At 62.8% G+C, this 52,297-nt stretch carries 40 protein-coding genes and 3 tRNA genes (1 of these 43 cut by a window edge); 30 read left to right on the top strand and 13 right to left on the bottom strand.

Annotated elements, in window-relative coordinates; genetic code table 11:
* Together orn and HMPREF9153_RS01145 are read right to left on the bottom strand one after the other, a co-directional pair.
* On the bottom strand, positions 1-287 hold a 287-nt coding region (gene orn, locus HMPREF9153_RS01150), incomplete at its 3' end, for an oligoribonuclease (protein WP_004808803.1).
* Positions 288-360: 73 nt separating this feature from the next.
* Entirely contained in the window at positions 361-1,533 is a 1,173-nt protein-coding gene (locus tag HMPREF9153_RS01145; protein WP_080564846.1) for an MFS transporter, read from the bottom strand.
* A 141-nt stretch (positions 1,534-1,674) separates the two neighbouring features.
* On the opposite strand from HMPREF9153_RS01145, the gene HMPREF9153_RS01140 reads away from it, so the two are divergent.
* From HMPREF9153_RS01140 to HMPREF9153_RS01095, 10 genes are all read left to right on the top strand, one after another.
* Positions 1,675-1,750, top strand: a tRNA-Arg gene (locus HMPREF9153_RS01140).
* A gap of 75 nt (positions 1,751-1,825) precedes the next feature.
* A complete protein-coding gene (locus HMPREF9153_RS01135; protein ID WP_004808801.1) occupies positions 1,826-3,136 on the top strand; it encodes a PrsW family intramembrane metalloprotease in 1,311 nt (436 codons plus the stop codon).
* Between the two features lie 22 nt (positions 3,137-3,158).
* The gene (locus HMPREF9153_RS01130) at positions 3,159-5,024 is read left to right on the top strand and encodes a GTPase family protein (RefSeq protein WP_004808800.1); all 1,866 of its coding nucleotides are present in this window, start codon (positions 3,159-3,161) and stop codon (positions 5,022-5,024) included.
* A complete protein-coding gene (locus tag HMPREF9153_RS01125; protein ID WP_004808799.1) occupies positions 5,021-6,631 on the top strand; it encodes a YfjP family GTPase in 1,611 nt (536 codons plus the stop codon). The genes HMPREF9153_RS01130 and HMPREF9153_RS01125 overlap by 4 nt, the downstream gene beginning before the upstream one ends.
* A gap of 144 nt (positions 6,632-6,775) precedes the next feature.
* Entirely contained in the window at positions 6,776-7,243 is a 468-nt protein-coding gene (locus HMPREF9153_RS01120; protein ID WP_004808798.1) for a single-stranded DNA-binding protein, read from the top strand.
* A 120-nt stretch (positions 7,244-7,363) separates the two neighbouring features.
* Positions 7,364-9,049 carry an energy-dependent translational throttle protein EttA gene (gene ettA / locus HMPREF9153_RS01115; protein ID WP_004808797.1) on the top strand — a complete coding sequence of 562 codons (1,686 nt, stop codon included), beginning with the start codon at positions 7,364-7,366 and terminating at the stop codon, positions 9,047-9,049.
* An 81-nt stretch (positions 9,050-9,130) separates the two neighbouring features.
* The gene (locus HMPREF9153_RS01110; RefSeq protein WP_004808796.1) at positions 9,131-10,786 is read left to right on the top strand and encodes a vWA domain-containing protein; all 1,656 of its coding nucleotides are present in this window, start codon (positions 9,131-9,133) and stop codon (positions 10,784-10,786) included.
* Positions 10,783-11,418 (top strand): hypothetical protein, encoded by a 636-nt coding sequence (locus HMPREF9153_RS01105; protein WP_036979520.1) that lies wholly within the window; start codon positions 10,783-10,785, stop codon positions 11,416-11,418. The genes HMPREF9153_RS01110 and HMPREF9153_RS01105 overlap by 4 nt, the downstream gene beginning before the upstream one ends.
* Positions 11,418-12,575 carry a hypothetical protein gene (locus HMPREF9153_RS01100; protein WP_138237553.1) on the top strand — a complete coding sequence of 386 codons (1,158 nt, stop codon included), beginning with the start codon at positions 11,418-11,420 and terminating at the stop codon, positions 12,573-12,575. Before HMPREF9153_RS01105 ends, HMPREF9153_RS01100 begins: the two co-directional genes overlap by 1 nt.
* Positions 12,576-12,621: 46 nt before the next feature.
* Positions 12,622-13,947 carry a toxic anion resistance protein gene (locus tag HMPREF9153_RS01095; RefSeq protein WP_237726200.1) on the top strand — a complete coding sequence of 442 codons (1,326 nt, stop codon included), beginning with the start codon at positions 12,622-12,624 and terminating at the stop codon, positions 13,945-13,947.
* A 96-nt stretch (positions 13,948-14,043) separates the two neighbouring features.
* On the opposite strand, the gene HMPREF9153_RS01090 is transcribed toward HMPREF9153_RS01095, so the two are convergent.
* Both HMPREF9153_RS01090 and HMPREF9153_RS01085 read right to left on the bottom strand, forming a co-directional pair.
* Positions 14,044-16,947 (bottom strand): FAD-binding and (Fe-S)-binding domain-containing protein, encoded by a 2,904-nt coding sequence (locus HMPREF9153_RS01090; RefSeq protein ID WP_004808792.1) that lies wholly within the window; start codon positions 16,945-16,947, stop codon positions 14,044-14,046.
* 4 nt (positions 16,948-16,951) lie between these two features.
* On the bottom strand, positions 16,952-17,509 hold the full coding sequence (locus tag HMPREF9153_RS01085; protein ID WP_036901373.1) for a MarR family winged helix-turn-helix transcriptional regulator: 558 nt from the start codon (positions 17,507-17,509) through the stop codon (positions 16,952-16,954).
* Positions 17,510-17,651: 142 nt separating this feature from the next.
* On the opposite strand from HMPREF9153_RS01085, the gene HMPREF9153_RS01080 reads away from it, so the two are divergent.
* Together HMPREF9153_RS01080 and HMPREF9153_RS01075 are read left to right on the top strand one after the other, a co-directional pair.
* On the top strand, positions 17,652-19,559 hold the full coding sequence (locus HMPREF9153_RS01080) for an AMP-dependent synthetase/ligase (RefSeq protein ID WP_004808789.1): 1,908 nt from the start codon (positions 17,652-17,654) through the stop codon (positions 19,557-19,559).
* Complete coding sequence (locus HMPREF9153_RS01075) at positions 19,556-20,401, top strand: acyl-CoA thioesterase (RefSeq protein WP_004808788.1); 846 nt, start codon at positions 19,556-19,558, stop codon at positions 20,399-20,401. The genes HMPREF9153_RS01080 and HMPREF9153_RS01075 overlap by 4 nt, the downstream gene beginning before the upstream one ends.
* A 7-nt stretch (positions 20,402-20,408) precedes the next feature.
* Here HMPREF9153_RS01075 and HMPREF9153_RS01070 read toward each other — a convergent pair whose 3' ends face one another.
* The 3 genes from HMPREF9153_RS01070 to HMPREF9153_RS01060 form a co-directional block, all read right to left on the bottom strand.
* Complete coding sequence (locus tag HMPREF9153_RS01070) at positions 20,409-22,082, bottom strand: glycoside hydrolase family 13 protein (protein WP_004808787.1); 1,674 nt, start codon at positions 22,080-22,082, stop codon at positions 20,409-20,411.
* A gap of 92 nt (positions 22,083-22,174) precedes the next feature.
* Positions 22,175-23,623, bottom strand: a complete 1,449-nt coding sequence (gnd, locus tag HMPREF9153_RS01065) for an NADP-dependent phosphogluconate dehydrogenase (RefSeq protein WP_004808786.1) — start codon at positions 23,621-23,623, stop codon at positions 22,175-22,177.
* A gap of 269 nt (positions 23,624-23,892) precedes the next feature.
* Positions 23,893-24,672, bottom strand: coding sequence for an endonuclease domain-containing protein (locus HMPREF9153_RS01060; RefSeq protein ID WP_237726272.1), 780 nt, complete (start codon positions 24,670-24,672; stop codon positions 23,893-23,895).
* Between HMPREF9153_RS01060 and HMPREF9153_RS12525 the strand changes: the two genes are divergently transcribed.
* Both HMPREF9153_RS12525 and HMPREF9153_RS01055 read left to right on the top strand, forming a co-directional pair.
* Positions 24,559-24,933, top strand: a complete 375-nt coding sequence (locus HMPREF9153_RS12525; protein ID WP_231097184.1) for a hypothetical protein — start codon at positions 24,559-24,561, stop codon at positions 24,931-24,933. The two genes, HMPREF9153_RS01060 and HMPREF9153_RS12525, sit on opposite strands and share 114 nt — an antisense overlap.
* A gap of 265 nt (positions 24,934-25,198) precedes the next feature.
* Positions 25,199-25,381 (top strand): hypothetical protein, encoded by a 183-nt coding sequence (locus HMPREF9153_RS01055; protein ID WP_004808784.1) that lies wholly within the window; start codon positions 25,199-25,201, stop codon positions 25,379-25,381.
* Between the two features lie 86 nt (positions 25,382-25,467).
* Here HMPREF9153_RS01055 and pepN read toward each other — a convergent pair whose 3' ends face one another.
* On the bottom strand, positions 25,468-28,080 hold the full coding sequence (gene pepN / locus HMPREF9153_RS01050) for an aminopeptidase N (protein ID WP_004808783.1): 2,613 nt from the start codon (positions 28,078-28,080) through the stop codon (positions 25,468-25,470).
* A gap of 172 nt (positions 28,081-28,252) precedes the next feature.
* Here pepN and HMPREF9153_RS01045 point away from each other — a divergent pair, with 172 nt between their 5' ends.
* From HMPREF9153_RS01045 to ligA, 3 genes are all read left to right on the top strand, one after another.
* Positions 28,253-28,855 (top strand): mycothiol-dependent nitroreductase Rv2466c family protein, encoded by a 603-nt coding sequence (locus HMPREF9153_RS01045; protein ID WP_171023480.1) that lies wholly within the window; start codon positions 28,253-28,255, stop codon positions 28,853-28,855.
* A gap of 126 nt (positions 28,856-28,981) precedes the next feature.
* Entirely contained in the window at positions 28,982-30,556 is a 1,575-nt protein-coding gene (locus tag HMPREF9153_RS01040) for a histidine-type phosphatase (RefSeq protein WP_004808781.1), read from the top strand.
* Between the two features lie 117 nt (positions 30,557-30,673).
* Positions 30,674-32,896 (top strand): NAD-dependent DNA ligase LigA, encoded by a 2,223-nt coding sequence (ligA, locus tag HMPREF9153_RS01035; RefSeq protein WP_004808780.1) that lies wholly within the window; start codon positions 30,674-30,676, stop codon positions 32,894-32,896.
* 100 nt (positions 32,897-32,996) lie between these two features.
* On the opposite strand, the gene HMPREF9153_RS01030 is transcribed toward ligA, so the two are convergent.
* Positions 32,997-34,286 carry a GNAT family N-acetyltransferase gene (locus tag HMPREF9153_RS01030; RefSeq protein WP_036979517.1) on the bottom strand — a complete coding sequence of 430 codons (1,290 nt, stop codon included), beginning with the start codon at positions 34,284-34,286 and terminating at the stop codon, positions 32,997-32,999.
* Between the two features lie 71 nt (positions 34,287-34,357).
* Here HMPREF9153_RS01030 and HMPREF9153_RS01025 point away from each other — a divergent pair, with 71 nt between their 5' ends.
* A complete protein-coding gene (locus HMPREF9153_RS01025; RefSeq protein ID WP_004808777.1) occupies positions 34,358-34,831 on the top strand; it encodes a ribose-5-phosphate isomerase in 474 nt (157 codons plus the stop codon).
* On the opposite strand, the gene HMPREF9153_RS01020 is transcribed toward HMPREF9153_RS01025, so the two are convergent.
* Entirely contained in the window at positions 34,820-35,059 is a 240-nt protein-coding gene (locus HMPREF9153_RS01020; protein WP_004808776.1) for a hypothetical protein, read from the bottom strand. The genes HMPREF9153_RS01025 and HMPREF9153_RS01020 overlap by 12 nt on opposite strands.
* A 97-nt stretch (positions 35,060-35,156) precedes the next feature.
* Here HMPREF9153_RS01020 and HMPREF9153_RS01015 point away from each other — a divergent pair, with 97 nt between their 5' ends.
* From HMPREF9153_RS01015 to HMPREF9153_RS00995, 5 genes are all read left to right on the top strand, one after another.
* Positions 35,157-35,975: an Fpg/Nei family DNA glycosylase gene (locus HMPREF9153_RS01015; protein ID WP_004808775.1), complete on the top strand. Its 819-nt coding sequence runs from the start codon at positions 35,157-35,159 to the stop codon at positions 35,973-35,975.
* A gap of 98 nt (positions 35,976-36,073) precedes the next feature.
* Positions 36,074-37,351 (top strand): hypothetical protein, encoded by a 1,278-nt coding sequence (locus tag HMPREF9153_RS01010; RefSeq protein ID WP_036979905.1) that lies wholly within the window; start codon positions 36,074-36,076, stop codon positions 37,349-37,351.
* Positions 37,352-37,612: 261 nt separating this feature from the next.
* Complete coding sequence (gene lysX, locus HMPREF9153_RS01005) at positions 37,613-40,858, top strand: bifunctional lysylphosphatidylglycerol synthetase/lysine--tRNA ligase LysX (RefSeq protein WP_036979514.1); 3,246 nt, start codon at positions 37,613-37,615, stop codon at positions 40,856-40,858.
* 37 nt (positions 40,859-40,895) lie between these two features.
* Positions 40,896-41,837, top strand: coding sequence for an alpha/beta fold hydrolase (locus HMPREF9153_RS01000; protein WP_004808772.1), 942 nt, complete (start codon positions 40,896-40,898; stop codon positions 41,835-41,837).
* Positions 41,838-41,928: 91 nt separating this feature from the next.
* A tRNA-Pro gene (locus HMPREF9153_RS00995) sits at positions 41,929-42,001 on the top strand.
* 269 nt (positions 42,002-42,270) lie between these two features.
* Here HMPREF9153_RS00995 and HMPREF9153_RS00990 read toward each other — a convergent pair.
* Positions 42,271-42,714, bottom strand: coding sequence for a DUF2871 domain-containing protein (locus HMPREF9153_RS00990; protein WP_004808771.1), 444 nt, complete (start codon positions 42,712-42,714; stop codon positions 42,271-42,273).
* Positions 42,715-42,873: 159 nt separating this feature from the next.
* Here HMPREF9153_RS00990 and HMPREF9153_RS00985 point away from each other — a divergent pair.
* Positions 42,874-42,944, top strand: a tRNA-Gly gene (locus HMPREF9153_RS00985).
* A gap of 44 nt (positions 42,945-42,988) precedes the next feature.
* On the opposite strand, the gene HMPREF9153_RS00980 is transcribed toward HMPREF9153_RS00985, so the two are convergent.
* Positions 42,989-44,236, bottom strand: coding sequence for a peptidase T (locus tag HMPREF9153_RS00980; protein WP_004808770.1), 1,248 nt, complete (start codon positions 44,234-44,236; stop codon positions 42,989-42,991).
* Between the two features lie 243 nt (positions 44,237-44,479).
* Here HMPREF9153_RS00980 and tig point away from each other — a divergent pair, with 243 nt between their 5' ends.
* From tig to clpX, 5 genes are all read left to right on the top strand, one after another.
* The gene (tig, locus tag HMPREF9153_RS00975) at positions 44,480-46,093 is read left to right on the top strand and encodes a trigger factor (RefSeq protein WP_004808768.1); all 1,614 of its coding nucleotides are present in this window, start codon (positions 44,480-44,482) and stop codon (positions 46,091-46,093) included.
* Between the two features lie 191 nt (positions 46,094-46,284).
* Positions 46,285-47,541 (top strand): AI-2E family transporter, encoded by a 1,257-nt coding sequence (locus HMPREF9153_RS00970; protein ID WP_036979901.1) that lies wholly within the window; start codon positions 46,285-46,287, stop codon positions 47,539-47,541.
* Positions 47,542-47,622: 81 nt separating this feature from the next.
* A complete protein-coding gene (locus tag HMPREF9153_RS00965; RefSeq protein WP_002516946.1) occupies positions 47,623-48,228 on the top strand; it encodes a ClpP family protease in 606 nt (201 codons plus the stop codon).
* 7 nt (positions 48,229-48,235) lie between these two features.
* Positions 48,236-48,925 carry an ATP-dependent Clp protease proteolytic subunit gene (locus tag HMPREF9153_RS00960; RefSeq protein WP_004808765.1) on the top strand — a complete coding sequence of 230 codons (690 nt, stop codon included), beginning with the start codon at positions 48,236-48,238 and terminating at the stop codon, positions 48,923-48,925.
* A gap of 204 nt (positions 48,926-49,129) precedes the next feature.
* Entirely contained in the window at positions 49,130-50,422 is a 1,293-nt protein-coding gene (gene clpX / locus HMPREF9153_RS00955) for an ATP-dependent Clp protease ATP-binding subunit ClpX (RefSeq protein WP_004808764.1), read from the top strand.
* 2 nt (positions 50,423-50,424) lie between these two features.
* On the opposite strand, the gene HMPREF9153_RS00950 is transcribed toward clpX, so the two are convergent.
* Positions 50,425-50,808: a hypothetical protein gene (locus tag HMPREF9153_RS00950; protein ID WP_004808763.1), complete on the bottom strand. Its 384-nt coding sequence runs from the start codon at positions 50,806-50,808 to the stop codon at positions 50,425-50,427.
* 50 nt (positions 50,809-50,858) lie between these two features.
* Between HMPREF9153_RS00950 and HMPREF9153_RS00945 the strand changes: the two genes are divergently transcribed.
* Positions 50,859-52,297, top strand: partial view of a S41 family peptidase gene (locus HMPREF9153_RS00945; RefSeq protein ID WP_004808762.1) — the 5' end (the start) only. Its footprint extends 1,822 nt past the window's final position; 1,439 of the gene's 3,261 nt are visible here — the first part of the coding sequence; it begins with the start codon at positions 50,859-50,861; its stop codon lies off the right edge, out of view.

Below are 52,297 nucleotides of genomic sequence, written 5' to 3'. Positions count from 1 at the left end.
GCTTTTCCTGCCTGCGGGACGTAGGTGCGGATGTAATCGAGCACCTGTTCCTGGGCCTCGGACATCGTCAGTCCCTTGTCGAGCTCCTCGAGGAGTCCAGATTTGGTGTGCATGTCGCGCACGAAGTCGTTCATGTGCGCGAGCCACTCGGGCTCGGGCTTGATGATGACGTCCACTCCTTCGCCCTGAACATTGAGCTGCCCATCGGTGACCAAGGCGGCCACCTCGATGAGTCCGTCGTGGGCCAGGTCGAGCCCGGTCATCTCGCAATCGATCCACACCAACATGTCTTTCACGTCATAACAGACTAGTTGGTGGTGACGACATGCCACTTTTGAGCGGTTGACGCGGAAGGGGCCCTTACCGTTTACCGCGCGGCACCCAGCGGCCCATCCAGTAGCTGCCGACCAGACCGATGATCGCCATCACGATGCTGGCTGCCGACAGTGGCCAGACCAGGGTGACGAGGGTGACGACGATCGGTCCCATCGCCGAGCCGGTGTCCGAGAGCAGTCGCCATGCGGCCAGGAACTGAGGTCGTCCGATGGCGGGGGACGCGTCGGACCCCAGAGTCATGACGATGCCCGAGCTGGCTCCGTTTCCGATGCCGATGACGAGGGCGACGATGCCGATGGTTGTCGCGGTGTGAGCCAGCGGCAGGGTCAGTAGGGCGACGGCCTGGATGAGGATCGACGGAACTGCCACCCACCAGCGCCCGAACTTGTCCATGAGGGCCCCGCCGGGCAGGAACAGCAGGACGTCGGCGGCCATCGACCAGGCGTAGATGAGATCCGTGGTGGCCGGGGTGAGTCCGCTCGCATGACACCACAGCGGCAGCAGAGAGCGGCGGGCCGACCGAACGAGCATGAGGGCCGTCACTCCCAGACCAGTCGTCCAGAGGACTCTCGCGTTCTGTTTGGCGATGGTCCAGGTGGAGATCTTGGCGGGAGTCCTTTCCTCGGCGAGTTCCGGGGTGTCGACCGGTGGCAGGTCGGGCATGACGGTGGTCACGGCGGCTGCGAGCACACTTGCGACGGATGCAAATCCATATGCCCATGCCATGGAGGATTCCCGGAGGATCCATGACCCCGCCATGGGGCCGACGAACCAACCCACCCGGAATACCCCTCCCAGGGTGGACAGGGCGCGCGCCCGGTATCGGTAAGGGATGGCGACCGTCAGGTAATTCTGTCGAGCGATGCCGTAAACGGCGCCGGCCATGCCATTGACGAGCACCGCGATGGCGAGCAGTCCAAGGTGATGGGCCAGCCCCATGGACCCCAGGGCCATCGCGTCGATGAGCATGGCGATGACCAAGGACCACTTCTCGCCGATCTTCGTGACCAGCCACCCTGCAGGGACGTCACCGATGATCTGGCCGATACCGACGAGAGCGGCGATCGCGGCAGCGAGGGCAGCGGATGCACCGTTGTGGACCGCGGTGAGCGGAATGAGCGGGATCACCGCACCGTATCCCAGGGACGACATCAATGTCGGCAGGTAGGCGGAGACGATGATTGACGACCACTTCACCGGTGGGGCCGGGGACTCGGTGCGCGTCGAATCAATCACGGAGAAAGGTTAGGACGGCGAACAAATGGGTGCAGTCTTGCTCGCCACCTGATTGGGGCGGGCTGGGTGCTGGTGGCCGGATCCCGTTAGGATGTCAACCATGGCCCGGTAGCTCAGCGGATAGAGCAGCAGCCTTCTAATCTGTCGCGCGTGGGTTCGATTCCCACCCGGGCCGCCATCATCCTTCCGCATTCCGCGGGACGAGGAATTGGCACAGCGGAAAATGTCCCAGGTGCCCGGTAGTCTTTCAACCATGTCCTACGTTGCCCCCGCGCCCGTTGTGCGCCGTCCCTGGTGGCAACGTCTGTTGCGTAATCCGTGGTTCTGGGTGCTGCTCGTCCTGGTGCTGGTGTCAGCTGCTTGTGTGGTTCACACCTACGTGAACATGCATGCGGACACCGAGGTGGAGCGCGACGGCCAGAAGGGCGTCGTTCCCGGCATCACCAATCAGTCGTTCAAGCTTGCCTTCCACTACGCATGGCCGACGGCAGCGGTCTGGTCGGCGATCTTCATCCTCATCGACCGTTTCAGGACCCGGCATCTTCACGTGTGGTTCCTCTGCTTCTGCTGGGGAGCGTGCATAGCGACCTGGATCAGCCTGCACGTCAATACCTGGATGGCGGGGATGCTCTCGGTGACAGGCGGGGTCGATCCGGCTTCGGGTGCAGGTCCTGCGGTGTATTCGGCTCCCTTCGTCGAGGAGTCTTGTAAAGCCATGGTGCTTTTCGGACTGGCCGTGGTCATGGGGAGACGCATGACCTCCGTGGTCCAGACGGTGAGCATGGCCGGACTCTCGGCGATCGGTTTCGCCTTCGTCGAGAACATCATGTATTACGCCCGAGCTGACAATTACGCCCGCGTGACTGCCGCTGCTGGCGACCCGAAAAAGGCTGTCATGGAGATGGTCAGGCTGCGAGGCGTCTACACATCGTTCGGGCATCCCCTGTTCACCAGCATGACGGGTATCGGCCTGGCTCTGGGACTGCGATCACGCAGCAGGCTTGTGAGGATCTTGGCTCCGACGACCGGTTTCGTCATGGCTGTGACTGGTCACATGCTGTTCAACGGATTCTCCTCGGTGTTGCCGATGGCCGCCTTGAAGAACCTTTGGTACGTGGCCCTTGCGATCGTCGCCTCCGTCGTGATCTTCGTGGCCATTCGCATGATGCGTGAAGGCAAGATGGTCCGCAATCGTCTTGAGGACTATGTCAAGGCCGGGTGGTTGCCGGAATCCGACGCCGACACCCTCTCGGCGCTGCGGCGTCGTCAGTGGGCGGGTTTGGTGGCCCTCAGCCATGGCCCGCGTCGCTGGTGGCACACACTGGAGTTCCTGCGCACTGGCACGGATCTGGCTTATCTGCGTGACGCGGTCGTGCGTGGACTGGAGGACGATCCGGGTACGCGTCAGATTCAACTCATCGATCGTCTGAACTCGTTGCGTCCGATGGCTGTCACTGTGGCCCGAGGTGCCAAACTGGCCAAACCCAGGCTGCCCGCATTCCTCAGGCGACGTCGGAGCCAGCAGGTCAACAATGAGTTGCAGTGGGCACCGCCACAGGCCTGACGAGTGACCAGGAAGGACCACCATGAACACTGAGCAGATGTTGCTGTCGCTGACTGATCTGCGGCATGACCTGCGTCAGGCCGATTTTCCCCTTGACCTGCCCGAGGCCATCACCCAGGCCGGTCTGGCCCGTCGAATCGCCAGCCAGCTCAACGATTACGTCCTACCTCGGTTGGAGACCATTGACGCCCCGCTCCTCGCTGTGGTCGGTGGGTCGACAGGCGCCGGAAAATCCACCCTGGTCAATTCTCTGGTCGGACGAGTGGTGACCCGGCCCGGCGTCATTCGTCCCACCACGACCTCTCCAGTTCTCGTCCACCACCCTGACGATGCAGTGTGGTTCGACGGTGACCGGGTGCTGCCTACGTTGGTGCGTTCCCGAGTTGCCAGCAATGACGCCTCGAGCCTCCAGCTGGTCGCAGAGCCTGGGATCCCGAAGGGTTTGGCCATTTTGGATGCCCCCGACATCGATTCCGTGGTGGCGCGGAATCGCGACTTGGCTGCCCAGCTGTTGCAGGCTGCGGATCTGTGGGTCTTCGTCACGTCAGCCGCCCGCTACGCCGACGCCGTGCCCTGGGATTTCCTCAACGAGGCTCAGGAGCGACATGCCTCGGTTGCGGTGGTGTGTGACCGCGTCCCGCCGGAGGCCATGAGGGAGGTTCCCCCGGACCTTGGCCGGCTCATGACAGAGCGTGGCCTGGCGGATTCCCCTCTCTTCGCTGTGCCGGAGACCAGGACCAATGCCGATGGCATGCTTCCGGATCAGGCCGTTGCGCCGTTGCGTTTTTTCCTGTCGAGTCTGGCTCAGGACCAGCAGAAGCGACGTGAGGTCATCGCGTCCACCCTGTCCGGCGCCATCGGCTCGGTCTGCGAAAGGTCCTCCTACGTTGCCGCTGGTCTGGAGGCCCAAGCAGTTGCCACATCCAGGCTGGCTGCGGATGCTCAGTCGATCATGGCCGAGGCCTCGCAGTCGATCGCCGCGCAATCTGCCGACGGCACCCTGCTGCGTGGCGAGGTGCTGGCCCGGTGGCACGAATTCGTGGGAACTGGCGAATTCATGCGGGCCATGGAGGCGAAGGTGTCGTGGTTCCGAGACCGCGTCGTCCAGACCTTCAAGGGAGCGCCTCCGGAAGTCGAGAAGGTCAGCGTCGCGGTGGAGTCTGGCCTGGAAAACCTCATCATCGCTGAAACGCAGGCTGGGTGTGAGCGGATTGAGGCCGTCTGGCAGGCCGACCCAGCCGGTCGCAGTGTCCTGGAACGTTCGGACGAGGATCTGGCTCGTCCGTCACGAGGTTTTGAGGAGTCCGTCTCTCGCATGGTGAGGGGCTGGCAGGGCGACGTCATGGAGTTGGTTGCCGGGGAAGGCATGGACAAGCGGTCGAAGGCCCGATTCATGGCTTTCGGAGTCAACGGGGTTTCCGTCGCTCTCATGCTCGTCGTCTTCGCTCACACCGGCGGATTGTCGGGCGCGGAAGCCGGGATAGCCGGTGGCTCGGCCATCGTCGCGCAGCGGCTTCTTGAGGCCCTCTTTGGCGACGACGCGGTGCGACGTCTGGCGAAGGTTGCGAAGGAACAGCTCGACGCCAGGGTCGAGGGGCTGCTCGCCACTGAGGTGGCGCGCTACCAGAACGTGCTCGGAGCGCTGGGAGTCGATGAAGAGTTGCCAGCTCGGATCCGCACCTCGATCGAGCAGGTGCGGCAGGCTCAGGAAGCGGCGGAGCCCCGCGATGGCCGGGTGACGATCCGAACCCGTCCGCAGACGCGGGAAGCGGAGGCGTCCGGAACACCCGAGCTCGGGCAGATGAGGGCCGACATGCCCGTCCTCGACGCCGAGATCGTCGAACCATCGGTGGTTTTGGAGCCTGAGCCTCGTCAGGAGGAACGATGAGGAGACGACGCGTCGACCTTGCCGAACGCATTGAGATGCTGAGCAAGGCAGTGGATCTGTCGGCGGGGCGTATCCCCGATGAAGTGGTCGACCGTGCGCGCGCAGTGCTGGATCGTGCTGACCAACGGTGCCAAATCGGTGGGGATCACACCGTCATTGCCCTTGCTGGCGCCACCGGTTCGGGAAAGTCATCGACCTTCAACGCACTCGCAGGTGCGGACCTCGCGGATCCGGGCGTGCGTCGTCCGACGACCTCGAAAGCCACGGCAGCGGTGTGGGGGAGCGAGTCAGCCGAGTCCTTGCTGGACTGGCTCGACGTTCCTCGTCGTCACCACATGGGCGGAGACGGGGCTCTCGACGGCTTGGTGCTGCTCGACCTGCCCGACCACGACTCGGTGCGCATCGAGCATCGGCTGGAGGTGGATCGACTCGTCGAGATGGTCGACATGATCGTGTGGGTCGTCGATCCACAGAAATATGCCGACGCTGCTCTCCACACTCGTTATCTGGTGCCACTGGCGACTCATTCCGAGGTCATGACGGTCGTTCTCAACCAGATTGATCGTCTCGACAAGGAGCAGCGTAAGAACTGTTTGCGCGATCTGCGTCGTCTCCTGGACTCAGAGGGCCTGGACAAGGCCAAGATCATGGCAATCTCGGCGACCACCGGTGAAGGCGTGGAAGACATGCGCGTCGCATTGGCTCGTGCCGTGCGCGCCAAGAAGGCGCAGGCAGCCCGTCTCCATGCTGACCTCGACAGCGTTTCTCAGCAATTGTTGGAGGCGACTGGTGCCGAGGCAGGTCAGGTGAGTCAGGACTCCGTCGACCGATTGATCGAGGCGTTGTGCACTGCTGGTGGCGTCGATCCAGTTGTCGAGGCGACCCGGGAGGCTTACCGCAAGAGAGGCCACTACGCCACAGGTTGGCCGGTGACGTCGTGGTTGTCGAAACTTCGGCAGGATCCGTTGCACCGGTTGCACTTGGACCTGGGCTCGAGGCGCAAGAAGGAGTTGTCGCGCGGGACAGAACCCACCGATGTGCAGCGAAGCGCGATGACGGCACGCGTCGGTGTCGCAGGAGCCAAGGTGGACACGGCAGTGCGCTCTCTGGCGTCGGAGGCCTCCGAGGGGCTGCCCCGGCCGTGGGCCGACTCGGTGCGGGCAGCATCACTGTCGAATCGCAAGGTTCTACCCGACGATATCGATCGGGCTGTCGCCTCCACGGATTTGGGAGTGCATCGGGGTACCGGCTGGTGGAAGGTGGTGACGGTGGTGCAGTGGATTCTCATTGTCATCGTCCTGGCCGGGGCGGCGTGGTGGTTGGCGGATGGCTTGACGGCCTATTTCCAGTTCCGAGTTTCACCGGTGAGATGGCACGACTTCCCGGTGCCGCCCCTCATCGTGGCGGGGGGAGCCGTCGTGGGCATCGTGGTTTCTCTGCTGTGCCAGATCGGTGTGCAAGCAGGGGCTCGGGCTGCTGCGCGTCATGCCAGGTCTGAATTGCGGTCCAACCTGACCGAGGTGGCATGGCAATCTGTCGTTGATCCGGTCAATGTCGAGCTCGATCACCACGACGAGGTCGTCAAGATCCTGGCGAAGGCGTCCTGACGTGGGTAAATGGCTTTGCCACAGGTGCAGGGTTGTCCACAGGGTCGTCGGCGCTGAATTTGGAGTTGTCCACAGATCTGAAATTGCCTGACGGATTTTCCGGGGCTCGACGATAACTGTCTGTGAGTGGAAAGGAGCTCACAGATGGACGCAAACGTGTCATTTACCGGAAACCTCGGGACTGATGTCGAGATGAAGATTGGTGAGGGTTGGCGTGGAGCCCGGTTCCGGGTTGCTCACACCCCTCGCGCGATGAGGCAGGGGGAGTGGGTCGACGGGACGACGACATGGCTGTCGGTGCACGTCTACGGGCGCCTCGCGGACAACTGCGCCGCATCCTTGCATAAGGGAGACCCGGTCATGGTTACCGGTCGGCTGCGTACCCGGAATTGGATTGACGACGAGGGCTCCCACGAGCAACTCATCATCGTCGCAAGCAATGTCGGACCGGATCTGTCCCGCGTGTCCGCCGTGTGCCGTCGCCCCGAAAAGCGGGTCGAGGCGCCGCTGGGAGACGATCACGTGCTGCGATACCAGGAACCGCACGATGCGATTGGCGACGACGGGGACGCCGAGATGGTTGATGACGACGTCGAATTGGTCGGTTCCTGAAGTCCGAGGTCATCCATCGGGAATGACTTTGTGACGGGAACGGTTATGCCAACTGGCATACTGTGCAACGGTCGGTGAAGTGCCGGCCGCCCCGTTCCCGCAGATTCTGGAGGAGTGCCGATGGCCGAGTTCATCTACACCATGCACAACGTCCGAAAGGCGGTGGGTGACAAGGTCATTCTCGACAATGTCACGCTGTCGTTCTTCCCGGGCGCCAAGATTGGTGTTGTCGGACCGAACGGCGCTGGTAAGTCGACGATGCTCAAGCTGATGGCTGGGCTCGACAAGCCGAACAACGGTGACGCCAACCTCGCCAAGGGAGCCACGGTCGGAATCCTGCTCCAGGAGCCCCCGCTCACCGAGGATAAGACGGTTCGCGAGAACGTCGAGGAGGCCGTCGGCGACATCAAGGCGAAGCTCGCACGGTTCGAGGAGGTTTCGGCCGAGATGGCCAACCCGGACGCCGACTTCGACGCCCTCATGGCCGAGATGGGCGAGCTGCAGACCGAGCTCGACAACGCCAACGCCTGGGACATCGACACCCGCCTCGAGCAGGCGATGGACGCCTTGCAGTGCCCTCCCGGCGACACCCCGGTCGACGTGCTCTCCGGTGGTGAACGTCGTCGCGTCGCCCTGTGCAAGCTCCTCATCGAGCAGCCTGACCTGCTGCTCCTCGACGAGCCCACCAACCACCTGGACGCCGAGTCCGTCAACTGGCTGGAGGGCCACCTCAAGTCCTACCCAGGCGCTGTCCTGGCCGTCACCCACGACCGCTACTTCCTTGACCACGTGGCCGAGTGGATCTGTGAGGTCGACCGCGGTCAGCTGCACCCCTACGAGGGGAACTACTCGACCTACCTGGACACCAAGCGCAAGCGTCTCCAGATCGAGGGCAAGAAGGACGCCAAGCGCGCCAAGATCCTCGAGAAGGAGCTGGACTGGGTGCGCTCCTCGCCGAAGGCTCGGCAGGCCAAGAACAAGGCCCGTCTGGCCCGTTACGAGGAGCTGGCTGCCGAGGCCGAGCGCAACCGCAAGATCGACACCGCCGAGATCAACATCCCGCCGGGCCCGCGCCTTGGCAACGTCGTGCTGGAGGCAAACCACCTCACCAAGGGGTTCGGCGACCGTGTCCTCATCAAGGACCTGTCCTTCACGCTGCCGCGAGCCGGCATCGTCGGCGTCATCGGCCCGAACGGTGTCGGCAAGACGACCCTGTTCAAGACCATCGTCGGATTGGAGAAGGCCGATTCCGGCGACCTCAAGGTCGGCGAGACGGTCAACTTCTCCTACGTCGACCAGAACCGTACTGGCATCGACCCGGAGAAGAACGTCTGGGAGGTCGTCTCCGACGGACTGGACTACATCAAGGTCGCCAACTTCGAGGAACCCTCGCGGGCTTATGTGGCGAGCTTCGGCTTCAAGGGACCGGACCAGCAGAAGAAGTCCGGTGTGCTCTCCGGCGGTGAGCGCAACCGCCTGAACCTGGCCCTGACACTCAAGCAGGGCGGCAACGTCCTCCTGCTCGACGAGCCGACCAACGACCTGGACGTCGAGACCCTGTCGAGTCTTGAGGACGCCCTCCTGGAGTTCCCGGGATGTGCCGTGGTCGTCTCCCACGATCGCTGGTTCCTCGACCGCATCGCCACCCACATCCTGGCCTGGGAGGGCGAGGACGAGGACGGTGTGCCGCGCTGGTTCTGGTTCGAGGGCAACTTCGCCGACTACGAGGTCAACAAGATCGAGCGTCTCGGGCCGGAGGCGGCTCGTCCGCATGCCTCGAAGCATCGTCGACTCACTCGTGACTGAGCGGTGACGCACTGGTGAAGAATCAATGAACTCTTCCTGTTGACACCGTTCACGGCGCCGGCTCATTGCTATAACGCTGTTATGGGTCGGCGTCGTTATGTTCCCACCGTCGTCATCGCTTTTGTCTCCGCGGTGTGTCTGGCCGTCACAGGATGCTCAACGGGCTCCTTGACGTCCCGTGACCCGAGTACGCCTGAGGCCGCAGAGGCAACGGGCCCGGCGGTTCTTCGTATCGTCGCTGGGTCCGAGCAGAAGACGGTGCTCGAAACCATCGTCGGTCCGTGGTGCAAGGACAAGGGGTACACCTGTACGTGGAAGCTCAAGGGATCAGTTGATCAGGCCCGTGACCTCCAGGCCGGGCAGGTCGAGGCCGATGCCTACTGGTTCGCATCCTCGGTGTTTTCCCAGCTCGCCAACACCAAGCACGTCCTCAGCGACGTCAAACCGATGTTCCTCACACCGGTCGTCTACGCCGGGTACAAGCCGGTGATGGACAGGCTTGGCCTCGTCGGGAAGGACGTCACAGCAGTCCAGATCATCGACAGCCTCGAATCCGGCAAGACCAAGGTGTGGGCAACCAACCCGACCCAGTCGAATTCCGGTGACACGGTCCTGTTCAGCTTCCTCAACCACTTCGCAGGCAACCCACCTGGTCAGGCCCTGACGGCGACTCAGCTCAAGGACCCCAAGGTGGTCGACGGCATGAAGAAGTTCTTCAATGCCATGGATCGCACCCCTCCCTCCACCGGCACCATGACCAGTCAGTGCGTCAAGGAGCCCAACCTCTGCCAGACGATGTTCACCTATGAGGACCTCGTCATTGAGGAGAACCAGAAGTTGGTCAGGGAGGGGAAGGACCCTCTCTACGTCGCCTATCCACGCGGTGCGATGGCGATCTCGGATGCTCCACTCGGTTTCGTGGACCACGGTCAGGCCAATGCCGAGGAACATCACAAGATCTTCACCGAGCTGCAGAACTACCTACTCGAGGACGATGCCGCACTGAAGAAGTTGGCCGCCATCGGACGGCGTCCGGGCAATGGGGTCGGCCTGTCCATGAGCAACGCCGACACCAAGGTCTTCAATCCTGACTGGGGTATCAAGACCACCCTCAAGGAGCAGGGAGTCACCTTCCCCAGTTCCGAGGTGATCGACCAAGCTCTGGACAATTACCACTCCCTGTACCGCAAGCCGGTGAACACCTACTACTGCCTCGACGGGTCCGGGTCGATGGACAGCAACGGTGGCTGGGACGGCGTCAAGGATGCGGCGAGGGCATTGTTCGATCCCGCCGAGGCCAAGCGCAACAGACTGCAAACAGCGGAGAAGGACGTCACTACGGTTGCGATCTTCAACAGGAACCTTGCCGCAGGACCATGGACGGTCACCGGCAACGACCCCAGCAAGCTCACCGATCTGCGCGAGGAGATTGACGGTTACGACCCTCAAGGCGGAACGAACATGTACAGCTGCCTCGACCGGGCAGTTCAGCAACTGTCGACGTCTTCAGTGAGCAAGAAGCTGATCGTCGTCATGTCCGATGGGCAGTCCGAGGACGATTCGCGAGACCCGTCCATCGATGCGCTCAGGAAGGCCCACATCCCCGTCGTGACGATCGCCTTTGGAAAGAGTGCTTCGCCCGGGCAGCTTCAGGAGGTCGCGAAGGCCAGTGGTGGTAGCTATGTGAGCAACGAGAACATGGTGTCGGCGTTGCGGGAAGCTGCGGGATACAAGTGAGTCGACGACGTGCCCGTACTGTCGCCTCTGTGTCCTCCCTGGCCGCGATCGCCGTGGTCTTCATCGTCATGATGATCCTTCTTGACGGAGTCGCGGCGGTCCCTCGCCTGGCCATCTCGACCGGCTTGGCCATCGCCACCGCAGTTGGTGTCAGCCTGGTCATGTGGCGTTCCCCGGCCCAAATTAGCGACGACTCCTACAACGACGATGCCGAGGACAAGGTGAGGTCATGTCGTCGGATTGTCGACGAGATCAGCAGTCAGGGTCACTCCTTGCACTCGGCGTCCATGAAGTCACTGGTCCAGCAGATCCCCAAGGTTGTCCCGGATCTGTTGGATCGGGTGAAGCGGGCGTCGCCGTCATCCCTGTACTCCTCGGCCAGCCAGCTGGAAGGACACCTGCGCTCACTGTCGGGGGTGGTGAGCACCTATTGCGACGTCGAGGAGCATCCGTCCTACTACAAGCAGCCTGACGAGGTGTTGCTGGAAGGGGAGCAGGCGACGCGGCGATTCCTTGACTTCGCCGTCGATTCGATCCGACTCATCAACCAGGGTGATCTGGCGGAATACCGCGCCAACCTTGCGACCGTCGCCCCGCCTGAAATGCCCGTTCTCGCCATCGAGGAGAAATGATGTCCAAACCACGTTTCATCATCGGGGTCGTCATCCTGCTCCTCGTGTGCGTCGTCGGGGGAGCGTCGTACCTATACCTGCGACCGGACTCATCCTCGTCTGCCGGTGGTGGCAAGGCGACGTCGTCGTCCGAGATCACCGAGATCAAGTGTGCCGGTGGTTCGGAGAAGACCGAACTCATGGCCGACCCCGAAGTCACCAAGGTGCTCGCCGACAAGTACCACCTCAAGCTCGAGTTCGTGCCGATGGGCTCCTACTCCCAGGTCCAGATGCCGACCGATGACATCAAGAAGGGCGGATACAACTGTCTATGGCCCTCCAGCGCTTCGGCACAGCGGATCTTCGAGGCCGACCATCTCGGCCAGTTCTCCGGATACCGTGCCCAGACGGTCCTGCAATCCCCTGAGGTGGTGTACTCCGGTCCGGAGGCAACAGCCGCGTTGCAGCGCGCCAAGGTCGTCACCAAGGTCGACAATCATTACGAGTTCGACATCAAGACCTTCCTGCTTGACCACGCTACGAAGAGCACCACGTGGCAGAAGCTCAAGGCCGGGAATCTGGCCGGTCCGGTGCGAATCCGTAGCACCGATGCTCGAAGCTCCAACTCCGGATTCACCATGATGCAGCTCGAACTGACGATCCTGGCCACCAAGGACAGCACCTCGTCGCCGACCCTGGCCCAGGCCAAGGCGGTGTTGCCGCAGATGAGGCAGCTGTACGCGACCTCGGGTCTGCAGGCAGCCAGTTCCGAGAATGGCTTCAGCCAGTGGCTCACCCAGGGCGGTGAGTACGCGGCCCCGCTGTTCGCCGGGTACGAGAACCAGATCATCCAGCTGGCGGCCACCAATTCGAACTCGAAGGAGATCCTCAAGGACGTCACGGTGCTGTACCCCAGCCCGACGATCTACTCGGATCACCCGATCCTGGCATTGGACACGGACGGCCGGAGGCTCATCAGCGCCATGCGTGACGATGAGATTCAGAAGATCGCGTGGAAGAAATACGGTTTCCGATCCACGACGAATGCTGGGATAAACACCACGTCAACTTTCAAGGACTTGCCTCTCGCGTCACGGGTGCGGACCATTCCAGCCACCAACGCGGACGTAACTCAGGCCCTGATGGCCTGCCTCACTGACGCCAAGAAGTGTTCCTGAGCACATCCACGAGAACAGCACCACCGAAAGGTTGATCATGTCCGAGATGTCGATCGATTTCAATGCCTTGGCGGGAGCCGAGACTCCTGCCAAGGGAGTTGCCGAGTCCAGTGTGGGAGAACTCGCCGTCCAAGTCGCGCAGGGTGCTGAGCCCGGTCACACCCTCTCGTGTCTGGCCATGCTCACTCCTGAGCAGCAGGAGGCAGCGAGAAAGGTTGCTGCGCAGCAGTTCCCGCACCTGCTCGCCGATACCGATGCGCTGGGGACCTTCGGCGACCAGGCGCTGTCAGCCGTCAACAGCCAGGTGAATCGGATCTTCCGTGAGGTCGGCCCGGTGCAGATTCCCGAACTAACCTCGATCATGAACGAGATCAACGACCGGATGCGTGCCTTCCGCCGCAACTATGACCCGAGCCTCAACCGTGAGGTGCGCGAGACATTCGACAAGTTCACCGACGCCGTCAAGGGAATCTTCCGACGTGGCCGCGACATCGTCGAGATGCTCTTCGAGGAGGCTCGCTCGGTCGATCAGCAGCTTGACCGCATTTCCGGGCAGCTCGCCACCAAGCAGCACGAGCTGCGTCGCAACGTCGTGTTGTGTGACGAGCTCTACCAGGCCAACGAGGCCTCGATCGCCCAACTCGTCGGCGCCATCGCCGTGATGGAGGCCGTACTCGACGAGGCTGCCAAGGCGCAGGCTGCGATCGTCGTCGAGCCGTCTGCCCCGGATGGCCGTGCCAAGCAGGAGGAGAGGGCTCGGATCACCGAATTCATGACGGCGATGCAGACGCGCATCAACGAGTTCCAGCAGCGTCTGTTCGTGGCATGGTCGACCAGCCCGCAGATTCGCAACATCCGCGCCCTGCACTACGGGCTCGGTCAGCGTCTGGCCCTCATGGTCAACCTCACCATCCCGACGATGAAGCTCACCATCGCCCAGTGGGGTCTGCTGCTCGAGGCCCAGCAGGCCGCAGGTATGCAGAAGGCCGTCGCCGAGGGTGCCAACGAGGTGCTGTCGGCCTATGCCGCGGCTTCTGGACAGACCGTTGGTGAGATCTCCCGCACGATGCAGACCCCGACCCTGGACCCACAGACGATCCTCGACGTCGCTGAATCCCTTGACCAGCAGGCCACCGGTCTGGAGGACGCGGTTCGTTACGGCGAGTCGGCTCGTCAGGAGGTGGTCGCCGCGATCCTCGTAGCCCAGTCGAGCATCGCCAGGACCTCTGCCGACCTGGACAAGACGGTCGCCGAACTGGTCGTCAAGTCGGCGAACAAGGTCGAGCTTCCTCCCGCACCACACCTGCCCGAGGCTGTCATGGCCCAAGTGCCCACCGAGAAGGAGTCTGCGGTCGTCGCGATCACCGCGTGAGCTCTGCGTGAGGTAGGGCTCAGGTCGGGCCAATGGTGGCCCGGCCTGACTTGTCGTGTGGTCCCTGCAGTGTTGTGTCCTTTCGACGTCGTGCCATCAGCGTGTTGCTCGGGACGGCAGGTGTGAGGCAAACAACTCCGAGAAGGTGAGGGCCCGACGTCCCGTTAGGTCAGAGGTCTGGCGCCGGCAGGAGAATCCGTCGGCCACGATGATGGCCTGCTGGCCGGCGTCCTCGATGGCCGGGAGGAGGTCGTGCTGGGCAACCTTCACCGAGAAGTCGTAATGACCGTTCTCGACGCCGAAGTTTCCGGCGTAACCGCAGCAACCGCCGACCACCGTGACCTTCGCCCCCGCAGCTTCGAGCAGGCGCTTGTCCGGGCCAAATCCGAGGATCGACGCATGGTGGCAGTGGGGCTGGGCGACAACGGTGTGGCCGGCTAGGGAGGGTGGGACCCAGTTCGCTGCCTCCAGCATTTCAGCGACGGTGTGCATGTTCCGGGCGACGCGACCAACCCGTGGATCGTCCGGAAGGAGGCGTAGGGCGTCGTCGCGCCAGACGGTCGTGCAGGACGGTTCCAACCCAACGACCGGGACGTTGGCGTCGGCCAGGGGAGCCAGCACCGCCAGTCCTGCGCGCAGCCGACGACGAGCGCCGTTGAGCTGGCCAGTGGTGATCCAGGTCAACCCACAGCAGACGTCATCGGAAAGGACCCTGGGGCGGTAGCCGGCGTCGGCCAGTACCGTGACGACGGAGGAGAGGTCCGAACCTTCCAACATGTCGGAGAAGGAATCCACCCAGATGACGACGTCTCCCCTGTCCCCGCTGCGGCGAGTCGGTGAGATCGATCCGGTTGAGGGGGTTTCGGTAGCAGGCGAGGTCGGAATTTCCTGATCCGCCACGATGGTTCGGGCTGAGGTCGCGTGCTTGCTGGCCAGTCTGGACGAGGGCTGGAACCGGGGAAGCGGACGGCGCTGATCGACGCCGGCCGTCCATCGGGCCAGGTGGGCGAAGGGCGAGAACGCCAGTACCTTGTTGGCCAGGGCAGGCGCTCCCGGGATGCGGTTGAGGAGGCGTTCCCAGAGAGGGAGCAGGCCCATGGTCACGTGGGAGCGGGGGCGAAGCCGGTGGCGGTACTTCTCGTTGAGGACCGTGCTGCGGTAGCTGGCCATGTCGATTCCGGTAGGGCAGTCGCGGGCACATCCCTTGCATGCCATACAGAGGTCGAGGGCGCGTTCCACCTCGGGGGAGTCCCAACCCTCGATGAGGGTGCCATTGACCATCTCCTTGAGGACGCTGGCGCGGCCTCGGGTGGAGTCCACCTCGAGCCCGGAAGCCTGGTACGAGGGGCACATCACCGCGCCTGGGGCAGTGTGGGCGACGCACTTTCCGACTCCGGTGCAGCGATGGACGTCGGTGGCGAATTCGGGATGGGAAATGGTGATCGCGGAAAGAGCTGACTCGTGGGTTCGGATATTGGTCTCGAGCGGTGCGGGATCGACGAGAATCCCCGGGTTGAACACGTTGTCCGGGTCGAGGATCGCCTTGACCTTGCCGAAGAGGCTCAGGGCATCGGGGGAGTACATCGTGTTCAACAGGGCCGAGCGTGCTCGGCCGTCGCCGTGCTCCCCGGAGACTGACCCGCCATGCCGTGCGACCAGTTTCGCCGCCTCGGTGACGAAGGAGCGGTAGCGCTGGGGTCCGTCGGACTGATCGAGAGGGAAGTCGATGCGGCAGTGCAGGCATCCCTCACCGAAGTGGCCGTAGGGCAGGCCATGGAGGCCGTGGTCATCCAACAAGGACTCGAAGTCGCGGAGGTAGGCGCCGAGGTCGGCAGCGGGGACGGCCGAATCCTCCCACCCGGCCCAGGCTGGCTTGTCGAGGCTGACGCCTGCCAGCCCTGCTCCGTCAGCACGGATCTTCCAGAGGGCCGCGGCCTGCACTGGATCGGAGACCACCCGGCCATCGAGGCATCCGCTGGCAGCGACCATGTCCTTGGCTCGCGATGCCACCTCGGCCTCGTCATCGCCGCGAAGCTCCACGAACATCCAGCCGTCGCCACGCGGGAGATCGGGAACCGGGCGTCCTGCCCGGGAGACCACGTCGACGATCCGTCGCCCGAATCCTTCGCAAGCGACGGGGGAGAAGGGCAACAAGGCCGTGACGGCATCGGCGGCCTCGGGCATTGATGGGTAGCCCAGCGCCGCCGTCAATCCGTAGGGAGCTTCGCGGACGAGCCGGACCGTCGCCTTCGTGACGATGCCCAGGGTGGCTTCCGTGCCCGCGATGAAGGCTGGCAAATTGCGACCACGCTCGGGCAGCAGCCACTCCATGGAGTACCCGGAAACTTGGCGGGAGAAGGTCGCGAATTCGGTCCGGATGGTCGCGAGGTTCGCGTCTGCCAGATCACCCAGGCGTTCCGCGAAAGGAGTCGTGAGGTCCCCGGGGCGGAGGGTCGTGACGTGGCCGTCAGCAGTGAGGAGGTCAAGGTCGACGACGTTGTCCCCGGTACGTCCGTACCCCAAGGCCCGCGGCCCGCAGGCGTTGTTTCCGATCATCCCGCCGATGGTGCAGCGAGTTGATGTGGAGGGGTCTGGGCCAAACCGCAATTGATGGGGAGCTCCGGCATGCTGAAGCCAGTCCTGGACCACACCCGGCTCGATGACTGCGGTAGCCGATTCGGGATCGAGGGAAAGGATGTGGTTGAGGTGCGCCGAGGTATTGATGATGAGTCCAGTTCCAACGGCATTGCCAGCACATGTCGTACCGGCGCCTCGGGTTGTCACGGGTAGTCCGACGTGACTGGCTGCCGTGACCAGGGCACAGAGCTCATCAGTACTTCGTGGATGGGCAACTGCGGCAGGGACAACGCGGTAGATCGAGGCATCGGAGGAGTACAGGGCGCGCGCCAGCCGGGAATCGTCCAGGATTTCCACGGCAGAGGCGTCCAGACCCCTCAGAGCTGATTGAAAGTCCTGGAGAATGTCCGTGGTGGCCGTCATGGGCTCAGTCTGACACGGAAAGCACAGCTGCCATGGCCCGTCCCAAGGCCGCGAAATCCTCCGGATCGACCGGGTCAACGAAAACGTGGCGGACCGCACGGACATGGTCGGGTGCAGCCTGCCGCAGCAGGTCCATGCCGTCAGAGCTCAGCCTTGCGACCACTCCGCGACGATCCCGCACGTCAGGCTCGCGCACGACAAGCCCGCGTGCCTCGAGCCGTTCGATGGCGTGAGTGAGTCGCGACCGTGACTGATGCACCTCGATGGCAAGAACAGACATCCGAACTGCGTGATCGGGGGCTTCCGAAAGACTGACGAGGATCTCGTACTCGCACAGCTCGAGGCCATGGCGTCGCAGATCCTCCGAAAGATGCGCCGTGATACGAGCTGATCCGAGGAGCCAAGCTCGCCAGATTCGTTGCTGCTCGATGCTCAGCCAAGGGGCAGCCGCCGACCGCTCTACCTCAGGCCCGACATTGTCAAAAGACGCCATCGATGGCGTATTCGAGGCATCGCCATCATGGATGCTGCGCCTGGAACCGCCCTGTGACATGATCAATATCGTACCCGTGGTGCGGGGAACGTTCTCCTGCCCGCCCCTGTAGACACCTACCTATGAGTGTCGTCGGGAACTGTGGGGACCGGCCAGTACGCCATGCAATAGCGTGGCAGAAGTCATTTTTGACCGAGGAGAGGGTGAGTTGATGAGGCGTACCAGTGACGAGGAGTCCCTTGCTCTGCAGCACAAACTCATTGCGTCCTCGGCCAAGAACTTCGCGGCGATGCTTGATCGACAGGCCGATGCCCATCCGAATCGCATCGCTTTTCTCACTCCTTCCGGCGCTGACGATGAGCCCAACGCCTGGCTCCCCATGACCTTTGCTGAATTCCGTCGTCAGGCCCACGAGGTGGCCGCTGGGCTGATGGAGTTGGGGCTTCCTCGGGAGGGCCGCGTCGCCCTGCTGTCCGGAACGCGCACCGAGTGGATTATTGCCGACATGGCCATCTCCTCCGCCGGTGGCGCGACGACGACGATCTACCCGAATTCCGGGCCGGACGAGGCAAGTTTCATCCTGGTGGACTCCGAGTCGTCCATACTTTTCGTCGATTCCACTGCCCAGGTTGCCAAGATCCAGGGCAGGCCCGAGGTCGATGCGGTGGTTCGGCATATCATCAGCTTTGCCGACGATTCCGAGGAGACCGGCGTCCGAGATGACCGGCTCACCACCATGGCCAAGATCATTGCGAATGGACGTCGGCGCCTGGCCGTCGAGCCGGATCTCGTGCGTCGCATGATCGATTCCGTCGAACCCGACGACCTGTGCACCCTCATCTACACCTCTGGCACGACGGGCACGCCCAAGGGAGTCGAGCTGACCCACCGGGCGTGGACGTACATGGGCCAGGCGTGGAAGAACCTCGACATGTTCCATGGTGGGGACGTCCACATGTTGTGGTTGCCGTTGTCCCATGCCTTCGGGAAGTGTCTCATCGCCATTTGCGTCGAGATCGGGATCACCCAGGCTGTTGAGCCCCGTATCTCGCGGTTGGCCCGCAGCCTGGGCGAGGTGAAGCCACGCGTCATGTGTGGTGTGCCGCGCATCTTCGAGAAGATCCGTGCCGGTGTCATGACGGCATACCCACAAGGACGTCTGGCAAGTCGTGTCTCGCGGTGGGCCTTCGCAACCGGACGCGACGCCCAGCGCTACCGCAACGCTGGCGATCGGGTACCGACCGTGCTCGAGGCCAAGCGGAAGATCGCTGATGCGCTAGTCTTCTCGACCCTGCGTCGCAAGCTTGGCGGCATCGAGTTCATGATCTGCGGCGGTGCCAAGTTGTCGGAGCAGGTTCAGCAGTGGTTCTCCTCTGCGGGGATCCCCATCGTCGAGGGGTATGGGGCGACCGAGGTCGGGGCAGTCGCGTTCTTCAGTGGGCCTGATGCCATTCGGCCTGGCACAGTGGGGCCGGTCGCTCCTGGTTGCCTCGCGCGGATTGCTGAGGATGGTGAGATTCTGGTCTCCGGACCGATCGTTGCTCGTGGCTACCACGGCATGCCCGAGAAGACGGCCAAGGCGTTCACCGACGGCTGGTTCCACACCGGCGACATCGGCGAATTCGATGAGATGAACTATCTGCGCATCACTGACCGCAAGCGCGACCTGTTTAAGACCTCGGGCGGAAAATATGTCGCCCCACAGAAGGTCGAGGCCACCCTGATGGCCAACTGCCCGTACCTGTCCAACGCGGTGGTTCTGGGGGAGGGACACAAGTATGCAGTGGCCCTCCTCACCCTCGAGAAGGGCGCTCTCATGACGTGGGGACGCCGGCATGGACGTCCCGACGCCAGTTACGCCGAGCTCACGGCAGACCCGGACGTGCGGCGCAGCATCCAGCGGTATGTCGATCGCGCAAACTCCCGCCTCGAGCGCTGGGAGACCGTCAAGAAGTTCGCGATTCTCGACCACGAGCTGACCGAGGACTCCCATTCGGTGACGACCAGCCTTAAGGTGCGTCGCGGCGTCGTGGCCGAGAAGTATTCCGACATCGTTGACGAGATGTTTGCCGACGAGAATGAACAATCGAGTGTGGCCAGGGGAGACGACGCGTCGTGACGGGCGCTGTCGTCGTCGACATTCCACTGCGGTGGTCCGACATGGATGCGCAGGGACACGTCAACAACGTTCGCATCAGCGAGCTGGTTCAGGAATCTCGAAATCAGGCGTTCTACACGAACGGCGCCCAGGAGATGCTCGAGACCGGGATCGTCGTCGTCACTCAGGATGTCGAGTTCTTGGCCCCGTTCGTCGTGGATGGGAGTCCGCTGCGGGTCGAGGTCGGCTGCTCCAAGGTCGGAGCGGCACGAACCATTCTGGATTACCGCGCTTGGCACCATGATGTTGAGGTCGCTCGGGCACGCGGGATCATCTGCCCCTTCGATTTCGACGCAGGACGGCCGCGCCGGCTCACCGACGGCGAGCGAGGCGCCTTCGAGGCCATGAAGGTCGAGGAGACTCCGTGGAAGCCGATCAAGGTCGTCGACGTCTCCGGGATCGGCGACATCGTCGATGTACCTGTCCGGTGGTCTGACGTCGATCGGCAGGGCCACGTCAACAACGTCAGCATGGCTGGTTACCTCCAGGAGGCCAGGATCCTCGCGACGACGTCGTGGTCGCCAGGGATGAGGCGGGCCGGGGACCACCTGTGGGTCGTCGTGCGTCAGGACATCCGTTATCGACGCCAGGTTCTACCGTCTCAGCGGTCATGCAAGGTGCATACAGCGCTCACGCGGCTGGGGACCTCGTCAATGATCCTCGCCGGGTCGATTGCCACAGACGAGGGATCTGCCCTCGATGCCGCAACCGTGCTCGTCTGCGTCGATCCGGACACCGGAGCTTCGGTCCCGATCGACGACCGGACGAGGGAGGCGTTGGCAGCCCACCTCGTCGCGGTCTGATCGACGTTCAGGCTCGCAGCCACACGGCTTGGTCACGGCCGACGGAGGCGAGTCCGTCGTGGGTCTTCAGCGAGGTCGAGGTGACGATGATCTTGTCTGTGTCCACGGTCACTGGGTCGTCACCGAAGTTCACAACGCAACGGAAGCCGGGCTCGCGGGAGAAGTCGAGGACATCGTCGGACGACTCGTTCCACGTCATCGTCCCGGCTCCCAGGGCGGGGTTGTCCCGCCGCTCAGCCAGCAGAGTGCGGTAGAGGGTCAGGAAGGACGACGGATCGTCCTGCTCGGCCTCGACCGTCCAATCAGCCCAGTCGTGCGGCATCGGAAGCCAGGTGTCGCTCGTTGGCGACCATCCGTAAGGGGCCTCGGAACCGCTCCACGGAATCGGGACGCGACAGCCGTCACGTCCGCGGTCCGTGTGTTCAGAACGCTCCCAGGTGGGATCCTGCAGGACGTCGTCGGGGAGATCTTCCACCTCTGGCAGACCGAGCTCCTCGCCCTGGTAGACGTAGGCGCCACCAGGAAGGGCGAGTTCGAGCATGACTGCCGCGCGGGCGCGACGCCGTCCCAGAGGAACATCGGTCGGTGTGCCGTGGAACGTGGCATGGGGAGCAGCGGGATCCGAGAAGTCCAGACCCGAGATCTCCTTGCCGTAGCGGGAGACGGGGCGGAAGTTGTCGTGGTTGCCCAGCACCCAGGTGGCACTTGCGCCCACTGACTCGTGGGCCGCCAGGGATTCGGTGATGGTGGTGCGAAGCGAACGGGCCGACCACGCCGAGATGAGGAACTCAAAGTTGAACGAGGTGTGCAGCCTGTCCGATTCGAGGTAGCGCACCAGACGGTCATGGGGGAGATACGCCTCGGCGACGAACATGCGCGGTCCCTCGGGGATATCGGCATATTCGTCGGCGATGGCTCGCCAGCGGCGTTGGATGGGCGCCAGTCCAGGCTGATCCCACATCGGGCTGTCGCCGACGAGCTCGCCGATCTCCTCGTTCTCGGGTAGGTCGGGCAGACCGGATTCCTTGACCATCGAGTTGGCGACGTCAATGCGGAAACCATCGACACCGCGGTCGAACCAGAACCTCAGAACGCGGTCAAACTCCTCGACGACTTCGGGGTTTTCCCAGTTCCAGTCGGGCTGTGAGACGTCGAAGAAGTGCAGGTACCACTGCCCAGGGGTGCCGTCGGGCTCAGTGATGCGTTGCCATGCACCACCTCCGAACACCGATGGCCAGTTGTTCGGAGGGAGTTCGCCGTTTTCTCCGCGGCCATTTCGGAAGATGTAGCGGTCGCGCTCAGGCGAACCGGGGGCAGCTGCGAGGGCATCCTTGAACCACGGATGCTCCTCGGAAGAGTGGTTGGGGACGAGGTCGATGATGACTCGCAGGCCCAATTCGTGGGCCCGTGCCACGAGTGCGTCAGCGTCGCCGAGAGTGCCGAAGTCAGGATTGATGGCACAGTAGTCGCTGACGTCGTAGCCGCCATCGGCCAGCGGGGAGGGGTACCACGGTGAGATCCAGAGGGCATCGACGCCCAGAGCGACGAGATGGTCAAGGTGTTCGATGATGCCGCGGACGTCGCCGATGCCGTCGCCGTTCGAGTCGGCGAAACTACGCGGGTACACCTGGTAGACAACGGCGGACTTCCACCAGTCGTGGGTCGTGGGAATAGTGGTCATGGGGGTCCTTGAAGGGTTGTGAGGGTCGTCAGGGGCGGGGTGGGCCCGCGGCGGTGACCGACGATGGCCGCCGCCGCGGAGCTGTTAGAGGGTCAGTCTGCACGGACCTCTCGTCCATCGCCGGACCAGTTGACATGCCAGGAACCCTCGTCGTCGACACGGCGGTAGGTGTGGGCGCCGAAGAGGTCGCGCAGGCCCTGGGTGAGGGCGGCGTTGAGACGTGGCGCGCGAACCTGGTCGTAATAGCCCAGGGCTGAGGAGAATCCCGGAACTGGCACTCCGGCCTCGACCGCTCGGGCGACGACGCGACGCCATGCCTGCTGGCAGCGAGCGAGCTCGGCCTTGACGGAAGGTGCCTCCAGAAGGGTGGTGAGGTCTCCGGCCGCGTACTCGTCCTTGATGCGCTGAAGGAGGCGGGCTCGGATGATGCAGCCATCGCGCCAGATGGAGGCGACCTGGCCCATGTCGACCTCCCAGTCGTACTCGACCGCCGCGGTGCGGATCTCGTCGAGCCCTTGGGCGTAGGCGACGACCTTTGCAGACCACAGAGCGTCACGAACGTCGTCGATGAAGGCCTGACGGTCATCGACCGAGATGGTGCGGTCCGGCCCCTCGAGGGTCTGCTGGCCCACCGTACGCAGCGGCAGGGCGCTGGAGACTGAGCGAGCAAAGACGGCCTCACTGATGGTGGAGACGTCAACTCCGAGCTCGAGAGCCGTCTGCACGGTCCAGGTGCCCGTTCCCTTCATCCCCGCCTCGTCGCGGATGGCGTCAAGGAGGTCGGTGGCAGGGTCGCGAGGATCCTTGGCACGCAGCACCCGGGAGGTGATTTCGACGAGGTAGGAGTCGAGATCACCATGGTTCCAGGACTCGAAGACGTCTCCGGCCTCGGCGTTCGTCAGACCGGCAGCGCGCAACAGGGCGTGGGCCTCACCGATGAACTGCATGTCGGCGTACTCGATGCCGTTGTGGACCATCTTGACGAAGTGTCCGGCGCCATCGGTGCCCATCCATGCGCAGCAGGGCTCGCCGTCGACCTGTGCCGAGATCTTCTCCAGAACCGGACCGATGGCTTCGTACGACTCCGGGGAGCCACCCGGCATGATTGACGGTCCCTCCAACGCTCCGACCTCGCCACCGGAAATGCCGGTGCCGACGTAATGGATGCCGGTCGGGCGGATTTCTTCTTCCCGACGTCGAGTGTCGCCGAAGTAGGCGTTGCCGCCGTCGACGAGAACGTCACCCGGCTGGAGCAGGGGAGTGATCTCTTTGATGACGGCATCCGTGCCACGACCGGCCTTGACCATCATGACGATGCGACGCGGGCGCTCGAGGCTTGCGACAAAGCCAGCCAGATCATGGAACGGCAGGAAGGTTCCCTCGTCCCCGTGCTCGGCCATGACCTCGTCGGTGCGCGAAGCTGTGCGGTTGTAAACGGCGACCCGGAAACCCTTGTGGGCCATGTTGCGGGCCAAGTTGGACCCCATCACGGCCATCCCGATGACGCCGACCTCGGCGGTCTGCGGCGCAGTGTCACTCATGCGATTCCTCCTAGATGTCTCGCTTCCATCCTTCCAGGCATTTCCGCGTGGTGCAGGCGCGGATGGGTGAGGATGACGTGAGACAGCGAGGATGATAGAAGCTTTGGTGACGGAACCCTGCGGTGTTTCCGAGATCACCACGACGGGCGTGGCCGTACCCGGGCTGATGACACATCGTGACCAGAGACGCAGTGGTGCCAGGTGCAGTGACGGTTGACGACGGCGCGAATTCTCCTCAGAGAGGTTCAATGAAGGCGCCCAGCCAACGATCAGGTCGGGGTCAGACCAAGCATGATCCGCGAAAGCTCGTGGTCTGACATCATGACCTTTGGACGATGCCGCTTGTGGATCCGCTGTGCCAGCCACTCCAGCACGAATCGTGGCCGTTGCCTGAGCATCGTCGGAGTGATGTGCAGCATCCGCCAGCCATGTCGATCCAAACTCGCTGATCTCATCATGGTCGCTTCGTAACCTTCGGGTGTGCCGTGCACGCAGCGGCCGTCGACCTCAACCCCAACGCGTTCCGCATCGAAGGCTTGGTCGAGGGTGAAGGCTCCTTCGGCGGTGTCCACCCGCGTGTTGGAGTGCCACCCGGTGAACCCGACCGCGCGGAGCGCCCGGGACAACCACAATTCCGGCACCGACCATGGATTGAAGGAAATGTCGGCCAGGGCTGCTGTGATGCGGTGACGGCCGAACTTCCAGGACAGGCAGGAACGAGCCGACCTGCAGGAACGCGGGGTGACGAGTTTTTGTCTCAGCGCCTCGCAGACCCATTCCCATTCTCCCCGAACGGCCAGAAGGAGGACGGATGCCTCAGGAATTGCCATGGGGACATCGCGGTATTGGGTGGTGTACCGGCGCGGAACTCGCCATCGGTGTACGAGGATTCCCTCTCGCTTGATGCCCCTCGTCCGTGAAAACGCCTCCACCTCGTGGACGGCGCTGAAATCTCGCGTCCGGCTTCCCGGGGGAATCATTCCTTGCGCGACGAGGGCGGCTTTGCCAATGATGACCGCGTCTCGATGCCACATGTGTATCGCCTGCATCTTCACTCGAGAATCGTCAGCCCGCCCGGCATCCGCAACGACTCCCGGGAGCATGCGTATTGCGCGGCCGGCTTTCACGGCGCGGTCAGCCTGCCCGCGAGTTCTGCTGAAGCGATGTATCCGCACGACACCGCCGCAGTCCCTCATGTCCAGTTCAAGTTCGTTCACACCACCATTTATCGGCGGGACATCAGAGAATCCGTCAGCCAAATCAAGATCTGTGGACATCGTCGGGAGAACCACCGAGAAGGTTGTGGATAACCTCGAGGAATGGGGTCCTGGGATCCGACTGGAAAGGAATTCACGGCACAGCCACCAAGGAAGCCCACCGTCCTCCATGACGATGAGAGAGATCCCAAGGTTTCGGGTTGCCCTTATCCGGCGTGGTAACTCAGGAAAGACGGACCGTCCATGATCGGGAAGAGTTCGCGACGCGCCATATGTCCGTGTTTGCCAACGTACTTCCCCGTGAAATCTCTCCCCCAAGGTCGGTCCAAAACTGGTGCGAAGACGCTACGCTGAGCCCATGATCGATGCGCTGGCCCTTGTGCCCATGAAAACCCTGCCCGGCTGGCCCGAAGCCGAATTCAGCTCCGTGCACCTACTCATGTTGTGTGTCGTGTGGCCGATCGCCACGGCTGTCCTGTTCACCCTCATTGGTTGGGGAGTCCATTTCACCAAGGGACGCGGCGGTAAGAACTCTGACTGATCCTTGTCACGCAGCGTGAGTGCTGAACATGAAGATGAATGCGGCCCCGAACCAGCTGGTTCGGGGCCGCATTCATGCGTCACAGCTCAGTGACGGCTGGCCTCCTGGCAACGCAGGGTGCGGCGAGCGTTGTCGGCGCGCTCGGCAAGAACGCGTCGCACAGTGCTGCCCGGGTTGTTGTCGGAAACCCAGCCATCGAGCTTGTCGAGCCAAGCCTCGTCGATGACCTCGGTGCTCGGGAAGAGCCACATCAGGGCGTTCTGGACCTGGGCGTGACCGGCCTTGGCCCACTGGCCGTCGCGGGAGTCGATGGACTTGCACAGCTCGAGGTAGGGATCGACGTACTGTGAGAGCGCCTCGGCTTGATCAGGTTGAATGAACTGGCTGACGAGCTGCCGGTAGGTCTCGTTGGGCACTGAGTCGTCGGTGGTGGCGCGCTGCCAAGCAGCCTGCTTTGCCTCAGCCGTGGGCATCGCGGCGCGAGCGCCAGTTGCCTGCTCCGATCCCGAGATGGTGTTGTCACGCTGCAATTCGGCAGTGATCTCCGGCTCGCCGACTCGGCCCATACCGGCCAGGGCGATGAGAAGACGCCAACGCATTCCCTGGTCGATGTCGAGACCCTCAGGCACCTCTTCGCCGTTCAACCACCCCTCGAGCAGGTCGGCTGCGTCCTTCGTGGCAGCAGCGGCCAGACCGTTGGCGTAGGCCACCTGATGGTCAGAACCGGGCGCGGCGTCACGCAGTCCCGTCGCCGAGATCGCAATGAGACGATCGCGCACATCCTGACGAGCCTCACGAGTGGTGTATGAGATCGCGGCGGTGGTGGCCTGGCGAATGAGAGAGGTGACGGCCGTCAGGTCTGTCTCGCTGGGAAGCCCCTTGCCAACCAGGGTGACGTAGTCCTGGGCCTTCATTTCGGCGTCGCGGCACATGTCCCAGGCAGAACTCCAGCACAATGCGCGGGCCAGCGGATCGGACAGGGCGTCGATGTGCTCAATGAGGGTGGCCATCGAGTGATCATCCAGACGGACCTTCGCGTAGGTCAGGTCACCGTCGTTCAGCAGGACCAGATCACCGCGGGAATGTTCGACGAGGGCGGCAATCGGGGTGCGCTCGTCATGGATGTCAACGTCGAGGCGTTCAGTCCGGACGAGCTTGCCTTCGGTCAGTGTGTAGATGCCGATGCCCAGACGATGGGTCCGCAGGGTGGGGTACTTCTCGATCGCCGTCTGGACGATGTCGAAGCGGGTGAAGTTGCCGTCCTCGTCGACATCGTAGTCCGGACGGACGGTGTTGACCCCTGGGATGCGCAGCCACTGCTCGGTGAAGGACGACAGATCGCGTCCCGACGCCACCTGGAGCTGATGGAGGAGATCCTTGAGCTCAGTGTTCGAGAAGGCGTTCTGGGCGAAATACGTGCGCACACCGGCCAGGAACTCGGCCTCTCCAACGAAGGCAACCAGCTGCTTCAGGGTGGAGGCACCTTTGGCGTAGGTGATGCCGTCGAAGTTCTGCTCGACGGTGTCGAGATCGATCATGTCAGCGGCGATCGGATGGGTAGTCGGCAGCTGGTCCTGGGTGTAACCCCACGTCTTGCGCTGGTTCGCGAAGGAGACCCATGGGTCAATGCCGCCGTGCTTCTCGGCGATCTTCTCCTGGCAGTGATGCGACGCCCACTCGGCGAAGGACTCGTTGAGCCAGAGGTCGTCCCACCACTTCATGGTGACGAGATCGCCGAACCACATGTGAGCGAGCTCGTGAAGGATGGTGTTGTCGCGGTTCTCGTAGGCGGCCGAGGTGACGCGGGAACGGAACAGCAGGTCGTCACGGTGGGTGACGCAGGCGGCGTTCTCCATGGCTCCGGCGTTGAATTCCGGCACGAAGGACTGGGTGTACTTGCCGAATGGGTACGGGTAGCCGAATTCGGACTCGTAAACCTCAAATCCACGTTGTGTGGTGGTGCGGATTCGGTCGGCGTCGAGGTGTTCCTTCATCGACTGACGGCACAGAATGTCGGCGTCCATTTCGCCAGACAATGTGTGAATGGTTCCGTGATCGATGTAGTACTCGCCGGCGACAAGGGCTGTCAGATATGTCGAAATTGGAAGGGTGGGCTCAAAAGACCACCGTGACATCCCTTCCCAGGGGCCTTCCGTCGGCTCTGGGGTCGGGGAGTTCGAGACGACGGTCCAACCAGTCGGAGCGATGACCTGCAGTTCGAATGTCATCTTTTGATCGGGCTGCTCGAAATCGGCGTACATACGTCTGGCGTCAGCAATCTCGAACTGGGTATAGAGGTAAACCTTGCCGTCAGCAGGGTCGACGAAACGGTGCAGGCCTTCACCCGAATGGGAGTAGCGGCACAGCGCCGTAACCGTGATTTCGTGAGTTCCCGCTTCCGTGGTAAACGGGAAACGATTATTCGAGAATGCGGCCGGATCCAGCGGGGTGCCGTCGAGATCTGCGGCGTAGACACCGTCAGCAATGAGGTCAAGATGGCTCTCGCCGCCGGTCGACGAAAACTCGATGGTTGACGAGGAGACGAAGGTTTCGGTCGGCTCGGCGAGCGGATCGCCGTTGGGGTCACGTCCAGAAAGATCAACGAGCACCTTGGAGTTGTGCGCCGTGATGACCTGGGAGCGCTGCTGCGCCTCCGCACGAGTGATGTTGACCGAACTCATCATGCCTCCGTGGAACATGTGTTAGTTAAGGGCGCACAAAAGCACCCAACAATTCCCATGAAACTCTATCGGTTCTTGCCTTTCGCTGTCTCGTTAAGCGGGAACTGTATAGCGCGTCATTACTGCGCCTTACGCGAACAATGACAGGGTCGGTCTTTGCGTGCGCGGGCGCGTGCGGTTGGCTGGTGTCATGACCACAACAGTTGATTTTTGGTTTGACCCGTCCTGCCCCTGGGCGTGGATGACGTCGCGCTGGATGCTCGAGGTGGAGAAGGTTCGTGATGTCCATACCGTCTTCCACGTCATGAGCCTGGCCGTCCTCAATGAAGGACGTGATCTGCCGGACGACTATCGTGCCGAGATGGATAAGGCGTGGATCGGCGCTCAGGCTGCCACTGGTGTTGTCGAGGTGCATGGACAGGAGGCTGTTCGTGATTTCTACACCGCCCTTGGAACCCGCTACCACCTTGGCAAGGAGGAGCGCAGCATCGAGACCGTCAAGGCAGCGCTGGTGGAGAGCGGCTACGACGAGTCCATCGCGGATCGTGCTGACAAGGGCGAGTTCGACGAGGCCATGCGCGCTTCGCATCACAAAGGCATGGATCCGGTCGGACAGGATGTCGGTACCCCTGTTCTCCATATCAACGGCATGGCGCTCTTCGGTCCGGTGATGTCGCCGGCTCCCAAGGGGGAGGAGGCCGGTGAGCTCTTCGACGGGTTCGAGAAGGTGACGGCCTACCCCGGGTTCTTCGAGCTGAAGCGGACCCGTACCGTCGGACCGATCTTGGACTGATCCCCCTCTGGAGCTGTCCCCGGGAGATCATTGAAGTGTTGATCGGGCGTCATCTGCCGTACATGGAGGTGACGCCCGAATCAGCGAGGGTATGGCCAAACCAATCGATCCTCTCGGGAGCACACCATGCCTTCCAGACCTTTCCGTGTTCTTGGCGCCATGGCCGTCGCGTGTCTGGCCATCACCTGTGCGCCAATTGCCCATGCTGACACCGACGACTCGCTGTCGACGAAGACTCCGTATCGCTATTCCGGTGGCACCTTGCAGGCCCCGCCCGTCGGATTCCGCCCCGTCAACACCCAGGTCGTTGCCCGTCACGGCTCTCGTGGCCTGTCGAGCTTCAAGTACGACGCCCTGACGATGGCGATCTGGGAAAAGGCCAATGAGTTGGGAGCTGTGACTCCCCTCGGCCAGGATGTTCACGCCCAGGCCATGAAACTTCATGAAGCCAATGAGAATCTCGGCAACGAGGACACCTGGGCCCACATGGAGGCCGACGGAGTTGAGCTCAGCAAGGGCAACAAGCTCGAGAGGGGGTACGGCAACCTCACTGAGGTGGGAGCTGATCAGCATCGTCAACTGGGTGAGCGTCTGGCCCACCGGATGCCCGAGATCTTCAACGGGGAGGACAACACGGTCGTCGTGGAGTCCTCGGGAGAACCGCGTGCTGCGGAGTCCGGATACGACTTTGTCACTGGATTGCTCCATGGTGCCCCGCAGATGAGCGGACATATGTCACGCGCCATCAAGGCCGACACCAAGACGCTGTACTTCCACAAGGACAAGTCGAACCCGGACTACAAGGCTTACAAGGAGTACCAGGACAGCAAGGAACTCTCTGATTACGTCGATGCGGTGAATTCGCGTCCGGAGGTTCGCAAGGCCGCCCGTGAGGTTCTGGAAAAGATCTATACGAAGGACTTCGTCGACCGACTGGCAGCAGGGGAGTGGACCTTCAAGACCCCCGAGGGCAAAAAGGCCAAGAACGACGTCGACGCGGCCCTCAACCTGTACAACCTGTACATCATCGCTCCCTCGATGGCTGCTGAGACCAAGGTCGACTTCGCCAAGTACTTCACGAGGGACCAGGCCAATGTCTTCGCGATGTCCCTCGACGCTGAGGACTACGCCGAGAAGGGCCCCGGCTTCAAGGGATCGGACATCGCCCATCGCAATGCCCGCCCTCTTCTTGACGATTTCCTGGCCCAGATCGACCAGCAGACCGAAGACCATCCCAAGGGATCGGCGACCTTGCGGTTCGCCCACGCTGAGACCCTCGTTCCCTTCGAGGCGCTCATCGGCGCACCCGGATCTCGTACCCAGATCAGCCCGCAGGACACCAATTTCTGGCAGGTCACGGATTGGCGGGGTGCCAAGGTGGCTCCGCTGGCCTCCAACGTGCAGTGGGACGTCTTCCAGTCGGGGTCAGGGCAGAAGGTCGTCCGGATGCTCCTCAACGAGCAGCAGGCCACTTTCGGACGTGGCTGCCGTCCGATCTCGGTGAACTCATTCTTCTACACTGTCGACGAGCTCAAACATTGCCTGACCGGCGCATCCATTGCTGATGGTGGTTGGTTGGTGAAGCCGTCCGGTGACGGGCCGTCGACCCCGACCACGCCGGCTCCGTCCTCCACCGCTCCGACCGTGACACCGAGCAGGCCAGGAGGCTTCACCGGGGCACTTCCGGCCACCGGCGTCTGAAAAACCACTGTGGGGACGGGTAGCCGCGGGGCTTCCGCGGCCACCACACCTCGTTGTGGGAGGCCGGTCGGCTGATACCCGAATGCACAGGTATGGGAACTGCGCAAGGATGGGACCATGGTTGACGATCCCACCCGAGGCGACGAGTTGGAGGCGAGCGAGTCCGAGTCCGAGGCGCGCCATCGCTGGACTGAGCTGACCGAACGCATCCTGGACGCCCAGGACGCTTACTATGCCAACGACGCCCCGACGATCTCCGACGCCGAGTACGACCAGCTCATGATTGAGCTGAAAAAGCTCGAGGACGATCACCCTGAGTTGAAGAGTCTGGATTCGCCCACCCAGCGAGTTGGAGCTCCGCAGCGGGTGACCGACTTCGCCCCGGTGGAGCATCTGGAGCGTCTGTTGAGCCTGGACAACGTCTTCACCCGTGACGAGCTCTCGGAGTGGATGAACAGGGTCGCCACGTCCGTCGGAAACGTCCCGGATTTCCTGTGCGAGCTCAAGATTGATGGTCTTGCCGTCGATCTCGTGTATCGCGATGGTGAACTCGTCTCGGGGGCCACTCGTGGCGATGGTCGCATTGGTGAGGACGTCACTGCGAACGTCCGCACCATCAAGGCGATCCCGCAGAAGCTGGCTGGTGACGACGTCCCAAGCCTGCTCGAGGTACGAGGTGAGGTCTTCTTCCCGGTCGCCGACTTTGCCGACCTCAACGCCGCTCTCGTCGAGGCTGGCAAGAATCCCTTCGCCAATCCTCGTAACGCGGCCGCGGGATCGTTGCGACAGAAGGATTCGCGGGTGACGGCCTCACGTCCCCTGTCGATGATCGTTCACGGGATTGGTGCCGTTGAAGGGCATGAGTTTCCCAGCCAGGGACACGCGTACGACAAGCTCGCCGAATGGGGCTTGCCGGTGTCGCCGTACCTCAAGATCGTCGAGAACGCCGAGCAGGTGCATGAGTTCGTCACCTCCTGGGGAGAATCGCGTGACGAGGCCTCCCATCAGATCGACGGTGTGGTGGTCAAGGTCGATGACGTCTCTCTGCAACGCAAGCTTGGCGCAACTTCTCGAGCTCCCCGGTGGGCCATCGCGTACAAGTATCCGCCGGAAGAGGTCAACACCGAGCTTCTCGACATTCGTGTCAATGTCGGAAGAACGGGCCGCGTCACGCCGTACGGGGTCATGAGGCCGGTGACCGTTGCGGGATCGACTGTCGAGATGGCCACCCTCCACAACGCCTTCGAGGTCAAACGCAAGGGAATCCTCATCGGAGACACCGTGGTATTGCGGAAAGCCGGCGACGTCATTCCCGAGATCTTGGGTCCGGTTGTCGAGTTGCGTAATGGTTCGGAGCGGGAGTTCGTTATGCCCGATCACTGCCCCAGCTGCGGCGCTGAGTTGGCGTACGAAAAGGACGGTGACAAGGATCTTCGCTGCCCGAACGCCAAGGAATGCCCTTCTCAGCTGCGAGAGCGTGTTTTCGGGCTGGCGTCGCGCGGCGCCCTCGATGTCGAGGCGCTCGGATGGGAAGCCGCCATCGCTCTGGTCGACCCGGAGAATCAGCGACCGGATGAGGGTGAGGTTGCCGAGGGACTTCCGGGCAGGCAGGTCCCGGTGCTCAATTCAGAAGCAGGGCTCTTCGACCTGCAGCCCGACGACCTGGCCGAGGTCAAGGTGTGGCGTCGTCGGAAGGTGCGCGGGAAGTTGGGGCCCTGGCAGCTCGAGCCTTACTTCTTCACGAAGCCGACAACGAAGAAGCCCTCCGTTCCGACTGCCACGACCAAGAAGATGTTCGACGAGTTGGCCAAGGCCAAGTCCCAGCCCTTGTGGCGGGTGCTGGTGGCGCTGTCGATCCGTCACGTCGGTCCGACGGCGGCTCGGGCTCTGGCCACCCATTTCGGTTCGATCCCGGCCATTCGAGAATCATCCTTGGACGAGCTCGCCGGGGTCGACGGGGTCGGCGAGATCATTGCGGAATCGGTCCAGCAGTGGTTCGAGGTCGACTGGCATCAGGAAATCGTCAGCCGGTGGGCTGCGGCTGGGGTGCGAATGGCCGACGATCGCGACGAGGCACCTGAGCAGACCCTGGAAGGGCTGACTGTGGTTGTCACGGGAGGTCTGGAGGGATTCACCCGTGACGAGGCCAAGGAAGCCATCGTTTCCCGAGGGGGCAAGGCCGCCGGATCAGTGTCGAAGAAGACTGACTACGTCGTGGTGGGAGAGAACGCCGGGTCCAAGGAGACGAAGGCACGTGAGCTGGGTCGTCCGATTCTTGACGAGGCGGGGTTCCAATACCTGCTCGAAAACGGCCCACAGGGAATAACAACCGTCGCATGATGGTCGATCTTCCCGGGTCGCCACGCGGGAAGGCCACAGCTGGTAGGACATATATGTGGGCCGGGCATGAGCGCCCGGCCCACGTCGTCGAGATGAGGGCTCAGAACTCCGAGATGTTGTGAGCCACGTCGACGGTTGAGAACATCCGGTCGATCGCCGCGATCTGCTCGTCAGTACCGGTGATGCGGTGGGCGGCGGCCAGCGAGAACCCACGTCCCATGCCGAAGTACAGCGATCCGAGGGCAGCCACATCGAGGGTTGCAGCATCGGTGGAATCGTCGATCCGAGTCACCGTGGCCGGTGTCCCCGGGGCATCCACGTCGACACGCCACGTACCCTCGGCGTAGCCCATCGAGTCGGTGACGTGGAAGGTCACCGAGCCCTGGTGATCCCAACCTCGCACTGCCATCGCCCGGTCGACGTCAAGGATTCGCAGCCACCCGAGATCAGTGTGACGGGTGAACGTGACCACCCTCGGGTCCTCGACCGCCCACGGCAGCGGCGTGGCGGGATCAACCTGCGGTGCCTTGATCGTCTCGATGAGGTCGACGGAGGCCAGGAACTCCCACAGAGCCACCTCGGCGTTCGGGGTGGTTGCCACCATGTCAACGACGGTGATCTGTGAGCCGAAGTCCTTGTCGATCTCGTAAGACACGACGCCATCAGGCTCTCCCTCGTCATTGCGGTGGACGATCGAACGGATTCGACGGTTGGGACCGCCCTTCTGGGAACTCCAGCGCCCGGAGGAGAAATCGACATGCCAGGGTTGGCGGTTGTGGGAACCACGATGGGCCTGATGGAACTCAGAGAACACCTTGAGACGCAGATCATCGATGGCCAACGGATCGGCCATCGACACAGTCCCGCTCGGTTCGTGGTTGAGCTTGAACCGACCATCCGCGATGATCTCGACGTTCTGAGCTCGAGTGGAGATGCCGTAGCCAAAGCGTCCGTAGATGCTTCCCTCGGTGGCCGTCAGTGCGGCGAAAGGCAGGCCCTCCTCCTTGGATCGGGTGAGGGCATTCGTCATAAGGGTGCGAAGCAGCCCGCGGCGGCGGTGGCTGGCACGCACGGTCACGTCGGTGATGAAGGTGGCCGGTTCGAGATGACCATGTCCGGTGTTGATGGTGCTGGGGTACGCGGCCATCGTGGCGACCGGGAGACCCGGGAACTCCGGATCGGGGTCAGGCTGCCGAATCGTCCACAACCGTTCACCCTCGACACAGGTGGCATAGTGCTCGAGCTCGGCGTCGGATGGTTGTGCCAGGTGGAAACCCAGCGCCACGGCGCGTACCACATTGTCGACCTCGTCACTGCGGGAACCGTCGCTGGTGACGAGCTCCAAGCGGTAGGGGTCGGGGACCTGAACGGATGAGGTGCTTTCAGCCATACCCTTCACGCTAGCGGAGTTGATCCCTCCTGAGGAGCCAACGGGCTGGAGGTTGGTGCCATGATTGAACCATGACCTTCAAGCCTTCACACGTTCATATTGGTACTGATCACGCGGCCTTCGAGCTCAAGGAGTTCCTCGTTGGCAAGCTGACCGAGGCCGGATATCAGGTCGTCGACCACGGCGCGTCGACCTACGATTCCCTCGACGACTACCCGGACTACTGCATTCCGTGCGCTCAGGCCGTGGTGGCTGAGCCTGGTTCCCTGGGCGTCGTTCTGGGCGGCTCGGGAAACGGCGAGCAGATCGCGGCTAACAAGGTCAAGGGAATTCGTGCTGCGCTGGCCTACACCGTCGAGATTGCCGAGCTGGCCCGTCTTCACAATGACGCCAACGTCGTCTCCTTGGGAGGCCGGATGCAGACCCACGAGGAGGCCTGGAAGATCGTCGAGACCTTCCTGACGACGGACTTTTCCCATGAGGCTCGTCACCAGCGTCGTATTGACAAGCTCACGCGTTGGGAGGACGAGGGCTTACTGGGTTGAGCCGACCTCATCAGACTTCTTGACTGTACTGGCGGTGGCTCGACGACGAAGATCCGCCAGCACGGTTGGCCATTCCTGACCCGGATCGGGCATCTGGGAGCCAGCGGCTGGTTCTGATTGCTCAGCGAGTTCGCGCGCCCTCATGGCGCGGTCTCCGTCGAGAATGGGTCCGCGGCTGCGTTCGTGGTCGTGGGTACGTCGGTGTTTGCCGTGGCCAGGGGCATTCATGTAACCATCCTGCCTCAAATACTCGTCGCCGTACTCATCAATCCACGACTTCCGCGATTACCGCGTCATCTCATCGACCTCGAGAGGACAACCGTCTGTGCCCGAAGGCCACGTCATCCATCGTCTTGCCAACGCCATCGGTACCGCCTTCGCCGGAGAACCGGTCGAGGTCACCTCGCCACAAGGCCGTTTTGCCGAGTCCGCAGCCATGCTCGACGGAACGGTACTGGCGTCGGCCCAGGCATGGGGCAAGCATCTCGTCATCGATTTCGACAATCATCGTGACGACCACCTGCTCCACATCCACCTGGGGCTCATCGGGAAGCTTGCGGTGGGACCATCAGTTCCGGTGGTCGGACAAGTCAGATTGCGCATTACCGACGGCGTCACGGCTGCGAACCTGCGCGGGCCCCAGACCTGCGAACTCATCAATGACGATGACTGGGCGGCGGTCGCGGCCACGATCGGCCCAGACCCCATTCGTGACGACGCAGACCCCGAGATTGCCTGGCACAAGGTGCGACGGTCCTCCCGCCGGATCAGCGACCTGTTGTTGGACCAGAAGATTGCAGCGGGGGTTGGCAACATCTACCGAGCCGAGGTCCTCTTCCGGCATCGGATCGATCCGGCGACCCCTGGCAAGCAGATTTCCCACTCGACATGGCGGGCAATGTGGGATGATCTGGTCATGCTCATGCGCGCCGGGGTCGAGGCAGGACGCATTGATACCGTCCAGCCAGAGCACACCCCGGAGGCGATGGGGCGACCGCCCCGTGTTGATCGCCACGGTGGCGAGGTCTACGTCTACCGACGAGAGAACCAGCCATGTCTGGTGTGCAACACGCCGGTGAAGATGGTCGCACAGGGAGGGCGTCACCTGTTCTGGTGCCCACGGTGCCAACGTCGGCATCACTGACGGTTGAGTCAGGTCTGGAGGTCAGTATGAGCCACATCAGCGTCGGTCAGCCGTGGACCCTGGTGTCATGCCAGGAGTCCGCCGACGATTCTTCGTGGATGTGGACCCACCCGTGCGGGGCGGTGCTGTCCGCCCGGCTACGCCAATCCGACGAGGTCGAGCTCGTTGCCGGAATCACCATGCCTCCTGGCGTCGACACTGCGGAAATGACGGTTCCCGGTCCGATCTGGATCCCTGACGATCCGCTCCCTGCTGCTGTGTGGGCGGCTGGGGCTCACGGCCTCGTCGTCACCAGAACATGCCGCGACGAGCATCCGGCACTCATGGTTTGGCGGCAAGACATGGGTGATTCATGCGCGGTGGACGAGGGTGTCAGCCTGCTTGGCAGCGAGATTGCCCTGGCTCCGGGCAATTCCCGGATGGCGTTGTGGCGTGGTCGGCTCACGGACGACATCGGGGAGGCGCTGAGCTCCCTTCCTGCGTGGTTGCCAGCCGAGACCATTGTCGATCAGCCCGAAGAGATGGAGTGTCACACCCCCGATGCGGGCATTCTCGTCGATGGTGCCGAACACACCAGCGAGACGATTGGCCCGCTGCCGGTGGGGGCGCACGACCTGGCAATTCATGAGTCCAGGGGAGCCACCCGAGTGTTGATCGGTTGGTCACCCGATCTGGCTACGGCTGTGGGCGCACGGGTCGACGAGATTCTTTCCGGTTTTGACCCACGTACCGTCACTGGACCACAGATGTGGCTCCTCATGAGCGCAGTTGGTATGAGGGTCGCGCCATTTTCCGCTCTGGAGATGGCTGCCGAGGGCCTCGAGAATGTCTTGTCACGGCCGTTCGGTTCTGCCGATGACCACGTTGCTCGGCTTCTCACCTGCTGTGCAGCATTCAGGCTGGGACATCGCATGAGTGATCCCGAACTGCGCGACGAGGGATTGCGCCGGTTGTGGGAATTGTCATTGGACGAACCGGGAACGTTCATGTCCCGCTGTATCGCCTCGGCCGAGCTGGCGACGTTGGTGCCCGAACACGTGTGGGTCAATGTCGTCTCTGGCGAGGGAGAAGACCCGCTGGTACGTGCCGAGAGGGCCATTTGGACCGGCAGGTGCGCGAGCCGGGATGCCGACGAGGCCGTGTGGGAGCTGGGAGCTTTCCTCCCGACCGTTCCTGGCGGGCCTCTTTACGCGCAGGGCCACCGCGTCTCCAGACGCCGGGCCGCGCTCGCCCATGCCATGACGACGGTGTGGCCAGAGGAGCTGACGAGTTCGTTCGGCTCGCCCCGGGTGGGGGAATTGCGCCAGCGGACGTTGCGACGCCTCCTCGTCAGCGAGCATCTGGACGACGAGGATCTGGCTCTCCTGACATGGTGATGTCGCCGAAACGAGATTTGTCAGGATCATGAATCCGTTGGAAAAGTCTCATTTTGCCTCGGTTGTGCCATTTTCAGTAGGCAAGAACGGCTGTGCAGCGAGTGAGGTTCTGGTTGTGTCCGCGGCACGTGGCACAGTTGGGACGTGACTTCGTCCCATTTCGTACCTGAGACGCGAGCAGCAACGACAGCCCGGACGCGATCCGGTTCGCAGTCGACCCCGAATCCGAGGTCGATGCCGGTTGTCGTCATACCGCGATTGATGAATGTTGCCGTCCTCCTCATCGTGCTGCGCCTGGTATTCAGCCGCACGACGTGGGTTGGAGTCGCGAACAACCTGTTCTCGGTGTTCATCTTCCCGATCGACGGCTTCGGTTGGGCGGGGGCCGTCGTCCTGGTGGTGCTGGCGGATGCGCTGTCGAGGCGCAAGAGATTCGCCTGGTGGGTGAGCATCATTCTCTTCGGGCTGATGTGGCTTGTGGCGGTTACGTTTTTCGTCGTTGTTGTTGCCGAGGTCATCATGGGTGGCCCGACGGACACCTTCAATGACCTCGATCTCGCGGGGTATCTGTTCAACGTCTTCTCAGTCGGCTGGATCCTCGTCGCCCTGCTGACTCATCGAAAGGACTTTGCGGCACACACAGTTCGGACCAATCTCGGCAAGGCCATCGCCGTCCTCATTGGCGGGCTGTTGGCGACCGGCTTCATTGGCTGGTTGCTGGTCTCCCTGACCGGCGGTGTCGGAGGGCCTCGTAACCGGTTGGTGCGCATCGTCGGTCGGATCATTCGCGGAAATGGTGTCGAAGTTGCACCTGCTCCCACGTCCCCGCACTGGGTGCAGGAAGTGATCTCCTTCCTTCTCGCCCTCGTGCTGGTGGCCGCCCTTGTCGTCATGCTGCGATCTCAGCGCAATATCGCCATGATGAGCCTGTCCGATGAGCTGCGCCTGCGTCGGCTCCTCGAGGAAAATCCGGCCGACTCCCTCGGCTATTTCGCACTGCGCCGTGACAAGGCCGTCGTGTTCTCGCGAAACAGCCATGCGGCAGTGTGCTATCGAACCGAAGCAGGGGTCGCACTGGCCTCGGGAGATCCCGTCGGCCCAGTGGATCAGTGGCCCGGTGCCATTGAGGCATTCCTTGACGTCGCTCACACCTATGGTTGGGTTCCGGCCGTCATCGGCACTTCTGAGGAAGGTGCGACGGCATGGACTCAGGCCGGACTCAAGGCCATGCGCATCGGCGACGAGGCCATTATCTCTCCCGCCGCGTTCAGCCTCGATGATCCCGACCTCAAGCCGGTCCGCCATACCGTCACCAAGTTGCGCGCAATGGGGTACACCACCCGAGTGCGTCGTCATGAGGACATCGACCCGCAGGAGCTTCAGGGGCTCATCGACCTCACTGACAAATGGCGTCAGAATGGTGACGAGCGAGGGTTTTCAATGGCTCTTTCCCGTCTGGGAGATCCGCTCGACGGGCGATGCGTCATGGTGGAGGCGCTGTACCCCGACGGTGGTCCGCGTGCTGGCCAGACGGCAGGAATTCTCTCCTTCACTCCTTGGGGCAATGACGGATTGTCCCTGGACGTCATGCGTCGTGACCTGGACGGAGCCGACAACGGAGTCACCGAGCTCATGGTCGCCGGTCTCATGGCTGCCGGGCCGGAGATTGGTATCAGGCGTGTGTCGATGAACTTCGCGGTCTTTCGCGAGGCGATCGAGGAGGGGGCCCGCGTCGGTGCCTCCCCGGTGCGTCGTCTCAACCGCTGGCTCGTGCTCGTTGCGTCGAAGTGGTTCCAGATCGAGCAGCTCTACCGCTCCAACGTCAAGTACAAGCCGAGCTGGCAGACCCGCTACCTCAACTTCACCGATACCTCTGACCTGGCGCAGGTCGGTCTGGCGATGGGTATTGCCGAGGGCCAGCTCGACATTCCGAGTTGGATCTACCCGGTGGAGCCGCCGCCGCAGCCAATTTACTCGATTAGTGGTCACCCCGAGATCGCGGAATTTCTGGCTGAGGAACGCACTCCTGCCCTTCTTCAGCGGCGGCTCCCGGAGCAGGTTCGTGTCCGAATGGCCACGCGTGAGCGGCTCCTCGAGTCCGGGGTGGAGGCATACCCTCCCGACTGCAAGCCCGATCACCGTCCTGGCGACGTCATCGTCGAGCTGACCGGTCAGGAGATGACGGTCTCCGGGCGGATCGATGCCTGCCGCGATCACGGCGGTGTCATCTTCGTCGATCTGTTCGACTGGACCGGGTCCTGCCAGTTGGTGATGGAGCGTGACTCGCTGGGAGCCGACAGGCTTCGGGAATTCCGGCATGCGGTGTCTCTGGGAGACCACCTCGTGGCATCCGGGACCGTGGGGGCTTCCCACAATGGAACGCTGAGTTTGGAGACGGCGTCGTGGCAGTTGGCGGCGAAGTCCCTGCGACCATTGCCGTCGCGGCGGTCAGGATTCAACGACCCTGAGGCGAAGGTTCGACAGCGTTACCTCGATCTCATCGTCAACCCGGGCGCTCGTGATCAGTTGAGAGCTCGCTCGAACGCCATTCGTGCGGTGCGAGAAACCCTGCTGAGTCACGATTACATCGAGGTCGAAACCCCGATTCTGCAGACGATCCATGGTGGCGCGAATGCCCGGCCGTTCCGCACCCACATCAACGCTTACGATCTGGACCTTTACCTGCGCATTGCCCCGGAGCTGTACCTCAAGAGGCTCATGGTTGGCGGAGCTGGACGAGTCTTTGAGATCGGCCGGAACTTCCGTAACGAGGGAGCTGACGCCACGCACAACCCCGAGTTCACGATGTTGGAGGCCTATCAGGCATATGGCGACTACGTGCAAATGCGTCATCTCACGCGCGCGATGATCCTGGCAGCGGCGCGCAACGCCATCGGTGGCACCGTGATTCGGGGGTGCGACCGCAAAGGCGTTGAGCACGAAATCGACCTGGCAGACGACTGGCACGTCATCACCGTCAACGAGGGAATCTCGCGAGGACTGGGGGAGGAGGTCACCGCCGACACCCCCAAGGAGAAACTCCTCGAATACGCCAACAAGCTTGGTATTGCGACGATGCCGAAGTGGAGCCGCGGTGACGTCGTCCTCGAGCTGCACGAACACCTGAGCGAGCACGTCACCGTCGAGCCGACCTTCTTCTGTGACTTCCCGACCGATGTCTCCCCGCTGACCCGTCAGCATCGTGACGATCCGCGCCTGGCCGAGAAGTGGGACCTCATCATCTTCGGGTCTGAGGTGGGTACCGCCTACACCGAGCTCGTCGATCCCGTGATCCAGCGCGAGCGGTTCACCGCCCAGTCATTGCTGGCAGCCGGTGGTGATCCGGAGGCCATGGAACTCGACGAGGACTTCCTGGAGGCTCTCGAATACGCCATGCCGCCATCGGGCGGGATGGGCATGGGCCTGGACCGTTTGGTGATGATGCTGACGAATGCATCAATTCGCGAGACGATTGCCTTTCCACTGGTGCGTCCGCGCATCTCGTGAGGGTCCAGACAAGTGTGGTGTGAGACAGGGGGTTGTCATGAGTGAGAATGCTGAGGCCAGCTGTTCCAACGGGTGCGGTCACAAGGTTCTTGACTCTGCCCACGACGCCTTGACATCGGTTCGGGAGCTGGGCGGACGGCCAATTCGAGTTGTCTACGACGATGGTGAAGGGCCCGATCACAATGTCGACGACCCGGTCATCCTCCTCATGGCTGGCGCCGCGGCGTCGAGCGACTTCTGGAAACCGGTGGTAGATCGTTTGCAGGACCTCGACGTCATCACCTATGACAGACCAGGGCTCGGTGGAACGCTATGGCCCGGACGCTATCCGGACCTCGACGAAGAGGTCGCCAGCCTGAGGGACTTGGTCGGGGTCATTCAAGGGCATTGGGACACCAAGGAACCACGGAAGGTCATTCTCGTCGCCCACTCCATGGCGGCTTTCCATGCCGAGGCCTTCACCCGTATCCATCCTGACGTCGTCGCCGGAATCATACTCGTGGACCCGTCGGTGGAATGGCCGACTCATCCTCCGCGCGAACACAGCATTGCGCTACCCAAGGCCGTCCACAAAGTGATGGATTCGGTAGTGGGTTCGTTGGGCCGCGCCGCTTTTGCCGTTGGCGTGGTGGCACAGACGATGAGGTCCGGGAAGTTGGTGTGGCACCAATTCCACGAGCATCGGCTGTACCGGGTTTACGGAAGTCCTGACGCCATGGCGATGGCGGTAGCTGAGTGGATTGGCTACGACCGGCAGGCGTGGGACCTCATGGCCGTTCGTTCAGACCATCCATGGCCGGGGCTGCCCACGGTGCTGCTGTCAGCGGTGTATTCGGGTCAGGAACAGGAGCTGGAGCTTCACGAACGTCTGGCCCCGATGCTCGGCGCGAAGTTGGTCGTCGTTGAGAACTCCCATCACCTCATGATGTTGGATCGCCCTGAAGTCATCGCCGACGCCATCCGATCGGTGTCGAAGTAACGGAATTGGCGTTGGAGAGGTGTCTCATTGGCCGAGCGACGGGGTGTTCCACTAAGCTGTCGACGTTCTCGTTGCGATGGACGTGATGAGACGGGGCGTAGCGTAGTGGCTAGCGCGCCTGCTTTGGGAGCAGGAGACCGCAGGTTCGAGTCCTGTCGCCCCGACCCTGTTCACCCTTGTCACAACGTTTTGTGCAGCGGGTATGGCCCTATCCAGAGCACGATGAACGGCTCTGGTGATTTCTCCACGGCCGCTGTGACAAGGGGAGATCTGTTCGACTGAGTGAATGGTCCATGTGCTGTTGGCGGACCCACGTTGACGGGCTGCTACGAGAGGCTGGCGCGTGGAAGACCCGACAGAACGGTTCACGACCGGCTCCACGACAAACGGCGCACCCCGAGGAATGCGCCGTCGCCGTGGAGACGTGGAGAGATCAGGCCTGCTGATCAACCTGACGGTTGGTAGCTGAAATCGATTTGAACAGGGCCACCATGAGCCCGACGAGGCCGACAGAAAGGCCAATGTGCCCGAGGCCGGCCATGCCGGAGATGGCAGGGGAGACGTCAGTGCTGCCATTGACCTGCATGATGCCGTGCACCACGAGCATCGCGATGGTCAGCAGGAGACCGAGGTTGAATCCCCAGAAATAGGTGGCGAAGGCGCCCCGGTGTGCCGACAGGGTGAAAGCTCGCTCCAGGAGCAGCACGATGAGGGTCAGTATGAAGCCCAGCGCCAGGCTGTGGGTGTGCACCACCTTGAGCTGGGTCCAGCCGGTGAAATCGTGGGCCTTGGTGAACTCGCGGTAGAACACTCCGCCGACCAGGCCAATGACCAACCAGGTCGCCGCGCAGGTTGCAAGCTTCTTCAACGGTGTCATGAGGCCATCACATCATGGGAATCAGCTGTGGACATGGTCCGAAAGGTTGATATCTGGGTGACGAGCGGACGAGTTCAGGACGTTCCGACCTACCGTGCCACGACGGATGTGACGTCAACGGTCAATCCATGTATGCTGTCGGGGTCCCGTTGGGGACATGCGGATGTAGCTCAATGGTAGAGCCCCAGTCTTCCAAACTGGCTACGCGGGTTCGATTCCCGTCATCCGCTCGCTGATCGCCCCGAGCTGTCTGGCTCGGGGCGAATTTCTTTTGTCAGCACGAGGCTCCCCGCATCAGCTCCATGACGACCTGATGGCTGCGTTCCAGACTCGGCAGCGGCAGGAATTCGCATCGGGAATGGAAATTGTGGGCGCCGGTGAAGAAATTCGGGGTGAAGATGCCTTGGGTGGACAGCCAGGAGCCGTCGGTCCCACCACGCATTGACCGGTGGATGGGCTCGACTCCCACGGTCGACATGGCTTCGAGCAATCGTTGGGCAGCGATCGCGTTGTCGGGGGTCTTGGAGTCCTCGAGATTGGCATAGACGTCCTCGAAGGTGACGTCGATCCGCGCCCGAGGATGAGCTGCGCGCACCTGCTCGACGACATGTCGAATCTCGTCCTTGCGCTCCTCGAAACGGGCGCGGTCGTGGTCACGGATGTTCAGATCAACTGTCGTCGCCGACTGGTCGCCGTGGATGGCGTCGACCCAGATGTAGCCCTCGCGTTCCTTGGTGCACTCCGGAGTCTGGGCCGGGTCGAACCTCCCGATGAGGTCGTGGGCAACGAGGATGGGATTGACCAGAACGCCAAATGCGCTCATCGGATGGGCTGCAACTCCCTCGATCACCACCGTCGCGTAGGCGGCGTTGAAGGTGGCCTCGACCACCTCACCGAGCTCGCAGCAGTCCAGGGTGTACGCCCAGTCGACCGGGAATCGCTCGAGGTCCATCGTCCGTATTCCGCGCAGTCCGATCTCCTCATCGGGTACGAAGGAGAGGTACACCTCCGGATGGGGCCGCGGATCGGCCATCAATGTGACGACAGCCTCCATCACCGACGCCACACCAGCCTTGTCGTCGGCCCCCAGCACGCTGGTTCCGTCGGTCACCAGGATGCGTTGGCCCACGTAGGCGTCGATCTCTGGGTGTTCCTCACGGCGGATCCACTGGTCACCACCCAGGTGGATGTCCCCACCGGTGTGTTCGATGATCCGGGCGTGGACGTCTGGGCTGAGGCCGGAGTCGGCGGTGTCGAGGTGGGTGCAAAAGCCGATTGTCGGCGCCTTCGTGCCATCAGGCAGGGTTGATGGGATCCGTGCCGTCAGCACGCAGGTGTCGCTGAGATGAATGTTCTCGACCCCGGCATCCTCGAGTTCCACGGCCAGCAACCGCGCAAACTCCCACTGCCCCTGCGAGGAGGGAACGACGGTGGCGGAGGCGTCACTCTGACTGGATATTGCGCTGTAGCGCAGGAAACGAGTGGCGAGAGCGTCCTGGAGTTCGATGGATGCAGTGGTCACGGCGGGCTTCCTCTCATGGACGAATGCACGGACGAATCATCATCGGGATCATTCCAGAATCTGCGTGCGGCCGAGGGGAATAGTCGGCATGGGCGTGGTGACACTGGAAAAACGCGGGTAGCGGACCATCAGATCAACTCGAAGGCGTCTCATTGGCTCGCATGCCACCACATCGCTAGAATCGGATGGAATGTGTGTTCCCTGAAACGGGGACGACAGAATCGGAACCACAGGAGAAACTTCGTGCCCAGCACCCTTGAGAAGCTCAGCACCAACCGTGTGAAGCTCACGATCGAGATGCCCTTCGATGAACTGAAGCCCAGCCTTGACAAGGCCTACAAGGACATTGCCGCCCAGGTGAATGTCCCCGGCTTCCGCAAGGGAAAGGTGCCAGCTCCGGTCATCGACCAGCGTTTCGGCCGCGGAGTCGTCCTTCAGGAGGCCATCAACGACGCGCTGCCTGCCGCTTACGGCAAGGCCGTCGAGGAGAACAAGGTCGTTCCCCTTGGTCAGCCCGAGATCAAGGTGACCAAGCTGGAGGACGGCGAGGTCGTCGAGTTCACCGCAGAGGTGGACGTCCGTCCTGAGTTCGACCTGCCTGATCTCTCCGCCATCTCCGTCGAGGTGCCCGCCGTCGAGGTGCCTGACGAGGACGTCGACGAGCGCGTCGAGACCCTGCGCCAGCGTTTCGCCACCAACACTGAGGTCGAGCGCGCTGCTGCCAAGGATGACCTCGTCACCATCGACCTGGCTGGCACCCGCGACGGTGAGGCCTTGGAGGACGCCACCGCTTCCGGCGTCACTTACAAGGTCGGCTCCGAGGGCATGCTCGAGGGACTCGACGAGGCGGTCACCGGTCTGAAGGCTGGCGAGTCCGCCGACTTCCACTCCACTCTCGTCGGTGGCCCGCTGCGCGGTCAGGAGGCCGACATCAAGGTCACCGTCACCAAGGTCTGCGAGCAGGAGCTCCCGGCCGTTGACGATGACTTCGCCCAGCTCGTCAGCCAGTTCGACACCGTCGATGAGATGCGTGCCGATCTGCGCACCGCCCTCGAGAATATGGCCCGTCTGGATCAGGCTGCCGACGCTCGCGACAAGGTCCTCGAGGAGGTCATCTCCAAGATTGACATCGAGCTGCCGACCGCCCTCGTCGACGCCGAGCTTGAGGCCCGTCGTCAGCAGGTCAGCCAGCAGCTGACCCAGGCTGGTATGACGGTCGAGGAGTATCTCGAGGAGTCCGAGGAGGAGGCCGACAACGCCGACGACTTCTGGGCTGAGATCGAGAAGCGCTCCCTCGACGCCCTCAAGGCTCAGGTCGTCCTCGACAAGATGGCTGACGACGACGAGATCGGCGTCGAGCAGAATGAGCTAACCGAACTGCTCTTCCGCAAGGCTCAGCAGAACGGAACTTCCCCTGAGGAGGAGGCCCAGCACATGATGCAGCACAACCACCTGCCCGATTGGATGCAGGAGATCCGTCGTGGCAAGGCTCTGGCCTCGATGGTCGGTACTGCCACCGTCAGGGACTCGAAGGGTGAGGCCCTCGAGCTCGACCGCATCCAGCCCGACGGCACCATTGCCGACAAGCCGGCGGAGACCGAGAACTCCGACGAGGAGGCCGAAGGCAAGGCTGAGGCTTCCGCTGAGGAGGCCAAGGCCGAGAAGAAGTCCGCTGCCAAGAAGCCCACTGCGAAGAAGGCTCCGGCCAAGAAGCCCGCTGCCAAGAAGACGACCTCCAAGAAGCCCGCCGATAAGGACAAGGCTGACGAGAAGCCTGCTGCCAAGAAGTCGGCCGCCAAGAAGTCGACTGCGGCCAAGTCGACCAAGTCGGCGGCCAAGGAGGACAAGTCTGAGTGACGATCCGGGACGGCAGTCCCCTAGGATCGACATGATCCGTTGATGACCGGCGTCGTGCGGGTTTTCCGCGCGGCGCCGGCTTCACGTCAACCTGAGGAAGTCCGATGAGCAAACGCCCCTCACGCACCCCACGGCCTCGACGCCGGATCTCCGTTGCTCCCGCCACCCGTCAGTTGCGCAATGTGCGCCAGATGGTGGCCGACGACATCGCGGTGGCCCGTGCTGTCGAGCGCGGCGAGGTCGAGACCGACGAAGCAACGCTCGAGGAGCAGCCGGCCCATGGCGCGACGAGCGCCAAGATGGCGGCTGAGTCCGGTCTTCAGCCTCAGCCCAAGGACGAGGAGAAGGCCAAGGCTGCGTCCAGCAAGCACGGTTTGCCCAAGGTCACGATCGTCCTTCTCACCCTGGCTGCAGCGTGGCTAGGACTGAGCTTCCTCCACGAACTCTCCAGCGTCATTGCGCCGCTGTTCTTCGCTCTGAACCTGCTCATCACGGCCTACCCGATCCACACCTGGCTCGTGAAGCACAAGTGCCCGAGGTGGATTTCCGCCACATCAGCCGGCACCGTCGTCGTCATCGTGTTGGCAGCGGGATTGGCTGGAATGGTGTGGTCGGTCGCGGCCATGATCAACCAGTTGCAGAGCTACATCCCGCAGATGGAGAAGACCTACACCCAGCTGTTGAACTGGTCGACGCAGCTCGGCTACTCCCAAGAGGTCATCACCGAGAAACTCAAGAAGATTGATCCTCAGCAGGTGATGTCGGTCGTGACATCCTTGGCCTCGGACACCACGAGTGTGGTGACGATGATCGTCGTCACCCTGACGGGCATGATCTTCATGGTCATGGACACCCCGCAGATGCACGATCGTCTTCGTCTGGCTGGTAAGCGGAAACCCGACGTCGTCATCGCCCTCGAGTCCTTTGCCAGCGGTATTCGCAAGTACTGGCTCGTCACGACGGTGTTCGGTCTCATCGTTGCGCTCTTCGACTGGGCGGCCCTGCTCATCATCGGTGTCCCTCTTGCCGGGGTGTGGGCGTTGTTCAGCTTCCTGACGAACTACATCCCGAACATCGGCTTCATCATCGGTGTCATCCCGCCGGCCCTGCTGGCTCTCTTCGGCGACGGTTGGGTTGCGGCACTTGCTGTGATCATCGCTTACTCCGTGCTCAACTTCGTCATCCAGTCCATCATTCAGCCGAAGTTCGCGGGTGACGCCGTCGGCCTGACTCCGACGATGTCCTTCGTCTCCCTGTTGTTGTGGGGCTGGGTCTTCGGTGCGCTGGGAACCCTCATCGCTCTACCGTGTTCGCTGCTCGTCAAGGCGACCCTCATCGACCACGACCCGGGCGCCCGGTGGGCCAATGCCCTCATCTCCTCCCGACCTACTGAGGGTCTTGAGGACAACCCGGACGAGGAGCATGCCGACCTCGTCGAGGACCGCTGAACGCGAAAGCCCCTGGAACTGTCGTTCCCACAAGGTAGGTTCAAAATCGTGAATCACAACACTTCGATCACTTCCCAGGGCATGCCCGCCATGGCCGGCCCCGAGACCGGCGGTGCCGGGATGACCGACAACGTCTACCAGTCGCTGCTGCGCAACCGCATCGTCTTCCTTGGGTCCGAGGTCAAGGACGAGAATGCCAACGCGCTGTGCGCCCAGATGTTGCTGCTCAACGCCGAGGATCCCGAGGCTGACATCTACCTGTACATCAACTCCCCGGGTGGCTCGGTCACCGGCGGAATGGCGATCTACGACACCATGCAGTGGATCTCCAACGATGTCGCCACGGTGACGATGGGTATGGCTGCCTCGATGGGCCAGTTCCTGCTGACTGCCGGTACCCCCGGCAAGAGGTACGCCCTGCCGCATGCCAAGATCCTCATGCATCAGCCGTTGGGTGGCGTCGGCGGTACCGCCACGGAGATCGCCATCAACGCCAAGATGCTCAAGGACACCAAGCGGGAGCTCTCCCAGCTCAATGCCGATCACTCCGGCCACACCCTGGAGCAAATCCTCGAGGACTCCGACCGTGACCACTGGTTCACCGCTCAGGAGGCTCTTGAGTACGGGCTCATCGACCACGTCTACAGCAACGCGTCGCAGCTCCGCGGCGACGCCCCCAATCAGTGAGGTGACCATGGGATTCAACGCCTTTGACAGGAGTCGGCTGGCCGCCTTGAACGCCGAGCAGGCCGAGCAGGCTGCTCCCGGTGGGCTGGCCCCGGCAGGTCCGCGCAACGACTACTACATCCCGCAGTGGGAGGAGCGCACCTCTTACGGCGTGCGTCGTGTCGACCCATACACCAAGCTGTTCGAGGACCGCATCATCTTCCTCGGCACCCCGGTGACCGACGACATCGCCAATGCCGTGATGGCTCAGCTGCTGTGCCTGCAGTCGATGGATGCCGATCGCCAGATCAGCATGTACATCAACTCGCCCGGTGGCTCCTTCACCGCGATGACGGCGATCTACGACACCATGAACTACGTGCGTCCCGATGTTCAGACGATCTGTCTGGGTATGGCGGCCTCGGCTGCGGCCGTGTTGCTGGCGGCCGGGGCGAAGGGACAGCGTCTGTCCCTGCCGAACTCGACCATTCTCATCCATCAGCCGGCGATGGGTCAGGCCACCTATGGCCAGGCCACCGACATCGAGATCCTGGACGACGAGATTCAGCGCATCCGCAAGCTCATGGAGGGCATGTTGGCTGATGCGACCGGTCAGAGCGTTGAGCAGGTGTCCAAGGACATCGACCGCGACAAGTACCTGACCGCCCAGGGCGCCAAGGAGTACGGCCTGATCGACGACGTTCTCACCTCTCTGTGAGGTCGCCGGACGAGTTCTCGTCCGGCGCGTGGTGGCCCTCGAGTCTCGAGGGCCACTGCAGGGTTCGTTGTCGTCACCCAACACGGGGAGGCGACAACGACGGGGTAGATACCGTCCACGACTATGGTGGACGGCGCACAGCTCGGGGAACGAACGCCCGGAGGGGCGTGACGATGTTGGCCTGCCGACAAGGAGGAGAGCCGGATGGCGCGGATTGGTGAGAGCGGGGACCTCTTCAAGTGTTCCTTCTGCGGAAAGAGTCAGAAGCAGGTCAAGAAGCTCATCGCTGGCCCCGGGGTTTACATCTGTGACGAGTGCATCGATCTGTGCAACGAGATCATCGAGGAGGAGTTCTCCTCCTCTGAGGAGGTCGGTGGCCTCGACGAGCTGCCCCGTCCTCGTGAACTGTGTGAGTTCCTTGACGCGTGGGTGATCGGGCAGGAGGAGGCCAAGCGCACCCTCTCGGTGGCTGTCTACAACCACTACAAGCGAATTCAGTCCGAGGTCGACGTGCCGCACGCCCGCCGCGCCGAGGACGATGGGGTGGAGCTCGGCAAGTCGAATATCCTCATGCTCGGGCCGACGGGTTGCGGCAAGACCTATCTCGCCCAGACGATGGCTCGTCAGCTCAACGTTCCCTTCGCGATGGCTGATGCCACGGCTCTGACCGAGGCCGGCTACGTCGGTGAGGACGTCGAGAACATCCTGCTCAAACTGCTCCAGGCCGCTGACTTCGACGTCAAGCGTGCCGAGCGGGGAATCATCTACATCGACGAGATCGACAAGGTGGCTCGCAAGTCGGAGAATCCGTCGATCACTCGTGACGTCTCTGGTGAGGGGGTCCAGCAGGCTCTGCTGAAGATCCTCGAGGGGACGGTCGCCTCGGTGCCTCCTCAAGGCGGACGCAAGCATCCCCAGCAGGACTTCATCCAGATCGACACCACCAACATCCTCTTCATCGTGGGCGGCGCCTTCGCTGGTCTGGAAGACATCATCACGAAGCGGATCGGCACCCGTCCGCTCGGGTTCAACAACGATCCAGGAGTTCGCGACGTCATCGAAGGGCCGGAGGCCTTGAGCCTGGTCCGCCCGGAGGACCTTCACGAGTTCGGGCTCATCCCGGAGTTCATCGGTCGCCTGCCCATGGTCACGGCCGTTCATCCGCTGGATCGCCACGCCTTGGTGCGTATCCTCACCGAACCGCGCAACGCCCTGACCCGTCAGTTCGAGAAGCTCTTCGAACTCGACGGCGTCGAGTTGACCTTCACCGACAGCGCCCTGGAAGCGATAGCCGACGAGGCCGTGGCCGGGGGGACCGGTGCTCGCGGTCTGCGGGCCATCATCGAGGAGACCCTCATGGACGTCATGTTCGACGTACCCTCCCGTGATGACGTCGCTCGCGTTGTCGTGACCCGCGAGGCCGTCACGGGGGAGGGGAAGTGCCAGTACCTGTCCGCACCGAGCTTGGCGCACGGGCGAGGACGGTTGTCGGCCTGACCTCAGTGCTCGTCGAGAACCTCGGCAAGCAGCTTGTCAGCCCGTTTTTGCAGGTTCGAGACGGACTTGCGGCGTTCCTTGCCGCGTTGCACCTTGACCAGCGGAATGCGGGACGCGATGTCGTTGGCCTCGTCGCGCCATTCCTGGGCCTTGGAGCTGGGCGAGCGGTCGGCATACTCCAGCACGCGATCCACGGTGAGCTGTACCCGTCCCAGCGCCGTCTTCGAGGTCGCCGACTTACGGGCCTTGTCGTAGCCTGATTTCGCCCATGCCTCGGCACGGCCGTCCGTGTTGATGGAATCCCACAGGTCCTTGGCCAGCGGTGTTCCGGCGGCTATGGCCGTCTTGACGAGCTTCGACTTCGCGGACTTTCGCGTACCTGCCACGGGGGTTACTCCTCCTGTTGCTTTCCTGACAAAACGGTACCCTGACACCTATGGCAACCGGATATCTGCGATACCCCGATGTCCACGGTGACCTCGTGGTTTTCACTGCTGACAACGACTTGTGGTTGGTCCCCGTCCTTGGAGGACGGGCAAGTCGGCTCACCAGCGATCACGTCATGGTCCGTAATCCTCGTTTCAGTCCGAATGGCACGAAGATTGCGTGGACCTCTTACCTGGGTCAGCGACCCGAAGTCTTCGTCATCGACCTGGCCACGGGCGATCAGCGCCGGCTGACCTGGCTGGGAGCTGCTCGCAACCTCGTGGTGGGATGGCAGGACGACGAGCACGTGGTGTTCTCGTCTCCGCATCAGACCAATGACATCGGTCTGTCCTGGCTGTACACGGTCTCCCTGAACGGCCACGTCGAGCGTCTTGGATACGGGCCAGGAATGGACCTGGCCGTGAACTCGGACGGTGCCGTCGCCGTCGTCACCCCGAACTCCGGAGACTGCTCGCGCTGGAAGCGCTATCGCGGTGGCACTGCCGCCCAGATCTGGCTGCGTCCTGCCGGGGCGGGCAGCTTCCTGCGCGTGCTGCGGGACGGCAACGACGACCACGACGGTCGCTACGCCGCCGCTGGACGTTACGGAGTTGGCTGGGTCGACGGTCGACTCCTCTTCAGTTCCGACATGAGTGAAGACGACTGCCCGCGCTCCCAGGCCCAGATCTGGTCGGTCGACGGTCAGGGCCATGACCTGCGTCAGCACACCCATCACAGCGAGGATCAGGGTTACGTTCGCGACCCTCGTACTGATGGAAGGACGATCGTCTACCACGCTCACGGTGCGCTCTGGGCAATGACCGGCCTCGACGCCGAGCCTCAGCGTCTCGAGATCGATCTTGGTGTCGGAGCGCCCCAGCGTGTTCCACTGGACCCCACCGACCGTCTGGAGGCCGTCGTCTCCGACCACGGCGGCGACGGATCCCTGCTGGAGTGGCGGGGAGCTGCCTACTTCCTCACCCACCGTTCCGGCCCGGCTCGAGCCCTTTCGGCAGCAGACGGAGTCAGGATCCGTGAGCCGCGCGTTCTTGGCCAGACTGGTCAGGGGGTGTGGGCCAGCGACGTCGAGGGAGAGGACTGCCTCGAGATCGCCAATCTCGACGGCACCGGCGATGTCCATCGTGTGGCGCAGGGGCAGATCGGTCGTGTACTGCACATGGCACCAGCCCCCGATGGTACGAAGGTCGCCCTCGTCAGCCATGACGGTCGCATCCTCATCGTCACCATGGCCGACGATGCCGTCCGCCAGATTGCGAATTCCCCGGAGGGCGAGGCCAGCGGTCTGGTGTGGTCCCCGGACTCGCGCTATCTGGTGTGGCGTTCACCGGTTGCCTCCGGAGACGCCATGATCGGTCAGATTCGTTGCTGGGACGAACAGGGGATGGGGGAGTCCTTCGCCCTCACTCGCGGTGCATTCGACGACTCATG

Origin of the sequence: Cutibacterium avidum ATCC 25577, from assembly GCF_000227295.1 — a bacterium.
Lineage (GTDB): Bacteria > Actinomycetota > Actinomycetes > Propionibacteriales > Propionibacteriaceae > Cutibacterium > Cutibacterium avidum.
This window is presented reverse-complemented; position numbering and strand designations above follow the sequence as displayed.

Excerpts from the sequence above, each read along its gene's own strand:
- HMPREF9153_RS01135 (WP_004808801.1), top strand. The coding sequence starts at position 1,826 with ATGTCCTACGTTGCCCCCGCGCCCGTTGTGCGCCGTCCCTGGTGGCAA.
- HMPREF9153_RS01130 (WP_004808800.1), top strand. The coding sequence starts at position 3,159 with ATGAACACTGAGCAGATGTTGCTGTCGCTGACTGATCTGCGGCATGAC.
- HMPREF9153_RS01125 (WP_004808799.1), top strand. The coding sequence starts at position 5,021 with ATGAGGAGACGACGCGTCGACCTTGCCGAACGCATTGAGATGCTGAGC.
- HMPREF9153_RS01120 (WP_004808798.1), top strand. The coding sequence starts at position 6,776 with ATGGACGCAAACGTGTCATTTACCGGAAACCTCGGGACTGATGTCGAG.
- ettA (WP_004808797.1), top strand. The coding sequence starts at position 7,364 with ATGGCCGAGTTCATCTACACCATGCACAACGTCCGAAAGGCGGTGGGT.
- HMPREF9153_RS01110 (WP_004808796.1), top strand. The coding sequence starts at position 9,131 with ATGGGTCGGCGTCGTTATGTTCCCACCGTCGTCATCGCTTTTGTCTCC.
- HMPREF9153_RS01100 (WP_138237553.1), top strand. The coding sequence starts at position 11,418 with ATGTCCAAACCACGTTTCATCATCGGGGTCGTCATCCTGCTCCTCGTG.
- HMPREF9153_RS01095 (WP_237726200.1), top strand. The coding sequence starts at position 12,622 with ATGTCGATCGATTTCAATGCCTTGGCGGGAGCCGAGACTCCTGCCAAG.
- HMPREF9153_RS01090 (WP_004808792.1), bottom strand. The coding sequence starts at position 16,947 with ATGACGGCCACCACGGACATTCTCCAGGACTTTCAATCAGCTCTGAGG.
- HMPREF9153_RS01080 (WP_004808789.1), top strand. The coding sequence starts at position 17,652 with ATGAGGCGTACCAGTGACGAGGAGTCCCTTGCTCTGCAGCACAAACTC.
- HMPREF9153_RS01070 (WP_004808787.1), bottom strand. The coding sequence starts at position 22,082 with ATGACCACTATTCCCACGACCCACGACTGGTGGAAGTCCGCCGTTGTC.
- gnd (WP_004808786.1), bottom strand. The coding sequence starts at position 23,623 with ATGAGTGACACTGCGCCGCAGACCGCCGAGGTCGGCGTCATCGGGATG.
- HMPREF9153_RS01060 (WP_237726272.1), bottom strand. The coding sequence starts at position 24,672 with ATGCAGGCGATACACATGTGGCATCGAGACGCGGTCATCATTGGCAAA.
- HMPREF9153_RS01055 (WP_004808784.1), top strand. The coding sequence starts at position 25,199 with ATGATCGATGCGCTGGCCCTTGTGCCCATGAAAACCCTGCCCGGCTGG.
- pepN (WP_004808783.1), bottom strand. The coding sequence starts at position 28,080 with ATGTTCCACGGAGGCATGATGAGTTCGGTCAACATCACTCGTGCGGAG.
- HMPREF9153_RS01045 (WP_171023480.1), top strand. The coding sequence starts at position 28,253 with ATGACCACAACAGTTGATTTTTGGTTTGACCCGTCCTGCCCCTGGGCG.
- HMPREF9153_RS01040 (WP_004808781.1), top strand. The coding sequence starts at position 28,982 with ATGCCTTCCAGACCTTTCCGTGTTCTTGGCGCCATGGCCGTCGCGTGT.
- ligA (WP_004808780.1), top strand. The coding sequence starts at position 30,674 with ATGGTTGACGATCCCACCCGAGGCGACGAGTTGGAGGCGAGCGAGTCC.
- HMPREF9153_RS01030 (WP_036979517.1), bottom strand. The coding sequence starts at position 34,286 with ATGGCTGAAAGCACCTCATCCGTTCAGGTCCCCGACCCCTACCGCTTG.
- HMPREF9153_RS01025 (WP_004808777.1), top strand. The coding sequence starts at position 34,358 with ATGACCTTCAAGCCTTCACACGTTCATATTGGTACTGATCACGCGGCC.
- HMPREF9153_RS01020 (WP_004808776.1), bottom strand. The coding sequence starts at position 35,059 with ATGAATGCCCCTGGCCACGGCAAACACCGACGTACCCACGACCACGAA.
- HMPREF9153_RS01010 (WP_036979905.1), top strand. The coding sequence starts at position 36,074 with ATGTGGACCCACCCGTGCGGGGCGGTGCTGTCCGCCCGGCTACGCCAA.
- lysX (WP_036979514.1), top strand. The coding sequence starts at position 37,613 with ATGAATGTTGCCGTCCTCCTCATCGTGCTGCGCCTGGTATTCAGCCGC.
- HMPREF9153_RS01000 (WP_004808772.1), top strand. The coding sequence starts at position 40,896 with ATGAGTGAGAATGCTGAGGCCAGCTGTTCCAACGGGTGCGGTCACAAG.
- HMPREF9153_RS00990 (WP_004808771.1), bottom strand. The coding sequence starts at position 42,714 with ATGACACCGTTGAAGAAGCTTGCAACCTGCGCGGCGACCTGGTTGGTC.
- HMPREF9153_RS00970 (WP_036979901.1), top strand. The coding sequence starts at position 46,285 with ATGGTGGCCGACGACATCGCGGTGGCCCGTGCTGTCGAGCGCGGCGAG.
- HMPREF9153_RS00965 (WP_002516946.1), top strand. The coding sequence starts at position 47,623 with ATGCCCGCCATGGCCGGCCCCGAGACCGGCGGTGCCGGGATGACCGAC.
- HMPREF9153_RS00960 (WP_004808765.1), top strand. The coding sequence starts at position 48,236 with ATGGGATTCAACGCCTTTGACAGGAGTCGGCTGGCCGCCTTGAACGCC.
- clpX (WP_004808764.1), top strand. The coding sequence starts at position 49,130 with ATGGCGCGGATTGGTGAGAGCGGGGACCTCTTCAAGTGTTCCTTCTGC.